Here is a 57,671-nt window from a genome sequence, read left to right on the forward strand (position 1 = left end):
TAGAAATATATTCCAAGCAGAATCTCCTGAAAAGATGACAAAAGCTGTTTCTGCAATAGTACATAAAAACTTTGATGTAGAAGAAGCATTGGAAATTTTAAAGGAGTAAATGAAAATGAAGTTCATATGGTTACTTTTGCCTAAAGGGGACTGGGAATACAAAAAGAAATTTGTAACAACAGCCTTAGAATCAGGAATTGATCATATAGTGGACTTTAGTAACGATATCGACAAAATTAAAAAACTTGGTAATATTAAAGTTATATCAAATAGAGAAAATGCGGACATATTTTTAATTGGTAAAAATGGAGAAGGAAATGGTACATTGTCTGTTCCTAGTGATGCTAAAGAATCTAAAGATATTGCAACTGCTACGAGTTTTAAGAAAAAGGGAAAAGTTACTGCTGCATATGTAGAGGTAACTAGTAAAAAACATGAAAAATTAGCTAGAAACATTGGGAAAGTTGTGGATTATGTAATATTGGTTGGCAAAGATTGGAAGGTAATACCTCTAGAAAATGTAATAGCAGATTTACAGGGTGAAAAAGCAAAAATAATTGCGGCAGTTTCAGACGTTGATGAAGCAAAAGTGGCATTGGAAACATTGGAACATGGAGCTGATGGTATATTAATACAGCCATCAAAACTATCTGAAATAAAAGAATTTGTAAAAGTGGTTGAAGACATTGAAGCAAAGAGATATGATCTCAAAACAGCTAAGATAACTAAGATAAAACCTGTGGGATCTGGTGACAGAGTATGTATAGATACGTGTTCATTGATGAATATTGGTGAAGGAATGCTTGTTGGATCTTATTCTCATGGATTTTTCTTAGTTCATAGTGAAACTCTTGAAAGTGAATATGTTGAGGCAAGACCTTTCAGAGTAAATGCAGGGCCGGTGCATGCATATATAATGATGCCTAACCACAAAACCAAATATCTTTCAGAATTAAAAAGTGGCGATGAGGTATTAATTGTTGACAGTAAAGGCAATGGAAGAAAAGCTATTGTAGGCAGAGTAAAAATCGAGAAAAGACCTTTATTGCTTATAGAAGCTGAGTGTGAAGGTATGAAAATTGCAACTTTACTTCAAAATGCAGAAACAATTAGACTTGTAAATGAAAAAGGTAAGCCAGTGTCAGTTTCAGAGTTAAAAGAAGGTGATAAAGTATTAGTTCATATAGAAGAAAGCGCCAGACATTTTGGAATGGCTATAAAAGAAAGTATAATTGAGAAATAGGTGATAAGTTGAGAACTTTTTTAGCTATTGATCTCGATTCAGAGTTACATCAAAAAGTAATTGAAATTCAGAAAAAATTAAAGGAAACTAAAGCAGACATAAAATTTGTAACACCTGAAAATTTACATTTTACACTTAAATTTTTTGGTAATATTGATGAAAAACAATTAAATGAAATATCAAATATTGTTGAAAAGAGTATAGAAGATTTTCATGAGTTTGAATTGCATCTGAAAGGCATTGGAGTTTTTCCAAATAAAAAATATATTCGTGTCATTTGGATTGGTGTAGACAATCCTGAATATTTCATCAAGTTACAGAAAAAATTAGACATTGAATTTAATAAAATAGGTTTTGATTTGGAAAGAGATTACGTTCCTCATTTAACCATTGGCAGGGTAAAAACTGCAAGAAATAAAGATAGATTAATCAAAAAAATAAATGAATTAGAAAATGTAACTGTAGGTTCGATGAAAGTTAAAGAATTATCTCTCAAAAAAAGTATATTGAGGCCCGAAGGTCCAAAGTACAAAGACTTACAAATATTCACTCTTAGTAAGTGATACTATGAAGTACAGAGAAATATTGGATGAAATAAAACCTAAAAAGTCTGAAAAGGAAAAAATAGAAACGCTTTGCAAAACATTAATTGACAATATTAATGACATTGCCAAGAAAGAAAATATACCTGTTGAGGCAACACTTGTAGGTTCTGTTGCAAAAGGCACATGGCTTTCTGGAAAAGCAGATATAGATATTTTTCTACCATTTCCATTAGCTACACCAGAAGATGAACTCAGAGAAAAAGGCCTATATCTAGGACATGAATGCATAAAAAAAGTTGGGGGAAAAGCTGAAGAAAAATATGCTGCACATCCATATGTTACTGGTCATATACAGGGATATGAAGTTGATTTTGTACCATGTTATAAAATAAAAGATGCTAATCAACTTAGATCAGCCGTAGATCGAACACTATTACATACAAAATATATACAAGAAAATTTAGATGAAGAGAAGAAAGATGAAGTGTTGTTGCTAAAAAAATTTATGGAAGGAATTGAAACCTATGGTTCAGAATTTAAAGTTGGTGGTTTTTCAGGTTATTTATGCGAACTTTTAATCCTTTATTATGATTCATTTGAAAATGTTTTAAAGGCTGCTAGTAATGAATGGAGACCTGGTTATGTTATAGATATAGAAAATTATGGAACTTCAAGGAAATTTAGAGATCCTTTAATAGTTATAGATCCTGTTGATAAAAATAGAAATGTTGCCTCTGCATTAACAATGCAAAAAATGACTGAATTTATAGTTGCAGCTAGAAATTTCCTTGAAAATCCAAAAAAAGATTACTTTTACCCTGTGAAACTTAAAGTTTCAAAAGAAGAATTAAAAAAAGAAATTAAAAAAAGAGGAAGTAGGATAGTTGCAGTTATCTTTAAACATCCAAAATTACCTGCAGACACACTTTATCCACAATTGAAAAAAACAGAAATGTCCATTAAGAAGCATTTAAACAAAGAAGGATTTAAAGTGCTTAGAAGTGGACACTGGAGTAATGAAGAAGATTTAGGATTTTTAATATTTGAATTTGAAGTCTGGAGATTACCTAAATATAAAAAACATTTTGGTCCGAAATTTTGGATAAAAAAACATTATTACAGGTTTTTAAGAAAATATGGTAAAGAAAATGTGTGGGTAGAGAAAGACAGAGTTGTATCAAGAAGGAAAAGGAAAAATTACAAAGTAGAATCTTATATAAAAGAATTATTAAAAAGTGGAAAAATAAGAGTAGGTAAAGACATTAAAAATTATGTTAGTAAATCCAAGGTAATGAATGAAACAGAATTCTTAGATTATGTGCCAAAACAATCTTTAGAATTTCTAAAAAAATTTTTAAATCCAGGCATACATTTATGGAGATAGAGGGGCAATGAAATTCAGAGAAATCAGTGAAGAAGAAAGAAGGAGATATTATAGGCATTGGAGTGTAAAAAAAGTACCTAAATTTATAATAAAATCTCTAAAATTTAGAGAATTTGCTTTTGATCATGATGGAAGTGGTCCTAGCGATAGATACCGTAGCTTTAAAAATAAGAGAAAGTTAGAGAAATTCATCAAAATTAGGGCACCTTATGCTATATATTCTTCAGTAGCATTCTATGAGAAACCTCATAAAAGAGAAGGTTGGAAAGGGGCAGAACTTGTTTTTGATATAGATGCAAAAGATTTGCCTATTAAAAAATGTAAATGTAAAAATGCATGTGAAATTTGTTTAGAACAGGCAAAAGACATTGTTAAAATAATAAACAGTATATTAAGGAATGATTTTGGATTAGAAAAAATTCATATTATTTATTCTGGTCGTGGATACCATATTCGTGTTCTTGATAAAGATGTTTTGGAATTGGATAGTGAAGTGAGGCGTGAGATATTAAAATATGTTGTTGGTTGGGATGATCCAGGCAGCGATGTATTTTTCACAATACCAATAGGTTATCCCAAAGTATTTACAAAGTGGATGAAATATATTTTTTTAAATGTTGATGAGAATTCCAAAGTTGAGGGAATATCACGCTATACCTTAAGAAAAATTAGGAAAAATAGAGAAAAAATTAAAAAAAATGAATTTGGTAAACTTAGAATCGATTTAAAAAGATTGATAGATCCTATAAGGAATATAAATTCAAAACTTGTTGATACAAAAGTCACAATTGATGTTAATAGGATCCTCAGATTACCTGGAAGTGTTCATTCAAAAGTTGGAGCAGTGTGTACAGAAGTCAATAACTTAGATGACTTTAATCCAGAGGAGTGTTTAATATGAAAATATTTTTCATTGATCCATTGAGTAAAGAAGGTAAAGAAATAATTAGGCAAGATGATTCTCTAGATAATTTATTTGATAAACAAAGTATTGGGTACAGTTATGCTGACATTGGATTGGCTAGATTAAAATGGTATTTTAATAAAAATTTCAGAGAATATGAATTTTTGTTTGATGAAAATATTGCAGAGTATGATGTAAAAGCTTTCTATGCATTGGCCCAGGCAATTGCAATAAAATTTGGGTCTAGTTCTCGTGAATCACGAATATTAATAGATTCACAAAAAGAACTAACTAAAGAAAGATTAAAATTATATCCCAGGTTAGAGGAAAAATTCATTGAAAAATTTGGAGACATTGTTAAGTGGACAGAATTAAAAGATGCAATAAAATATGGTAATATACGGTTTAAAGATTTATTGCTAGATGAAGGTAAAGTAATTTTAAGTGAAAAAAAATTTCAGGAAAAATTTGGAAAAAGATTTAAAAATAGAGATATTGGAAGGTTTTATAGGAAAATTGTAGGAAATAAACTAAAAGATATTATTTCAGGAATAGTTGCTGCAAAAGTCAAAAAATATATTAACAAAGTTTATGAGAAGGTTAAATCTCAAGAAATTAAACCACATCCTAATATCAAAAAGATTGCAAAAGAAATATCTAGGATAACCACACATCCCTCAAACATTGTTATAAAGCCAATGAAAAAATCTCCACTGGATCCTAATGCATTTCCACCTTGTATAAAAAAAGCATTACAGGGTGTAAAATCAGGCTTAAGAAATTATGCCATAGTTACACTTTTAACACCTTTTCTTTCACGTGCAAGACTTTGTCCAACGCTTTCTGGAAAGCGTAACTTAAAGATCTCTGATTATGATCCTAAGTTGAATATATTAAAAAATGAGATACTTCCAATGATTTATAAAGCTGCAGAGAGATGTGACCCTCCTCTTTTTGAAGACGATCCACAAGAAAAACGTAATATAATTGCTAAATTAGGTTTTGGACTTCATGAGGAACCTCATCTTGAAAATGAAGGGGAAAGCGAATGGTATTCTCCAATGAATTGTGATAAAATTCAAATATATGCTCCTGAATTATGTGATCCTGATGAAACATGTAAAAAAGTCAACAATCCTCTAGTATATTATTTAAAAAAGAAAGGAGGGGATTAGTTTGAAAATTTTTGTAACTTGTGCACTGCCATATGCAAATGGTCCATTACATCTTGGTCATTTACGATCAACCTATATTCCAGCAGACATATATTCAAGATATCAACGTATGGTTGGAAATGATGTATTATTTGTTTGTGCAACAGATGAACATGGGACTCCAATAGCAGTTAAGGCAGAAAAAGAAGGAAAAGATCCATTAGAAATAACAACAAAATATTATAAGAAAATAAAATCAGATTTAGATAAATGTGATATTTCATTTGATAATTTTTCAAGGACTAGTAGCGATATTCATTATAAAGTTGCACAAAATTTTTTCTTGAAATTGTATAAGAAAGGATACATTTATGAAAAAGAAATAAAACAATTCTATTGTACGAATTGTAAAAGGTTTTTACCTGATAGATATGTGGAAGGTATTTGTCCATACTGTGATTCTGAAGGTGCAAGAGGAGACCATTGTGAAGTATGTGGTAGACATCTAGAAGTTTTAGAACTTATAAAACCACGCTGTATATTATGTTCTGGAGAACCTGAAATAAGGAAATCAAAACATTATTTTTTTAAATTATCAAAATTTCAGAAGAAATTGAAGGAATGGGTTGAAAATAATGAAGAATTACCATCAAATGTCAAAAATTATACATTAGAATGGCTAAAGGAAGGATTAAATGATTGGATAATGACAAGAGATATGAAATGGGGAGTACCAGTTCCTCTTGAAGATGCTGAAGGAAAAGTTATATATGTTTGGGGAGAAGCATTCCTTGGATATATTTCCTCAGCTATTGAGTGGTCAAAGAAAAATAAAAAAGATTGGAAAGAATATTGGGACAGTGGGGCCATACATTTCATTGGAAAAGATATAATATATCACCACACAATCTTTTGGCCTGCTATGTTAATGGCCTATGGTTGTAAACTTCCAAGGACTGTGATAGCTGGTGAATATTTATCATTAGAAGGAAAAAAGATGTCTACAAGTAAAAATTGGGTGGTTTGGGTCTCAGATTTTTTAAAGAGATTTGATTCCGATCTTTTAAGGTATTATTTAACAATTAATGCTCCATTAACAAGAGACACAGATTTCTCTTGGGATGATTTCCAGAGAAGAGTAAATGATGAGCTTGCTGACATCCTTGGAAATTTCATCCATAGAGCTCTAATGTTCACTTATAGATTTTTTGATGCAAAAATACCAGAACCTTCAGAGTTTGGAGAGAAAGATATTGAATTTGAAGAAAGGATAAAAGAATCTCCAAAAATTGTTGGAAATTTCATAGAAAATTTTAAATTTAGAGATGGATTAATAGAGATAATGAAATTAGCAAGAGATGGTAATAAATACTTTAATGATCAAGAGCCGTGGAAAACATTCAAAGAAAATAAATATAAGGCTGCAACTTGCATATATTTATGTGACCAGGCTGTAAAAGCTATTGGAGTCTTAATAAAACCATATTTACCAAAAACTTCTTCAAATATTTTAAGCATGCTGAATCTAGATGATAATGTAAGATGGGAAGATGCAAATGAATTTATAGAGCCAAATCATAAAATAAATAAACCTAAACCATTATTTTCAAAAATAAAATCAGAAGTAATTGAGAAAGAAAAAACCAAATTAAAAGAAAAGGTAAAAAATGAATGAAGAAGGATTAATAAGCAGAACAGAAAGATTACTTTCGGAAATAAAAAAAAGTAGCATTAAGGTAGATGACTTAAGGTCTTATGATAAAGCTTTTAAAATTTATAGAAAATTAAAGAGTACTCTTAATAAGCTTGAAAAAATTAAAAAAACAATGGAACTAAAGGGTTATAGAAGTCCATATAGGTCCATAGCTAAATATTCAACTTACATTGAAGAACCTATTCATGAAGAGCCACATGAAATGGCTAGACATGCTAGATATTTCAGAATAAAAGCTTCTATAAGAAAAAACATATTAGACCGTGTTAATTCAGCTATAGCATCTCATAAAATTGCAATAAGTAACTTAGAGGAATACATAGAGTTAAAGTGTGTTAGATGTGGAAAAAGATTTAAAATATATGAAAAATGTGAATGTAATGGAGAAGATGAATATAAAGTGGTTCCAAATGAAAAAGGTATCCATAGAATAGAAATAATTCCATATCTTCCTTTATCTGGAGATTACATGGTAAAAATATCTAAGTTAAGTAATTGGGCAAGAGAAGCTTTTAAAAAAATTGTACGTACGTTGAGACATGAAAAGAGAGGCACGATAAAATCTACTTCTCTTGTCATAAGGGTGTTTGATGGAAAAAGATGGCTCAGAAAAAAAATCGTAATTAATGGTAGTTTTGAAGAATGTGAGAATAAATTGCGGAAAAAATATGGATCAAATTTACGTATAGAATTTATGCAATTTCATAGAAGAAAGGCAAGGATTATTGATGATAGATACATTCGTAATGCACTTGCCTTAGGTTATACTTGTTTTTGTGAAAACAAGATAGAAAAATTAAAAAATGAGATATTTAACAGTGAAATGAAAAATCCTGAATATTTTGAAGAATATTTAAGGATTATTAAAGATGTTGAGAGATCATTGTTATCACTGGATCCTGAAATTAGAGAGGAAATTAAAGAAGAGGAGATAAAGAAGGTTTTAAAAGAAAAAGGTTTTTTAAATGAAAATGGGGAACTCATAAAAGAAATTAGAGAAGATTTAAAAATTAAAAAAGAAATTGAAGAAGTATTTGTCAATGTCCCTATAACCTTATTATTGTGGGACATAGCTAATTATTATCTTTGCACATCATATGATCGAAGAACTAAACATTCTGGACCTTTTCCTGGCCTACGACCAGTTTTAGATAGACATCAAGCAAAAATATTCAATGAATTTAACAAAAAAGCTGTTAAAATAATTAAGAAATATTTTATGGAGAAAATAGAGTACATTCCTAACTTAAATGAAATAATCCTTGAAAATTTCAAAATAGAAAGGAAAATGAAAGGTCTTAGACTTAAAACAGATCCTTTTGCATTTGGAGCAGCCATTGTTAATTTGAAGTCTGATATTGATATAGAAAAATGTTCTAAATTGTTTTCAACAACGCCTAAGAATATTAAAAGAGAAAAGAGAAACATAAAAATTATTACAAAACCTTCATCAGACAAGGCTAAAAGATTCTTAGAGATTGTTAGAGGTTAGAAAACAGGGAGGTAAAATGGCAAGAAAAATACATGTTACAAAGCCATTAACAATAAAAACAATAACAGAATTATTAGAAAAAAATCCAGACCTTGAAGAAATTACATGTCCTGCAAGTTTATATCGTCGAATATCTCCTAAATATATTAAGGCCTTGAAAGAATTAGGTGTTAAAGTTAGAGCCACAAAAAGAGGAAGAGGAAGGCCCAGAAAATATTCAGAAAAGGACAAAGCGATGGTAAATAGGTTACTTAAAAAAGGCAAAACTCCAAAAGAAGTTTCTAAAATTATGAATATACCTCTAAAGACTGTGTATTACCTCAAAGGAAACTTAAAACTTAAAAGAGGTAAAAAACCAAAATACACGAAAGAAACAAGGTTAAAAGTTAAAAAGATGGCTAAAAAAGGAGTTAGTGCTAGAGAAATATCTAAAAAAATGAACATACCTTTAAGAACTGTCTATTACATATTGAGGAGTGAGTAGTGATCAAATGTTACCCACATTATCTGCATTCATAGTATCGTTCTTAGCTACATACTTAATAATGCCAAAATTGATTAAGAAGTTAAAAAATGCGGAAATTGTAGGTAAAGACATACATAAGCCAACAAAACCACTTATTCCAGAAATGGGTGGTTTAGGTATTTTATTAGGGTTTTTTTTAGGAGTTTCTATTGCTTATTTTTTATTACCTCATTATCATTTTTTATTGGCTTTAGTGGTTGTATTTTTTGTAGGGATTGTAGGTGTAATAGATGACCTTGTGAATTTATCTTGGAAAGAAAAAATATTTTTATTATTTTTTTCCTCTTTACCAGTTATCTTCACTTTCCCAAAAACAATTTTTTATTTAATCTTAATACCTTTAGCATTTATAGTGGTGCCCAATTTAACTAATATGTTAGCAGGGTTAAATGGTCTTGAATCTGGTTTAGGATCAATAGTAATGTTCTTTATAACAATTGTGTGTGTTATTTTAGGAAAATTTCATGTTACTCCAATATCTGCTGCAATGTTTGGGTCTTTATTTGCATTTTTACTCTATAACAAATATCCAGCACGTATTTTTCCAGGAGATGTTGGAACATTGACAATAGGAGCATGTATTTGTGTTGTTGCATTTTTTGGAAATATAGAATTCATCGTTTTAATTATGCTAATGCCTTATATTATAGATGCCTCACTTAAGTTTTTTTCTGCTGGAATAATGGAAAGATCACAGCATAAACCAACAAAAGTTACAAAGGATGGATTACTTGTTCTTCCAAAAGAAAGAAATTTTAACTCACTTATTAGGCTGTTATTACTTAAAAAACCTATGAAAGAGAATGAAATTGTTAAAATAATATGGGTAATAGAAATAATTTTTTGTATTCTTGCTGTTTTATTAGTCTATGCTTATGATTTTGTTTAATACTCTTCTAAATAAATTTTTATCTTTTTCTTTTTTCAGTGCTTTGAAACTTTCGATGATAACTTCTTCACTACTTTTTGATAATTCCCCCCCGGCAACAATACTGCGAAGCATTTTTGCAAAACTATTTATCTTTTTTAAGCCTGCCTCCTTTGAATATTTTATACATTTATCCAAAGATTTTTCTGCATGCTTATACCAACCTCTTCTCAAATTTCTAATTGAATATAAAAAATATAGGTAAGAGCATGCTTTCTCATCACCTATTGATTCAGCAATGTTGATAGCCTCTTCCAATGGTAAAATTGATGAATTCCTGTAAACTTCTAAATATTCTTCTGGGATTTTGAGTTCTGAAACTAAATCATCAGCAATTTCTTTTAATTTATCCAATTTAACTTCAATTTTTTTAGAAGAGTCTTCTGGGAATTTTTTATACAAACCTCTAATTTTTGAAGCTTCCATTGCTTCTTTTACTCTTTCAACCTCACGAATTTTTTCTAAGACCCTATCTCTATCTTCTCCTTTTAGATTTTTAAGTAATTGTTTATACAATTCTAGACTCTCATCTACTTTTTTCTGAGTAAAATATATATCAGCTAATGATTCTTGGATGTAATTTTTATATATGTTGTCATTAATTTCCTCTGCAATGTCACGTGCTTTAAGGAGATTATCTATAGCTTTCTCAAATTTTTCATCATCAAAGTAATGTTTACTTAATTCACATAAAATTTCCATTTCTCTTCTCTTAATTTTAGTTAATTCATCTAAAAGACTTTCAATACTTTTTTTCTTGCCAAATAACTTGCCAATCATTTTATTACCACGCCTTCTTTTGTTACTTTATATTTCCAACGTTTTTTAAATATTTCAGATGCTAAAGCTTCAACTTCTAACTCGTCGCCAGTTATGTGAATGATATTGTCGCACAATGCTTTTATCATGTTTTCACTCTTAGTTGCTGCTGAGCCTTCGTGATAACAAATCATGCTTGTGCCTTTAGCAGCTTTTACTCTCATGTTGTATGTGTACAACATTCTTAAGATACGTTTTTCATCGTTAAAAAGAAGTAAATATGATAAAGAATCCATCACAACTCTGACATTTGATTTTACTTTTTGTAAAATTAATGATAATTTTAAAATTAAACCAGTTATGTCATTTACTGATACAGAGAAATGATTAGGAAATGATAGTTTTTTTGGTTTTGAAGGTAAAATATCTATAACAAATAATTTTCCTTCATTAAAAAAGGTTTCAAAATTGAAACCAAAATCCTTACTACTTTCTGCAATATTTTTCCAGGGAGATTCTGTATTTATCAAAATACCTGATTCTCCTACCTCAAGACCTGAATACAAAAAATGCCATGAAATTAATGTTTTTCCAGTTTTTGGAGGACCATATAATAATGTAGTAGTGCCTCTTGGAATTAACCCCCCTTCATGTAAAGAATTCATTCCCTGAATACCTATAGGAACTTTGTCAACCATGTAAACCACCTTAAGTAATAATATAATGTAAGAATTCATAGTTTGTACACGCATGTATTTATTTGAACAGAGTTTTAAAGATTTGATCTTTGCTTGTGAAATATTGTAGTACACATATAAAAAATTTTTCATGCCGGGGGGAGAAATAAAATGTTATATAGTCTTTACTTTACTTAGGATCAGTGTTAATGTCAAAGAATAATTTTTTAAAACCATTAATTATTTTAATTTTTCAAAACAGGAAAAATTTGATTCAAAAAAATTTGAGAGATGAGTATGAAAAATAAAAAAATGATTACTATTATTTTAAAAAAATTAAAAGAATTATATCCTGAGAAAATTGAACAACGAGATCCTTATAAAGTGTTGATAGAAACTATTTTATCACAACGTACAAAAGACGAAAATACAAAAAAAGCATCAAAAAAATTATTCTCTAAATATGATACCATAGAAAAAATTGCTAATGCACAAGAAAAAGATCTTGAAAAATTAATAAGATGTGTAGGATTCTACAGAGTTAAAGCCAAAAGAATTAAGAAAATATCTAAAATTTTAATAAATAAATATGATGGTAAAGTACCTAAAAATTTAAAAGAACTTCTAAAATTGCCAGGAGTTGGAAGAAAAACTGCTAATTGTGTGTTAGTTTATGGATTTAATGAGGATGCAATACCTGTAGATACACATGTTCATAGAGTTGCAAATAGAATCGGATTAGTTAATACAAAAACTCCTGAAGAAACAGAGAAAACCCTCAGGAAAATAATACCAAGAGATTATTGGAAAGAAGTTAACAAATTGTTTGTAGAATTTGGAAAGAATATATGTAAGCCAACTAATCCTAAACATGAAAAATGTCCAATAAAAAAATTTTGTAAGTATGTGGAAAATCTAGAAGTTTAAGGTTTCAAAGCTGCTATCTTTTTTGCAAAAGATTCTAAAACTTTTTTAGAAAGACCTTCCACATATTTCATAGAACCAACGCCTTCATGTCCGCCACCGTCTATTGATGCTTCAGGTATTTCTTTTTTAAGTTCAGAAATAACTTTATTTAAGTTAAAACCCATTTCTTTGTATACAGTTTCTGTAGACCTAACAACAGCAAAATCAGGTCCATAAGCTAATGTAACAATCGGAGTGTTTTCACCTTTTTTTTGTACAAAATGATCATGCACAAAACCGCATGTTTTACCTGGAGCAGGGAACGTAAATTTATGTGAATATTTTTCAACGTCTAAAACATTTAAAATAATACCATTTGGTAATTTACGTGATTTTACATGTGGTAAAGCAGCTTTTAATTGTTCTTTAACTTTTCGTTTATATTCATTGTACACGATTTCCACTAATTTTCGTTGTTTATCAAGACCTGAAAATCCTAATAAGGTATCAATTATACCCCTACCATCTCTAAATCTCAAATAGAATGCCTCAAAATCTAAACATGCTGCAATTTTTTCAAGATCTTTTTTACTATATCCCTTGGATTCTGCAAGTTTTATGTATCTTTCTGCTTCTAAAGATTGTGATCGGTCACCTACAGCTGCTATTCCTGGTATATGTAAAATCATGTCTTTTATTTTTGGATTAATCATTTTTGAGATTTCAGATGCTAATGCCCCAGCAGGTATTTCTGAATCTCCTCCAACTAAATATGGATTAACATGTACATCCACATAATCATCTACTATAACTTTACCATCAACAACTTCTCCTGGATAATGATGATCCACTACCACTGTTTCTAAGTCATATACCTTTGTTTTCATTAAAGAAACCAGGTCTTCCTCTGTGGATCCATTATCTAGTAGAATTAGCAATGGTAACTTTTGGTCATACCTTTCACAATCTTCCAATGCCATAGATAAATCTTTAACTACGTCTTCCAATTCATAAAATGGTGCCTTACTAGGTGATCTTCTGAAACAATGCCATTCTGCTTCTGGATCTGGATTTATTTTGCGTATTAATGGTAACACTGCTTTTTCAATTGCTACGCCAGCACATATTCCATCTGCATCTGCATGATGTCTAACCAATATGGGTCTACCATCAAATATTGCCCGTCTTATTGTTCTTGCTGCATCAACAAGTTTTGGATGAAGTTTATTAAGAACATCGCTCTTTACATATAACTCTATGTATTGAGGTTCAGCCCATTTTTCAATAGCTTCATTTATTAATTCTCTTACACGTGTAGCATCTTTACCAATTAATCTTTCCATTGATGCTACTTCTATTTGCACTTTACCTCCATGCTGATTAACTGTGCCAATTACTTCAACAATATTACCTGTTTTGATGTGTGGATAGGCTCTTATACCTGGTTCATCAAATGCAGCTGCCCAAACAGTGTCAGTTTCATCTGCTATTGTGAAGAGTGTAGGTCCTGAAGTCTGCTGTACTTGTATAACTTCCCCTACAACCCTCACAGTTTTACCTATTAATTTTTCATTGATATCTTTTGCTTTTGTCCTTTCAATTTCTTTTTTGACTTTAACTATCTCATAAGGTTTAGTAAGGGTTACTGGTTGAAGGTCAATCTCTCCTTTATGTGGCCTTACATCCAAAACTTTCACAAATACTTTTTGCCCTATTTCATAATTTTGAGGTATTACATCTTTCATTAATCCCCAAACACGATCATTAAGTTTTACAAACACTCCATATCTTTCTATTCTTCCAACTTCTCCTCTATATATTTTTTTAGCTTCAACATCCTCTATATCACATGCAGGATGTAAAACATATACTGAAGTCTTTTTTTTACAGTCTGAACAATATTCTAAGCCAGGTTTAATAATTTTTCCACATTTTGGACATACGTTTATTTCACCTTTGCCTTTACATTTTTTACAAGTTTCTCGCACTTCTATTTCACCTTTACCATCGCATACATCACAGGGAATCCCATGTTCTTCGTCTAAATCAAATTTTTCTAAAGTATTTTTTGGGATTCCTTTAACATGTTCTTTCACGTTTTCAAAGTCTTTATAACCAGTTCCACCACATGCTTCACAAATCTTATAGTTTACTACAATATAACCTTTCCCTTTACATTCTGGACATTTTCTTATCAAAACTTTCACCTCCAGAAATACAAATTTTTATAAAAGTGAATTTGGTATATACTGTTGAGAGAGGTGTAGACATGAATGACGCCAAGAAATTCATAATCCTCATGGGGATCGTAAGTTTATTTGCAGATATGACCTATGAAGGTGCAAAAGGAATTGCAGGACAATATCTAGCACTTTTAGGTGCAAGTGCTATAATTGTAGGATTTACTGCTGGATTTGGTGAATTGGCAGGATATGCTGTCAGATTTTTATCAGGATATTTAAGTGATAAAACATTAAAACATTGGAGTATAACTTTTGTAGGATATTTCATAAATTTGTTTGCAGTGCCTCTTTTAGCATTTGTTAATAGATGGGAACTTGCAACAATGCTTCTCATAGCAGAAAGAATAGGAAAAGGCATTAGAACTCCACCTAGAGATGCAATGTTATCTTATGCTACTGCACATACAGGAAGGGGATGGGGCTTTGGTATACATGAAGCTTTGGATCAAATAGGCGCTGTTCTTGGACCTCTTATCATGTTTACAGTTTTATATTTAAAAGGAAGTTACAAAACATGTTTTATTATTTTAGCATTGCCAGCTATATTATGTATCTCAATTTTAATAATTTCTTATTTTTTATACCCAAAACCTGAAAAACTTGAGATTGAAACAAAAATTGGTATAAAATCAATGAGTAAAGCATATTGGATATATGTAGCTGCAGCTTCACTAATAGCTCTTGGATTTGCGGATTTTCCACTAATAGCATATCACATAAAACAAAATTTTATATTTTCAGATGAAATTATTCCGCTTTTGTTTAGTTTAGCAATGGCTATCGATGGTATATCAGCTTTAATATTTGGAAGAATGTTTGATAAATTTGGAATAGTAATTTTAGCTGTATCCATACTTCTATCATCGTTTTTTGCACCTTTAACATTTCTTGGAGGGAGTATTTTAGTAATTATTGGAATATGTCTTTGGGGAATGGGCATGGGTGTTAATGAATCAATAATGAGATCTATGGTTACAATATTAAGTCCAAAAGAAAAAAGAGGATCAGCATTTGGAACATTTCACATGATTTTTGGTATTTCATGGTTTATAGGAAGTTTCATCATGGGGTTTTTATATGAGATTTCACTGGTTATTTTAGCCCTCTTTTCTGTAGTCACTCAGTTATCTTCTCTTATATTCATATATATCTTATATAAGATGAGTTACTCCACAGAGCTTCCTTCATAGAGAAAACTAGCCTAAAGACAGTATTCCTAGAGATTTTCTTGTCGATAAAGTTAAAAATTTTAACAAGAAATAATCTACCAAATGTCTACATAATTTCCACGGCTTGTATATCTAACGACTTTAACAAATGTTCCTGGAGCGATATATTTATTTATTTCAACTATTTGTGGATTGCAATTACCTATACTATATTTCAACTGTAAATTGATAGGCACGTAACTTTTTTTAACATTCGTTAGAATGAGAGTCGTACTCACTGCATAACTACTTGGATAATCACCTAAAATTATAACTTTCTTTTCTCCTGGGTTTAAGGTTAGTGAATATTCATTATAAAAGATTTTTGAACCATTTATTGTGTCTGTATAAACACTTACATAATATTTAATGGTTGTTGGCGTTGAACCTTTGTTGGTTATGGTTATTGAAAACTTAGATATATTTTCATTACATTTAGATACCCACTTTATTAAATTTAGGATAATGTTAGGTATCTGAGGATTTAATTCAGGATGTGGACCTAATAATGCAACTCTTCCATTACCATAATTATCAACTATAATTGCGTTCCCTGAATATCTATCTAAATAAGTTGCAAGTGCTGTTGATCCAGTCATTACTGGACCATTCCAGAACCATAAAGTTAAACAACCATTTAAATCTAAAATTTCTTTACCAATTTCAGTAATTTTCACAGTAATGTTACCAATATAAGATGTTGCCTGTGATGTTACTCTAGCTAATCCCCAACCATTGTAATAATCATCTTCTGTTACTACTAATGATGAGGCTGCAAATGCTCCAGCACAAATACCAATATAACCTTTCCCACTATAAACAAAATTTTTAATTGCAGCTTCTGAGATGTTTTCATTTTTAATGTAAGATCTTCCTGAGATTCCACCAGGCATTATCAAAACATCAAAATCTCTAAGAGTGTCATAGGTTATTTTATCTATCTTAGAGAATGTAACTATAAATTTTTCAGTGTTTGTTGTTGAAAGACATTGGACTATCCCATTGACACTTTCATCTAAAGCATCAGTACCATTATAAATAGCCACATTGATAATGGGAGTTAATGTGACATAATCTGGCAACTTTTTCTCTTTATCATATAGTATGCATATATTAGCAAAGAGGTAAAGTAATGTGTGGTATGATATCTTCCCCAACTTACTGTTAGCATAATTTGGAGCTCTGGAATTATTTTCAACAAATGATTGAATTCTTTTGGCAATATTTATATATTCCATTTTTGATAATGTGCCTTGTATGCATGCCCCCTGTGGATTTATAGGACTAGAAACATTGAAACTTTTTATTTTAGTTTCTTCATTTTTGCCATTGTATAAACTTACTACACATTTTGTGCTCAAATATAAATATTGTTCAGATGTAACATTTACTTCTGAAATGTTAATTGTCTTAGGCACCTTATGCATGTTTTCTATACTATATTTCACACTATATGATGCATTTATTACATCTTTAATCATGAATTCATCATTGTTTGCAGCTGTAACTGAACTAACAGAACATACAATCAGCAAAATACAAAACACTATTACTGCTTTTAAATTCATGTTTTTCCCACCTCGGTGAAAAAATAAAGTTTTTTCTACTAATATAAAAACTTTTTCCTTATATTAGATAGAAAAATTTATAATGTAAAAATTGTGGATATTTTTATTCAAAGATTATGCTTGTTCAAAAATGGAGGCATAAATATGGATAAGAAAATATTAGTGGTAATTGCAATAATAGCAGTGATAATAGCTGTCTATGGAATTTACAACTACACAGCACAGCCAAAAGGAGAAGTGGTCATTGGACATTTAAAAAGTGATCATCATGCAGCATTGTATGTTGCATTGGCAAAAGGGATGTTCGAGAAGGAAGGGATAAAGGTTAAAACAATAGAATTCAAAGCCGGACCAGAACTTATGAGGGCTATTGCATCAAAACAGATAGATATTGGGTATGTAGGAACACCACCTGCTGTAACATCAATATCTAAAGGTGTACCTGTAAAAATAATTGCAGCTGTTAATGAAGAAGGTTCAGGAATTGTAGTTAAAAAAGGAAGTGGAATTCATAGCATCAGTGATCTTAAAGGAAAAACCGTTGCAATACCAATGAAAGGTAGTATTCAAGATGTTTTATTAAAAATGGTACTAAAACAACATAACATAGATCCAAAGGATGTAAACATTGTTGAAATGGATGTACCTATGATGCCAAAAGCTTTACAGGCAGGTAGAATAGATGCATTTATTGCATGGGAACCTTATGTTACAATGGCAAAAATGAAAGGTTATGGAGATGTACTAATGTATTCAAGTGAAATATGGAAGGACCATCCATGTTGTGTTGTAATAGCTAGAGACGATTTCATAAATAACAATCCAGAAATTGTCAAAAAATTCTTGAAAGTTCATGTAGAAGCAACAAATTACATAATAGCACATAAAGATGAAGTTGCATCAATAATTTCCAAAAAATTAGGAACACCAGTAGATGTTGAGAAAGAAGCCATGACCCATATCAAATATACATCAGTGCCATCTCAGGACAATATAATGAAATTTGTTAAGATATTGAAACAAATAGGTTACATCAAAAAAGATCTTACAAAAGAAGATATTTTTGACTTAAGATATCTTCCTTCTTCCTAATTTTTTATTTTTAAGCATTTTTTTGGAGGTTTGTTAGTGAAAAAATATTTAGAGATGACTTTGAGCCCATTGTTGGTAATAATTTTATGGTCATTGTTAACTTTCACAAATATAATACCCAATTATATCTTACCAAACCCAGGTGAAGTTCTTATTTCATTTTATACTCTAATAAAAAATGGTGAATTATTTGTCCATGCATATAATACGTTAATGAGAGTCGTTCTAGGATTTTTAATAGCTTCAGCAATTGCAATACCATTAGGCATTGGAATAGGATGGTCAGAAACAATTGAAAATATTTTTAATCCCCTCATACAAATATTAAGACCCATACCTCCCTTAGCTTGGGTACCTTTCGCATTAATATGGTTTGGTATTGGTCTTAAATCAGAAGTGTTTATAATATTTATCGGTTCTTTTTTCCCAATATTGCTTAATACAGTTGACGCTGTTAAGGGCGTTGAGAAAGTTTTCATCGAAAGTGCATATGTCTTAGGAGCCAATGAACAACAAATATTAACTAAAGTAGTATTACCAGGTTCCCTACCAGGAATTGTATTAGGTATGAGAGTAGGATTTGGTATAGGGTTTATGTGTACTGTTGCAGCAGAGATGATAGCCGCAAAATCAGGATTGGGTTATTTGATCATGGATTCTATGCGGCTCATGGACACTGGAACTATGCTTGTAGGTATCATAACAATAGGAATACTAGGTTTTTTAATCGACACTATATTTGCAAAAATTGAAAAAAGAGAATTTAAATGGAGAGGAAAAACAACATGATCATTGTTAAGAACCTTTCAAAGAAATTTGGAAACGTTAAAGTTCTAGATAATATAAATTTAAAAATAAAAGATGGTGAATTTTTCTGCATTGTAGGACCTTCAGGATGTGGAAAAACAACATTGTTAAGAATTATCGCTGGATTAGAAAAACCTACGTCTGGAGAAGTTTATATCAACAGTGAAAAGGTAGGAAATCATAAATCTAGCTGTAGTATGGTATTTCAGCAATATGCATTATTTCCATGGAGAACTGTGCTAGAAAATGTAATGTTTCCATTAGAAATTCAGGGAATATCTGAAAGTAAGAGACGTAAAATAGCCGAAGAATATCTTAAGCTTGTGGATCTACAAGATTTCAAGGATGCATACCCTTATGAATTGTCAGGCGGTATGAAACAAAGAGTTGCAATCGTTAGAGCCTTAGTCAATGATCCTAAAGTATTATTGATGGATGAACCATTTGCAGCTTTAGACATGCAGACAAGAAATTTCTTACAAAAAGAATTATCATATATCTGGGAAAAGACTTGTAAAACAATTGTTTTTGTTACACATAATATTGATGAAGCTGTTTTTCTTGGGGACAGGGTAGCTGTTATGAGTGCAAGACCTGGAAGAATATTAAAAATATTTGAAGTAAATCTAAAAAGACCAAGGGACAGATTAGATGAAAAATTTTTGGAAATTAGAGGTAAAATACTTGATATTCTTGAAAAAGAAGTTAAGCGATCGATTGAAATAAAAATATAGTTAAATTTGTTATTTTTGTTATTTACAGCTTTTTATTCTTGATTAAACAATATATAGAATAATCACCAAAAAATATTTTATTTGAGAATACAAATATTTGGAGAGATTTTCTTGAAAAGATTAACGGTTGCTGTGCCAAAAAAATGGCGTAACAGACTTATAAAAGTCATCAATTTAGAACATGAACTTTGTACTAAGAAAAAAAAATTAGAAATTCTAAAAAAAGGTGAAGATGCTTTAAAAATACCTTGTGGTTGGTTATCTATTTCGCAACTTGTAGATTATATAGTACAGCAGTATGTTACAAGGAAAGATATTGATCTGGATTTTTTCAAAACAAAAAATAAAGATACATTATCACTGAATGGAAAGTTAAGTATAACATTTAATGATGATACATATAAGAAAGTTCAAAATTTTAGGAAAAGACTTGCTCGTAAAGGCAGATGTATCTCATTTGCAGAGGTAGTCAGATCTGCAATAAAATCTTGGTTTGAATCGGAACGTCCAATTTATCATTTAAAAAAAGAGATTGAAAATGTGGAAAAATTAATAAAAAAATATGAAAGTAAAAAAGAAAAGAGAATGGAAATGTGGCACAGACCTTAATCACCAAAAATTAACTATGATGGTCACATATGTGTGGGATTGCAGGTTTTTCTGGAAAAAATGCAAAAAAAATTGTTGAAAAAATGCTTAAAATTTTAAAGCATCGAGGACCTGATGCAACAGGAATTTATTATGATAGCAAAGTAAAAATTATTTATGATAAAAAAGTGGAGGAGAAAGAAGCTCCGCCTTCCAGCAATTTAGCCCTTGGTCATAATCTTCTTTCAATAATTGGAGGTCCCCAGCCAATCACAGGAAAAGGTGTCTTAGTGTTCAATGGTGAAATTTATAATTACAAAGAACTTTATGCTAAGGCAAATTCAGATGCAGAAACAGTACTTTACCTTATTGAGAAACATGGTGGAGATATTGAAGATGCTCTCAAATGGACTGTTAACAAAATAGATGGAGATTATGCATTTGCTTATTTTGATGGTGAAAATATCGCATTAGTACGTGATCCAGTAGGTGTTAAACCACTTTATTACTCTGATTCAGCATTTGCTTCAGAAAGAAAAGCTTTATGGAAAATAGGCTTGAAAGATATAAAAAGTCTTAAACCAGGACATGCTCTCATAAATAATAAGCTTGTAAAACTTAAAGATCTTCCAAAACCAAAACCTCTTAATAATATTAAACTAGAAAAATTGAAAAATATGCTTAAGTCATCCATTATTTCTGCAGTTGAAAAAAGAACTAGAGACATCGATAAGGCAGCATTAGTATTTTCTGGTGGTGTTGACAGTACATTACTAGCAATTCTTCTTGATAAATATATTGATGTTAAACTTTATACTGTAGGAGTTCCAGGTTCCCAAGATCTTAAATTCGCATTAAAAGCTGCAAAAGATTTAGATATGGAACTTAAAGTTTTAAAAATTGAAAAAGATGTTGTAAAGGAAATGCTCCCAAAAGTACTTACAGCTATCGAGGAATATAATATAATGAAAATCGGAGTGGCAATGCCTCTCTACATTGCATCTGCAGCTGCATCATCTGATGGATATAAAGTTATATTTTCTGGCCAAGGAGCTGATGAATTATTTGCAGGATATTATCGTTACAAACGGCTTTTAAGAGAAGGAAAACTTGAGGAAGCACTTCTCCATGACTTGAAAAACATGTATCATGTAAACCTTGAGAGAGATGATGCTGCTACAATGGCAAACTCAATTGAACTTCGTGTACCTTTCCTTGATTATGATGTGATAAAAGTTGCAGTTCAAATACCTATAAAATATAAAATAAAGGATCCAAGCGATATCCTTAGGAAAAGAATATTACGGGAAATTGCTATTGAACTTGGAGTGCCCGAATACATAGCAATGAGACCAAAGAAGGCAGTCCAATATGGTTCAGGTGTAGATAAAATATTAAGGAAAAAAGTACTCCCAAATTTTGACCATGAATCTTTCATGAAAAAATTAATGAGTGCTTCAGGATAATTTTTGAGGTGTATTCATGAAAAAATATGATACAGGAACAGCTATCTTTACAGCATTAATAATTGGAATTGTTTTTTCATTTTTATTTGACAAAATATTTGTATTGATAATTGTGGGATTTTTAAGTACTTATCTCTCTAAAGAGAAAAATAGTGGAATAGGAGCAACTGCTTCATTGTGTTTAGGAATGATATATTTCTTTTTTCATCTCATACAAATTCCTGAAGTACCAGACTGGATTTCAAGATCTCTTGGTCCAGATTTCTTAACTTTTAGTTTAAGTTTTATGCTGATATGTTTATTAAGCATGTTTTTAGGTGGAATTGGAGGATTCATAGGCAGTAGTGTGAGAAAAAATGAAAAATAAAAAAGTGGCAGTGATAGGTGGTAGCAGAGGTTTAGGTAAATGGATAGCAAAATTTCTAAAAAAGGAAGGTTTTAAAGTCACCATAACAAGTAGAGATCATGAATATGGAAGAAAAGTAGCTAAAAAAATGGGAGTAAAATATTGTGAGAATAATATAGATGCTGCAAAGAGTTCAGATATAGTCATTGTTTCTGTACCTATAGCAAGTACGGTTAAAGTTATTAAAGAAATTGCACCTCATTTAAGAAAAGGTTCTTTACTTCTTGATGTCACATCTATTAAAGAAAAACCTGCTAAAGCTATGGAGAAATACGTTCCTAATTATGTTGAGGTTTTACCGACACATCCTATGTTTGGACCACGTATTACGTCTTTAGATGGACAAGTTGTCATATTAACACCAATAAGGAAATCTAAATGTTTAAATAAAGTTATTAATTTTTTAAAAGAAAAAAAGGCTAGAGTAATAGTAACTACGCCAAAAAAACATGATAAAATGATGAGTGTAATACAAGTTCTGACACATTTTGCCTATATTTGTATAGCCTCAACTATAGAGAAACTTAAAATAAATATAAAAGAATCAAGGAAATTTGCTAGCCCTATATATAATCTTATGGTAGATACTATTGCCAGAATAGTTGCACAGAATCCTCATTTAACATTTTCAATTCAGCATGAAAATAAGGAAGGTGAAAAAGTTAGAAAGCTTTTCATAGATATAGCAAAAAAAATGAACAACATCATTGAAAACAATGAAAAAGAAAAATTTATAGAGGAAGTTAGAAAAGCAGCAAAAAATTTAGATGATATTGAATCTGCTTTAGGAAGATCTGATAAAGCAATAGCAGCATTAAATGAAGAAATTAAGAAACTTAAAAAATCTGTTGGTAAAGAAGTTGGTTTAAAACACATATATTCTGGTAAAGTACATGTTGGGATTTTAAAGGAAGTATCTCCTGATTTTGTAGTTTTAAAATCTAGAAAAATGACTCTAAAATTAAAAACTTCAAACATAAGAATACTCAATAAAAAAGAATTGCAGAAATGGAAAATTAAAAAATTTGGAACAAAAAAATTCGATATATCTGCAATTTTCCCTGAAAAATGTGATCCAAACGTAATTGCAAAAGTTGTTGAAAATGAAGAGGGAGTTATATCAGCCAAAATTATAGATGTATATAAAGGAGAGCAAATACCACAAGGAATGGTAAGTATAACAATACGTTTTGAAGTATTGGATAAAAAATATTATCAAAATGTTAAAAAATTGTTAGAAGGCTTAGGAGCAAAAATAAGATGAATTAGTTACTAATTGCCAAACTACCGTAGAATTGTTCCTATATATTGGTTTAAAGTATTTCGTCGGCTGCTTTAAAATAACTAATTTTACAAACATAGAATTCTCAAAGTTTTTATCAATTATCAATATTTTATCTGGTGAAATGAAAATTATAGAAAAATTACTGTCTTTATTTATTATTACCTTTTTTATGTTTCTATCCACAATGATAAAAGAGTGAGGAGCTTTTTTATTCCACAATGCTCTTTTATGATTTAAATCTAAAACAACGTGGTTTTTGTAAGCATTTTCTTTTTTTAGATAAATATATAATATTTCCTTGCTTTTACCAGCTTTAAAATTCCAATTACTATAATAGAAATACCAATAACCTACTTCTACATCTCTATCACTTGTAAAGATAAGTATATTTGGTTGTTCAGAACATTTATTTTTTAAAAAACTTACAGCATCCTTTTTACTCATATAATTTTCTAAAATTTTTGTTGTATTGTTTTTATCCATTTTTAGTATTTCGTCCAGAATTTCTACATGCCTACCACCAGTCTTGTTCTGCAATGAATAAATCAGAGAATCACCACTTGAAGATAAGAGTTGTAAAATATTGGAAGAATAATATTCGTTGTCTGTTGCATATGCTTTGCATATCCAATATATACGTGGTGTATTTTGTGATCCACCATCAACTAATACTGGTCTTTGTGCAAAAGTTTCTAAAAAATAACCATAGGACCAATCTGATATTATTACAGAGTTTTGGGGTGTGTTGTTTTTAATCCATTCTGCTGCAGCAACTTGATCTTTATTTATGATGGCCTTTTCTTTATTTAAGGATGCTCCACATTGTAAAATAAGAAGAAATAAAACAAACAACAAAATTACATGTTTTCCAGTTTTTTTCTTTTTAATAAATAATTTTCCGATATAATTAATAATAATGGCTACAATAAGTGATAATGATATTGCAAGCCAAATAATAAATCTAATTGCCTGAACATATAATAAAATTCCCGTAATTACCCAAAGAATCAATGTTAAAAATAATAAGCTGTCTATTTTTATTTTTCTTTTGTAAAATAAAAATGCAAATAATATTATTAAGTAGATTGATGCGAAAGTGATACAAATGAATTTTAGCCCATAGGGCTTCTGCAATTCTACCACTGATTCATAAATATTTGGATAATAAGATTTTGGCATGAAAAATCCAAATGGAGGAATCAAAGAATTGACACCATGAATCAAGATAAGTAGGATTGTAGTGATAACCACAAACAATATAACAAATTTTCTTTTTTCTTTAACAAAATTTAAAAAACATGAAATTGTAAACAAATAATAGATGTATGTCCAACCTTCCCAAGTCAGTGAAAACAAAACTACTGAAAAAGAAGCTAGAATTACATACATAAATTTTTTAGAGTTTTTAGCTTTTAATAAGAAATATAAAGTAAGGAGTGGGAAAATAGCATAAAACATGTCAGTGTCAAAAATTCCAGCACTTGTTCTAACCGTGTATATGGGATTTGTTACCAATAATAATCCTGCTAAGATTCCAGTTACTTTATCATCGTCCTGAAATAAATAAAAGGATATTATACCTGCTAGAGGTGCAATAAAGGCTGGAAAATAAAAACATAGCTGAAGTAGTTGTAATGATGGAAAAATAAAATTGAGGATTCTATATGATACAGCTGTTACCCAAGGAAGTAATGGAGGATAATCAACAATTCTACCAGTAGGATAGTAAGAATAAATATCCCACGAATCTCCATTTTTTAATATATTTCCCATATGTCCATTTTTTAATATGTTATCAGTCAAACGATAGTTATAGTATGAGTCAGGTTCACACATGATTCTATAGTTTGTGTCAAATGGATATAAACGTAAAAAACACCCAAGCAAAAAAATTATTAAAATGATTACTTTAAATCTCATAATTTTTAGTTTTCATCATAAAATATTTAAATTTTTATTGGATTTAAAAAGTTAAAAATTGGAGAGATGTAAAATGAAATTTAGATGTGCAGACGCAATCATAAAAATTCTTGAAAAAGAAAATATTAAATATGTTTTTGGCCATCCAGGAGAACATGTTTTACCCCTCCTAGATGCAATTAGAAAATCTAAAATTAAACATGTATTGTTTCGACACGAACAAGGAGCAATTCATGCAGCCGATGGATATGCCCGTGCTAATAGAAAATTTGCTGTATGTCTTTCAACTGGAGGTCCTGGGGCTCTTAATTTTGTAATGGGTGTTGCTACAGCATATAAGGATTCTGTTCCTTTACTCATACTTACGGGAGATATTCCAACAAATGATGTTGGTAAAAATGTTTTTCAGGAAGTAGATATTTGTGGCATATTAAAACCTATAACTTTGGAAAGCTTTGATCCTTTAACACCAGAAGATTTGATTCTATCACTTAAAAAATCTTTAAAAATGTTAAAATATGGGCCAACTGGTCCTATACACATAAATTTACATAAAGATATTCTTGAGGAAAGAGTTTCGAGTAGTTTAGTTGATAAAAAAGTTAAAATAAAAATCAGGGAGGACAAAAGTAGGTTAAGTGACGCCATAGATATTTTAAAATCTGCAAAAAGATTGCTGATATTAGCAGGTGGAGGTGTTTTATGGGCAGGTGCCTCCAAAATTTTAAAAAAAATAGTAAAAACTAAAAAAATTCCGCTAGTTACTACATATCCAGCTCGTGGAGTCATTAATGAGTATGAAGAATTTTGTTTGGGAATGATTGGCTTAAGAGGTACAAAAGCTGCAAATTTTGCTGGAAAAACATGTGATGTTTTATTGGCTTTAGGAGCTAAACTTACAGAACGTACATTAGAAGGAATTGGTAATCCAGAAATAATACAAGTAAATCTTGATAAAAGATTTTTAAAAGGAGATGTTAATTTACAGATGGATGTAAAAGAATTTTTAGAGATTATTGAGAAAATAGATATATCAGTTGATGGAAAGTGGTTAAAAAAATTAAAAAATCTTAAAAAAGAACACATGGAAATTATTAAAAATTCTAAAATATCAAAAACTCAACAAATTATTAAAAAAATATTAGAATTTGATGAAAAGGCAATAATTGTTAATGATGCTGGAAGTCATACAACCTGGGTAACCTTATGTAAAAAAGTTGTAAAACCAAGGTCTCTTATTTTTTCAGGATCTTTTGGTCCTATGGGATATGGATTACCAGCAGCTATTGGTGTGAAATTTGCAAAACCAAATGAAAACGTAATAGTTATAGTGGGAGATGGTGGATTTCAAATGACGTTGCAAGAACTGGCTACAATCAAACAGTATAATTTACCTATACTTATCTGTGTTTTAAATAATCAATCTTTAAACATTATAAGACAATGGCAAGAAATGATGTATAATGCTAGTTATTCTGTAGAGTTGAAAAATCCTGATTTTGTGAAACTTGCCAAATCATATGGAATAAAAGCTATGAAGGTTAAAAACTTGAAGGAAATAAATAAAATTTTAAGAAAGGCACTGGAATTTAATTCACCATTTCTTATTGAGATCAGAGTGCCTAAAGAAAATATTCCTTTGCCAAAGACTATTAAAGAAAAATTTTCTATAGGATGGGAGTAGTAAATTTATTTAAAATTTTCTTACAATGCCAATGCTTATATGTTAGAATTTTTAAATTTTTTTACAAACTATCATGATTTATCATGTAATAATATAAAGTTGTGTAAACGTGTTAATGCATCAGAACCATACTTAAATAAATATACCTTCTCAACAAGAGGAAAAACTTATATATTGAGCTCACAAATGAGAAAATAGAGGTTAAAAATATGAGCACTGTCGATTACATATTTGGAGGGCTAACTGTCGTTGTAATCATCACATGTAGCTACTGGTTAAGCGGAATGTTGTCAAGTAAAAGTAAACATCAGAAAATTTTCAAAAGACCATTTACAAGTGGAGCTGTCAATCTACCAAAACATTATAAGTACATAACAAAGATAGTAGTATTTTTATCATTCTTCTTCACGTTGGAATCACTTCTAATCGCATCAATATTCACAGGTTTATCATTTTCCACTTTGATATATTTCACACTTACTCTTATTGCTGTCGTGCTTTTCACAATGTTATTCTCTAGAGGTGAGTAAAATGCAAAATAAAATCACAAATTTTTTCACAAAAAATATCTTGAGGAAAAGCATGTGGTTATTTCATTTTAATAGTGGAGGGTGTAATGGATGTGATATAGAATTTGTTGCAGCTTTGACACCGTTGTATGATGTAGAAAGGATGGGAATTCAGCTTGTATCTTCACCACGTCATGCTGACATACTTGTTGTAACTGGCCCTGTAACACTTCAGTCTTTAAGCTCATTAAAACTCATATATGAGCAAATGCCTTCACCAAAATATGTAATTGCTGTGGGTAATTGTGCATGTGATGGATGTGTATTCAAAGATTCTTATAATGTTCTTGAAGGCGTAGATAAAGTATTACCAGTAGATGTTTACATTCCTGGATGTCCACCAAGTCCTCGAGCAATATTTAGAGTGTTACAGAGTATATATCATGGTAAACTAGTAGTAACAGGTGAGAAGGTTGGGGAAGAGGAAGTTGGATAATACTGTAGAAGTTCACCCATCAGAAATAAAAAATATGGCAGAAAAAACATTGAGGAAATATCCTCATTTAATAACTATAACACCCATACATTTAGATGAGGAGCTAAAAATTATTTATACATTTGATGATTTAAAAGGAAATTTAAAACATGTAATTACATATATACCTGTCAATTCTCCAAAAATAGATAGTATTACAGATGTAACTCCTGCAGCATTAGTATATGAGATGGAAACAAAGGATTTATTTGGAATAAAGTTCCAAAACTCTTATACATCTTCCAAACTAATTTTACCAGATTGTTATTCTGATAATTTACCTGCACCTTTACTCAAAACTACAAAATTAAAATCTTTAAGAGAAAAATTATCAAATCACTGTATTCAAAATGGAATAATTGATGTATCTACTGATGCAATAAAATATGAAGGTGAATCTATAGTAACAGTCCCATTTGGACCATATCATCCTGCATTGAAGGAACCAGAGCATTTTGCAATTGTTTTAAAAGGAGAAAAAGTTGTTGATGTATTTCCAAGGATTGGATATGCACATAGAGGAGTAGAAAAACTTTGTGAGACACGTCCCTTCCACGATGTTTTGTATTTGGTTGAAAGAGTATGTGGAATATGTAGTTTTGCTCATTCATGGGCATATACTCTCGCTGTAGAAGAACTTACTGGCATTAAAGCACCAAGAAGAGCAGAATATCTAAGGACAATAGTCGCTGAATTAGAAAGAATTCACAGCCATGTAATGTGGATTGGATTGCTAGGATATTGGGCAGGATTCGAAACAATGTTCATGTGGATATGGGGAATAAGAGAAAAAATAATGCATCTTTTAGAATTGATAACAGGGAATAGAGTCAATGCCTCTTTTATAACTATAGGAGGAACAGTAACAGATGTTTCAGAAGAAAAATTAAATGAAGTAAAAAAAGTTGTAAAGACATTTGAAGATTTTGCTGAGGAACTAATGGATGCTTTATTTTCATATGACCCTCTTGTTGAAAGAATGAAAAAAATTGGAGTTTATGATTCTAAAAAAGCTATTAAATATGGAGCAACAGGTCCAGTAATCAGGGCCACTGGTGTCCCTAATGACATACGAAAAATCGAACCATATGGTGCCTATGAAGAACTACCATGGGATGTAGTTACGAAGGATGGTGGAGATGTATTTAATGTAACAACTCTTAGAATGTACGAAGTTCTTGAATCCAGTAGAATAATTATAGAGGCTATAGAAAACATTCCTTCTGGAAATCCTACTCCAAAAAGATTTTTTTCTAGAAGAATAAAAGATGGAGAAGCAATAGGCCGTGTTGAAGCACCTAGGGGCGAATTATTTGATTATGTAATGGCAAAGAATTCTAAAAATCCATATAGAGTAAGAATAAGAACACCAACTTTTGCAAACTTGATTTTCACATCCAATCTGCTTAAAGGATCAACATTATCAGATGTACCTTTAATATTAACAACTATGGACCCTTGTTTCGCTTGTTTAGACAGATCCCTTGAACTTAAAAAATTATTTGAAAAAAGTGAAGTTGCCACCTATATAAAGCAGGCATGGAGGAACATGCATGGATTATAGTGTTTTTACATACACAATTTCCATTGTTATATTTTCATTCATTATGGCACCTATTATAGAATGGATAGAAAGAAAATTGGTGGCAAAAATCCAAAGAAGAGTAGGTCCATATTTCACAGGGCCTAAAGGATTCCTACAACCCTTCTATGATTTCTTTAAACTTCTTGGAAAGGAAGAAAATTTACCTGAAAATATGGATAAACTTGTTGCACATCTTGCAGTGTTACTAGCAGTTATATTACCAATATTTGGGATACTTTTTATCCCTATATTTTCTCCAGTCTCTCCTTATAATTTCCAAGGTGATTTTCTATTTATTTTGGTTATACTTTCATTTTTGGCATTCTCTATAGTTATGGCGGGTTTGGCCTCATTAACACCATTTACTGTTGTAGGGACTGGGAGACTAATAGTCCAATATTCAATGTATGAAGTGATATTAATAATTTCTCTATTTTTAGCTTTTGCGCAGGTGGGTGACTACTCAATCTCAGCAATTTTAAAATATCAAATTGCAAATTATCCATTGATATTAACACAACCCCTAACATTTTTTGTAATGATTTTTTCATTGTTGGCAGTATTAGAAGAACCACCATTTGATCTACCACATGCTAAGCAAGAAATTGTAGCTGGATGGAAGACTGAATATTCAGGCAGATTACTTGCTTTCATACTATTTTCAAGAAATTTAAAATTCCTCTATATTGCCTTAATAATTGTTACAGTGTTTTTAGCAGGAGGATATGGGCCAGGAATCAATAAATATGGATTTTTGTGGATCATTTATTTACTTATTAAATTATTGTTTGTAGTATTCCTAGTTACTTTTGTTAAAGCTATAGCAGTAAGAGTTAGAAGTCTGTATTTACCTAAAAATTTGTGGCTCAAGTTCATTCCCATTTTGATATTACAGCTCATAATAATAGGTGGACTTAAAACTCTGGGGGCAATATAATGAATAATATTTTGAGAATTGTAAAAGAAGCTGCCAAAAACTTGGGATCAAAGGTTTTTACACTTATACCTAAAGATATGGACGAAATAACAAAGAGATATTGGCTAGGTAGGCCAACTTTAATACCTGAGAAATGTAATGGCTGTTCTATTTGTGCCATTATGTGCCCTGTGAAAGCAATAAACATGGTTGTTGTAGGCGAAAGAGTAGTAGGTAAAAGAAAAGTACCTCTAAAAAATCCCAAATTTGATTACAACAGATGTATATACTGTGGCTTATGTTCGGAAGTATGTAAGTTTGGAGCTATAAAAATCAAAAAAGAGTCATCATATAGGATAATCATTGGTGATAGGTCATGTTATGTGAAATAATGTCAATTATTGGTTCAATTTTAATAATTTATGCATTGCTTGAACAAAAATTACCTAGGTTAATAGTTTCATTATTTGTTGGTTGTGTATTAATAGGAATTAGCATTGCATTATATACGTCAATACCAATTGGATTAATAGTCATTTTTTTATTTGGTGGTACTTTAGTTGCTTTATTATATTTAGCCGGATTAACTGTACCTACAATTAAGATAAAAAACTTGAAAGTTGCTGTAACTGCTATAGTTCTCACAATTGTTGTATTTACAAGTGTATCACTATTAATTTTAGCTAAGCATAAAATATTGGTCCTAACTACTCCTAGAGTTGAATGGCCTAAAATCACCGTTAATAATTTACTTGCATTAATGATAACATTGACAGCATCTTTTTATGCAATAGTAAGTATAATGGGTGGTAAATCATGAAACTCTTAGCATTTATACCTCCATTATTATTACTATATGGAGGAATGGCAACAATTCTATTTGGAAAAAATATTTTCAGATTGATTTTAGGGATATCAACTATAGAAATTTCAGTTATTTTGTTTGCATCTATTTTAATTAGTATGTTTGGGTTTTTACAGTGGATAATAATAATATCCGCGTCAGTGCTTGTTGCAAGCGAAGCAGTGCTTGTTGCATTTATTGTTTCATTATCTAAGAGAATCAAAATTAGAGAAATAGATGAACTGAAATCTCTGAGGTGGTAACTTTGATGAAAATTATATTATTATTGCTTATTATCATAAATTTACTAGCTTCTGGAGCTGTACTCTTATTAAATAGATTTAACAGAAGATATGTTGAGATCACTGCTATAATTTCAACCTCATTGTCATTACTGCTTTCAACAACTCTTCTATTTATTTTCACATGTCCAACAAAAATTCAAATTTTACCATATGTTAGTATTTTTGTTGATAAAACCTCAGCATTGTTAACATTAATTGTAAATTTAATAGGGACATTTGTGATTCTATATAGCATAGATTATATGAGAAAAGAAGTTGACTATGCCAGATTTTATTCATTGATGCTTCTCTTCATAGCTTCGATGACACATTTAATTTTAGCAGGAAATATACTCTACTTGTTGTTACATTGGGAATTAGTTGGGATTTGTAGTGCTTTACTCATAAGTTATTGGTGGGAAAGACCAGCTGCAAGAAGAGCAGGGATAAAAGCATTGATCATGACAAGAATTAGTGATATTGGATTAATGATTCTTGCAGTCATGGCAATTTTAGTAAATGCAACAGATATTTCTCAGTTTCAAAATATAGTTTTGTTAAATCCTACTTTATTATCTATATCCTCAATTATGATATTAATAGCTGCATTTGGTAAGTCTGCACAATTTCCTTTCCATACATGGCTACCAGACGCTATGGAAGGTCCTACACCAGTTAGTGCACTACTACATTCAGCTACAATGGTTAAAGCCGGTATATACTTAATCATGAGATTTCTACCATTAATATCTGCATTTCACTTCGCAAAGTTTTTATTAATAATTATATCTTTAATAACATTATATTTAGCATGCTTTGCAGGTTTAGTAAGTTATGGAATAAAAAGAGTTTTGGCTTATAGTACAATTAGTTCATTATCTTTAATGTTTTTAGCTTTGGCTTTAGGGGAATATATACTAGCAGCCATGTATTTCTTAACACACAGTATTTTCAAAACGTTATTATTTATGGTGGCTGGAATTATAGAGCATGACGTGGGAAAAGGAGATATGCGGGTCGCAAGAGGTTTATGGAGAAAAAACTTTAAATTGGAAGGAATAGTTTTTTTAGTAGGAGCTTTATGTGCAGCAGGGTTACCACCATTAGCCTCTGGTTTCATAAAGGAATGTATATTTGAAGGTTTGAATCTTGTTTTTGTAAGCTACATATATTATTTAATAGTCATTTCACTCTCAATATTGATGTCACTCTTCATGATGAGAGCTTTCGTCATAGTTTTCTTTGCATCGGGGAAAGAAACTAAAGTTAAACACATTTATGAACCATTTATGTATTTGCCAACAATACTTCTTTTTGTGTTTGTCTTCATCGTCTTTTTACCTTTAATTAAAATACCAAAATGGCTTGGAATTGAAGTAGAGTGGTTACATATAGATATAGGGATGCTAGTAGGAACTATAGTTGGTATATTACTTTCACTAACTTATTTAACTTCTAAAAAAGAAATTAGTGAAAAAATTAGGGAATTATTCAAGACGTCATTTTATCTAGATAAAGCATATGAAAATTTAGGTAATTTATTTAGCCAGGTAATAGTTAAATTAGCAGCAAAAATCCATACAGGTAGAGCTTCACAAGGCTTAATGGCTTTTTATCTGTTTCTGCTTGTATTGTTAATATTTATATTCATTAGAGGTGGTGCACTATGAATTTAGAAGGAATGGCAATTATGATAGCTATAATTGCAGTCATTGTTATCATGACAAGTAGAATTATTTGGAAAGAAAGGAAATTACTTCCACTATATATAGCAATTTTTATTTCAATAGTACAATTAGTATTATCTTTATATGCAAAAGGTGTTGCAGGACTATCTGGATCTACTGCAGCGTTTATTAGTATATTAAGCTTGTTAGTATCAATTACTACTGCCGAAAATATTGAAAGAAAAACTATGTTAGCTATTGGACTTATACTTTTTAATGCAGTCTCATTTCTTATCCCATATACCAATGACATTATAAGGTTGTTTATTTACTGGAAAACTCTCAGTTTTGTAATTTTAGGATCATTGAATATGAGGCATACTGAAGATGAATATGAAGCCAGTATAAAATATATTGTCATATGTGTAATAGCAGTGCTAGTTGCATTAGTAGGAATATTTATGGCAATACATGATGCACAAAGCACTAAAATTACTGATATTATCCATAAATCTTCATTTATTGCAAAAGTGCTTATAGTTGCGGGGTTAGCAGCTGAGGCAGCAATGTTTCCAATGTACTTCTGGTTACCTGATGTACATATGACAATGCTTCCACTTTTAGCTGTCTTACTAATGGGTGCTGCAACTCCTTCAACAACATATGTAGTTGGACATATTGCATCTACTAATATATTTACAAAAGAAATTGTAGGTATATTGGCAGTTATTACATCAATTATTGCTGCATTGGCAGCAACATTTCAAAAAAATATTAAGAGATTATTGGCTTACAGTACTTTATCACATTTTGGATACATGTTATTTGCATTTACAACTGGTGTGCCATTGGGAGTCCAATATGGAGCTTTACATATTTTAGCCCATGCTACAGTAAAAATACCAGCATTTTTAGTTGCATATCTAATGATAGAATATGTAGGCATGTACAGTGTTTCAGGCCTTAGGGAATTGGATGTTGATATCATAAGGTTTATAGTAATTACTTCAGCTATAGGACTCTTAGGCTTACCACCACTTCTAACGTTTTGGAGTGAAGTATTTATTTTCATTGCCTCTTATTCATTGGGAGGCATCTGGAAGCTACTTGCGTTAGCTTTCTTTATGGCAATATTGTTCTCTACAGGATATGCCTTTAAACTTATATATTCTTTCTCTAAAAGAAATGACAAAAAGGATGTAAAATTAAATAGAAAGATCGTTATTGCTTCTCTACCTTTAGCAATTGCTGTAGTCCTTTCAATAATATTTGGTATATTTCAAAGCAACATTATTATCTATTTCTTCCATTAATTTTTTATTAAATAAATGTTATAATAACTTTTTTAGCTAATTTATAGAATTATTCTTACTTTACAAAAAAACAGTTAAAAAGAGAGAGGTAGAACATGAAGCAGATACTTATAACAAATGACGATGGTGTAAACTCTTCAGGAATATTGGCAACAAAGGAGGCAGTAAAAGATTTAGGACGTTGTATAATAGTGGCTCCAACAACCCAACAAAGTGGAATTGGACATGCTTTATCATTATTTGAACCGATAAGAGTCAATACTACAATACTCAGAGATGGAAGTTGCGCATATGCAGTTTCAGGTACACCTACAGATGCTGTGATACTTGGAATATATGAAATAGCCAAAGGTAAAGTTGATTTAGTGATATCTGGGATTAATATTGGTGAAAATTTGGGTAAATCAGAGCTAACAACGTCTGGTACAATTGGAGCTGCAATGGAAGCTGCTGTACATGGAGTGCCAGCAATGGCTGTTTCATTACAAGTGGAAAAAAGTGATATAAAATTTCATGATGGCCATGTAGATGTTGACTTCACATATGCAAAAAAAATAACAAGAAAAATAGCTAAATTAATTTTAAAAAAAGGATTGCCAGATGGTGTAGATTTTATAAACATCAACATACCAGCAAAACCAAAAGATGAAGAAATTAAAATTACAAAATTAGGAAAAAGAATGTATAAAGTAAATGTTGAGAAAAGGCATGACCCAAGAGGAAGACCATACTATTGGATAAATGGAAAATCTGTACATAAGGATTTACCAGGAACCGATGTTTATGTTTTAAAAAATGAAAGAAAGATTACCTTAACACCCCTAAAACTTGATTTTACGGCAGATATTGATGCCACGAAAGAATGGTTGAAAGAGGTATGATTATGAACTTTGGAAAAGGAAAGATATGGTTCAATGGAGAATTTGTGGATTGGAAAGATGCAAAAATTCATGTTCTTTCACATGTTGTACATTATGGATCAAGTGTATTTGAAGGAATAAGATGTTACAAAAACAAAAAAGGGTCTGCAATTTTTCGTTTAGAAGATCATGTAAAACGATTATTTGAATCTGCAAAAATATACCGAATGGAAATCCCGTATTCTGAAGATGAAATTTGTGATGCAATAATAGAAACAGTGAAAATAAATAATCTAGAAGAGTGTTATATAAGGCCAATAGCATTCCGTGGATATGGTGAGTTGGGTGTAAATCCACAGAATTGTCCAGTAGAAGTAGCTATTGCAGCATGGGAGTGGGGAACTTATTTAGGGGAAGAAGCAATTAAAAATGGTGTAGATGTTTGTGTATCAAGTTGGAGGAGGATGGCTCCAAATACGCTTCCAAATATTGCCAAAGCTGGAGGAAATTATCTGAATTCACAACTTGTTAAGATGGAAGCAATAGCAAATAATTATGACGAAGGAATAATTCTTGATTACCAAGGATTTGTAAGTGAAGGCAGCGGTGAAAATATTTTCATTGTAAAGGATGGGATTCTTTATACACCTCCTGTCCATTCATCAATATTGATAGGTATAACAAGAGACACTGTCATGAAGTTGGCAGAGGATATAGGTATAGAGGTTAGAGAAGAAAATATACCTAGAGAAATGTTATATATTGCTGATGAGATATTTCTTACAGGTACTGCAGCAGAAATAACCCCAATACGCTCTGTAGATGGAATAACTATCGGGAATGGCAAAAGAGGTCCTATAACTAAAAAATTACAGAAAGAATTTTTCAAAGTAATAAATGCAGAGGTTGAGGATAAATATGGTTGGTTAAGGTATATATGATAATTGGTGTAGACCTTGCTGGAAAAGACAAAAATGCGAGTGGAATTGCAATTTTAAACAAAAATAACATATATACAACTGAAAAATATTATGATAATGAAATCATTGAAATATGTAAAAAAGCTCGAATAGTAGTTTTTGATGCACCGCTTTCACTTCCAAAAGGCAGATGTTGTCTTGAAATAAATTGTGAATGTAGTAAATTTGGACATTTCAGGAAATCAGACATTGAAATTAGAAAGTATGGTAAAGTTCTTCCTCTTACTTTTAGAGGCATGAAAAAACTTGTGTTTAGAGCTATAAAACTAAAAAACATTATAGAGTCCTTAAATAAAAATACTTGTGTTATAGAGACTCATCCAAATACTGCAAAGAAAATGATAGATGTTTCTATTTTAAAGAGATTTAAAACAAATAAAAAAATTAGTAAAATGACTATTCATGAGTTTGATGCAATGATAGCTGCTATAGTCGGGTATTTTTATAAAAAGAAAAAGTATATTGCTTTAGGAGATAAAAATGAAGGAACAATCATACTTCCAAAACTTACATCTCCATAATTATTTTTCAGTTAATAGCAAGTTTTATATAGTAGTTAATGAGTATTAATAATTGGTATTTTTATCTTCCTATGCTTTAAAAAAATTTTCAAAAGGAGGTGGAGTCATGAGTAAAATAACAATTGACTATGATAAATGTGATGGGCCAGATTGTGCAGAGTGTGTAGATGTTTGTCCAATGGAAATTCTAGTTATAGAAGGAGACAAAGTTGTTGCTAAAAATACTGAAGAATGCAATGAATGTATGGTTTGTATGGATGTATGTCCAAATGAGGCCATCACAGTAGAACCAGAAGAATAAATAAGGAAAGCCCCTTTAAAGTTTTTTAAATGATTACCTCTCTAATTCTCCCTTTATAAATTTATCAACCATTTCTGCAGCCTTTTCATCATCTATTTGTTTTGGAGGATGTTTCATAGTATAAGCAGAAATTGATATGAGTGGTCCTCCTATTTTCCTATCTAATGCCAATTTACAACATCTTATTGCATCAATAGCACTCCCTGCTGAATTTGGAGAATCTTCAACACTTAAACGTAATTCTAGATCTATAGGAACATCTCCAAATATTTTACCTTCCATCCTTAAAAAGCAAATTTTATTGTCTTTTAACCAGGGAACATAATCACTAGGACCAATATGAATGTTTTCAGGCTCCAATCTGTTTTTACCAAGTATTGATTGTACTGCCTCTGTTTTTGATTTTTTCTTAGAATCCAATCTTTTATGGTTTAACATGTTTAGAAAATCTGTATTTCCTCCTATGTTCAACTGATAAGTTCTTTCTAATTTCACACCTCTTTTTTTAAATAAATTTGCAAGTGCTCTATGTGTTATAGTAGCACCTATTTGAGACTTTATATCATCGCCAACAACAGGTAGGTTATTTTTTTCAAATTTTGCAGCCCATTTTGGATCACTGGCTATAAACACAGGTATATTATTTATAAAACCTACTCCTGCCTCTATTGCACATTGTGCATAATATCTACTAGCCTCTTCAGAACCTACTGGTAAATAATTTAACAATATTTCAGCTCCAGAATCTTCCAAAACTTCAGTCACATTCACAGGTTTTTCATCTGCCACAACAAAAGTAAATTTTTCATCATAATTGTACATATGTTTTGCAACACCATCCATCACAGGCCCCATGCAAACTTCAACACCTAATTTTGGAATATCATCATAAAATATTTTTGTACAATTTGGTGGTGAAAAAATAGCTTCGCTAACATCTTTTCCTACTTTTCTTTTATCTATATCAAATGCTGCCACAATCTCTATATCTCCTGGTTTGTATCCACCTATATCCCAATGCATCAATCCTACACAATCTTCTTCTCCTTTATTTCTATAATAATAAATGCCTTGGATTAAAGCACTCGCACAATTGCCTAAGCCAGCTATGGCAACCTTTATTTTACTCACATGAAACACCTGCTATATGTTTATTGTTAAACCTGTTTGTAGTTTCATTACATTATCTATTTTTGATTTTAAAACATTATATGCATTTTCACCAGTGCAATGCCCTGTGTAGATCATCTGTATTGGGTATTCTGAAAGTTTATCAGCAATAAACTTTATTTTTTCTGTACTTAAATTTATCATGTGAAAGCCTCCTATGAGAAGTTTTATAGTTTTATTCCCAAAATGTCTATAGGCAGTATCTACAATATTTAAGATCCCGTTGTGTGAACATCCAGTTATAATTGATATCCAATTTTTTTCTTCTATGACTAAAAATAATTCATGGGAAAAATCGTCAAGTATCAAGTTTTTATTTGATTTTTTATATAAAGGTTCTTTATACTGGGGAAACTTTTTATTTATTTCAGTTATTACATGAATATTTCCAAAACTTTTGTTTTTACTGAGGAATTTTATTCTTTTTTCTTTTTCAATGTTTAGACCAATTTCTCGCCAGCTCCCATCATCTTTTGCATAATATTTATTTACAGCCTCTTTTTTTAAATAAACATTGGCTTTTTGATTTTCCTTTAGAAAATATGGAAGTCCCCCACCATGATCATAATGTCCATGGGAAATAAATGCAATATCTACATCCCTAATATCTATACCCAATTTTCTAGCATTTACAAGAAACAAGTCTGTTGCACCCATGTCAAAAAGTATATTTTTGTTTGAATAAATGTGTAAAGATAAACCATGTTCGGCTTTAAAATTAACATCTATACTACTATCTTCCACCAGACATGTTATTTGCATATTTTTCACCTTTAAGGAGGGGTTAATTTATGAATGTGTACATTGAAATATTAAGACCTATTAACGCTCTTATGGCCACAATAGCAGTAATTATAGTCGCCATAATATCAAAAAATTTTGGATTTAATGTAATTTTAGGATCTTTAATAGTTTTTTTAGTTACGGGTGCTGGAAACGTTATTAACGATTATTTTGATCGTGAAATAGACATGATAAATAAACCAAATAGACCAATTCCTTCTGGAAGAATAAAAGCTAAAATAGCTTTAATATATTCTCTTGCATTATTTTTAATTGCTGTATTTCTTTCATTCTTATTAAGACCTATAATCACCTTCATTGTTATTGTAGCAGAAGCTTTATTAATACTTTATGCTTATAAATTAAAAAGAAAATGCTTAATAGGTAATGTTGTTGTTTCATTTTTAACATCTTTAACATTTATTTTTGCTGGCATAATTGTTAATTTATTTTTAACCTCATTTTATATAGCAATTTTTGCATTTTTAATGACAATGGCTAGAGAAATTGTAAAAGATATAGAAGATATAGAGGGTGATAAAGTAATGGGAGCCAAAACTATGCCAATAGTTTATGGAACTGAAATTTCAGGAAAGACTGCAGCAATATTGATTATTTTGACGGCTTTACTTAGCCCTGTTCTTTATTTATTAAAAATATTTGGTAATCTATATATCCTATTTTTATCTTTTGCAATAATTTTATTCCTAAAATCCGCATTTGATATTTTTAAAAAACAAGATAAAAAAACTGCTAGGCAAACATCTAAATATCTTAAAATTGGAATGATAATAACATTTCTTGCATTTATAGCCGGTAGTATTGCATAATTAAGCAGTTATATGAATATCTTTTACATAAAACTTAGGTATTATAAATGGTCCAATTTGTCTAATTTTGGATTTTATGGCATTTAATTTTTTTAACATTGAAAAAACATTTCCAAATATCATTATATCTTTTATTGGATATTTTATTTCACCATTTTCAATTAAAAACGCATTATTAGCTTTGACAGAAAAATCTCCTGATATTGGATTTGCAGTATGAGCTCCTAATACATCATATACCAATATTGCTCTTTTGATCTCTGACATTTTTATTTTTTCTTCAAAATCAAAAATTAAATTTGTAGGTGAAACTTTAGGTGTTTCTGAAAATGAAGATCTTAATCCGTTCCCAGTACTTTTTTTGTTTTCTTTTTTTGCAGTGTAAAGATCATACATAAATCCTTTTAAAATTCCTTTTTTAATCAATGTTGTATTTTGGGATGGGACACCCTCATCATCAAAAGATGACGAATTAATACCTTTATCAACGATGCCATTATCATATACAGTAAGATTTGACGTTGTAACTTTTTGATTAATTTTATTTGCAAATATAGATCTTCCTCTTTGCACATTATCTGAATTTAAAGCATTTACTAATGGATCTAAAAGAGAAGATGCAGCATGATAATCGAAAACAACGTCTATATTACAAGTTTCAAAACTTTTAGGTTTTAAAGACTCAATTGCAATGTTACAAGCTCTTTCAGCAATTTTTGGATCTAAATCCATCATCCTTGATGAATCAGACTCATGTGCACTACTTTTATTTTCATTTCCAGTATTAACAGATAGATATGCTGAAAAGGTCGTGGATTTTTCATAACATTCAACATCATTTGAATTCACGATCGTCACTTCATTAAGAGATGCTGAAAATCCTCCTGTCACCAAATTACAATTTTTTTCTTTACATATTTCTATCATTTCTTTTACAAACTCATATTTAATTTCATCTTCAAAAAATTTTGGATCATATATGTTTTCAGGCTTTTTATATTTAGATGGTTTTGCAAAATTAAAATTTTTATCTTTTACATTGGAGTTAGCATTTTTCACACAATTTTCTATCATTTTATCTATCTTTTTAATATCTGAGGTATATGAAAATCCTAATTTGTTATTTTTGATTATTCTTAATCCAATGCCAAAGCTAGAACCTTCCCAAGATAAATCAATCTTGTTGTCTCTAATTTGTATTTCCTGGCTTTTTCCTTTTTCTAAAAAAACTTCTGCATCATCTGCATAAATCATGGCCTTTTTTAAAATTTCATCTGCTAATTCTATCATCATGACACCCTATAATTTTTAATAACAATAAAACTATAATAAAATATAAAATCTTCTAAATTTTTGGAGGAATGTTATGAAATATTGCGCTGAACAAAGACTTGCTAAAAAAAGCCTAAATATTAATCCAATACAAAGAGGAGGAATATTAACACCAGAAGCTAAAGTTGCATTACATGAGTTTGAGGATGGGTATAGTGTATGTGACTATTGTGAAGGAAGATTAGATAAGATAAATAAACCACCTATCCATGAGTTTCTAGAAGAATTTTCAAAGTTTATTAATGTTGACATTGTTAGGCCTACTCATGGCGCTAGAGAAGGTAAATTCATAGTTATACATTCTCTTTGTGAAGAAGGGGATAAAATAGTTGTAGATGGAAATGCTCACTATACAACATATGTGGCTGCCGAAAGAAATAAAACAGATACTATTGTTGTTCCACATAGTGGATATCCTAATTATGAAATAAAGGTTGAGAAATGGAAAGAAACATTAGACAACGTACTAGACAAATATGACAATGTTAAACTTGCAATTTTAACACATGTGGATGGAAATTATGGAAACCTTACAGATGCTAAAAAAATTGGAAAGATTTGTAGGAGGAAAGGAATACCTCTTTTACTTAATTGCGCATATACGATGGGAAGAATGCCAATAAATGCAAAAAAATTAAAAGCAGATTTTGTTGTGGGAAGTGGTCATAAAAGTATGGCAGCCTCAGGACCCATTGGAATACTTGGATTGAGTGAAGAATGGGAAGATGAAATACTTCGCAAATCAAAAAAATATCCAAATAAAGAAATTGAACTTCTTGGTTGTACAAGCCGCGGTGCGCCTATAGTAACTTTAATGGCATCATTTCCACATGTAAAAGAAAGAGTGAAAAACTGGGACCAAGAAGTTAAAAAAACACGTTATTTTGTTAAAGAAATGGAAAAAATAGAAGGAATAAAACAACTTGGTATAAAACCAAAGATGCATGATTTAGTAAATTTTGAGACACCTATATTTGAAAAAATAAGTAAAAAACATCCAAAAAAAGGTTATTTCCTCTATCACGAATTAAAAAAGAGAAATATTACTGGTGTAAAGCCAGGATATACAAAAACACTTAAATGTAGTGTATATAGGATGGATAAAGAACAAATAGATTATATAATTAATTCATTTAGAGAAATAGTTGACGCCGGGATTGGGATTTGAACCCAAGATGAGCATTGCTCAACAGGATTTCGAATCCTGCGCCTTACCTGGCTAGGCTATCCCGACACGCCGGGGCTGGGATTTGAACCCAGGAGGGGCGTATGCCCCACGGGATCTCAAGTCCCGCGCCTTACCTGGCTAGGCTACCCCGGCATCTATTAATTATCTACTAAATTTCTAATATTTAAGTATTAACCTTCTTAACCTTTTAATTCTATCTCTATATTTACGTTATCAGGCACGCTGACTTTCATTATTTGACGCATAGTTCTTTCATCTGCTTCAACAGTTATAAGTCTTTTATGTATTCTCATTTCCCACTTTTCCCAAGTAGCACTGCCTTCACCATCTGGTGATTTTCTTGTAGGCACTACTAATCTTTTTGTAGGTAATGGTATCGGCCCTGACATTTCAGCTCCAGTTCTCTCTGCTATTTTTTTGACTTGTTCACATACATATTCTAATTTTTTTGGGTCTGTCCCTGTTAATTTAATTCTTGCCTCTTGCATAAAAAAATCCTCCAAAAAAATTAATTAAGGGAAAGGGGATTATCTTGGAACTACGTCTATACACATTCCTGCTGCAACAGTTTGACCCATGTCTCTAATTGCAAACCTACCTAACTGAGGAATATCTTTAATCTTCTCAATTACCAGTGGTTTGGTTGGTTTAACTTTTACTACTGCAGCATCGCCAGTCTTTAAAAAGTCAGGATTTTCCTCTTGTACTTCACCTGTTGCTGGATTTATCTTTTGTTTTAATTCTGTTAAGGTACAGGCTACTTGTGCTGTGTGACAATGGAAAACTGGTGTGTATCCTACAGTTATTGCACCCGGATGCTGTAAGACAACTATTTGGGCTGTAAATTCTTTTGCAACAGTTGGTGGTGAATCTGTGTGCCCTGCTACATCTCCTCTTCTTATATCATCTTTTCCAACGCCTCTGACATTGAAACCTATGTTGTCTCCGGGTTCTGCTTTTTCCATTGCTTCATGATGCATTTCAATAGATTTTACTTCTCCACTAACACCTGGTGGTTCAAAAACAACTGTGTCACCAACTTTTAAAACACCCGTTTCTACTCTTCCAACAGGGACTGTTCCAACACCAGTAATTGAATAAACGTCTTGTACAGGTATTCGTAATGGTAAATCAATTGGCTTCTCTGGTGGCTTTAATGTATCTAATGATTCTAGAAATGTTGGTCCATCGTACCATCCCATATTTTCGCTTTTTTCAGTTATATTGTCTCCTTTAAATGCTGAAAGAGGTACAAATGGTATTTCATCTGGTTTGTAACCTACAATTTTAAGTAGGTCACTTACTTCTTTCTTCAATTCTTTAAATCTACCCTCATCGTAATCCACTAAATCCATTTTATTAATTGCAACTATTAATTGGTTTATACCTAAAGTCCTAGCTAAAAATACATGTTCTTTTGTTTGTGGCATCACTCCATCATCTGCAGCTACTACTAACACTGCTGCATCTGCTTGGGATGCACCTGTAATCATGTTTTTTACAAAGTCCCTGTGTCCAGGACAGTCAACTATTGTAAATTCATATTTATCTGTTTCAAATTTTGCGTGTGCTAAATCAATTGTTACTCCTCTTTCTCTTTCTTCTCTTAATTTGTCCATTACATATCTAAATTTATCTTCTCCTTCACCTAACTTTTGTTCTGAAATCACTCCAGTTTTAAGTAAAAGGTGGCCAACCAATGTAGATTTTCCATGATCTACATGTCCAATGAAAGCCAAATTAATGTGTTCCTTTTCTTTAGCCACAGTCTAACCTCCCTTAAACTTTGTTTTGTTTTTCTTGTTAATTCATGAAGTTTATATATCTTTTGGTTTATAAAAAATTATTGTAGGTAATGATCAGCATCAAATGGTTCTGGAGATAAACCTTTCCTAGTCCTTATTTCTTTAATGACTTTTTCTTGCAGTTCATCTGGTAATTTTTTAAATCCAGCATTTTCTGTTGACCATAGACATCGACCCTCTGTAGCTGACCTTATAGCTCCCGCAAATCCAAACATTTCGGCTACCGGCACTATAGCTTCTATTAACATTATGTCTCCTTCTTGGTTCATGTTAACTATTTGACCTCTCCTATTTTGAAGTTCGCGTGTTGCATTTCCCATATAATCATGAGGGACATTTATAAATACTTTTTGTATTGGTTCTAAAAGTATAGGATCTGCCATCATCATTGCAGCATAAATTGCTCTCCTCACAGCAGGCATTACTTGTGCAGGACCTCTATGTACAGGATCTTCATGGATCTTAGCATCTACAAGTTTAACTTTGATTCCCATTATCTTTTCATTAGCTAACGGTCCTTTATCCATTGCTTCTCTAAACCCTTTTATCAGTAATTCTCTAACTTCATCTAGATACTGAATACCTCTAGTCATATTTATAAACAAATTTTTCTCATAAACATCCCAAACTCTTTTTGCTTCATCTTTATCTAGACCTGCCTCAATGAATTTTTTAGTCATTTCTTTTCCTCTTACTTGACCTTCTTTTATTTTACCTTCTGCAATTGCATTAAACACAGATTCTTCAAGTGGTTCTACTGTTATGTAAAATCTGTTATGTTTATTTGGGGATTTACCTTCGACAGGCCCTGCTTCACCAGTTACTGTTTCTCTATATACAACAATTGGCTCTGAAGTTTCAATGTCCACACCTTTTTCTTTTATACGATGTGCAATAACTTCAAGGTGTAATTCACCCATACCTGAAACAAGGTGTTCACCAGTCTCTTCATTAATTTCTACACTGATTGTAGGATCCTCTTTAGCCATTTGTCTCAAAACTTCAATTAATTTTGGTAAATCTTTTGTATTTTTAGCTTCCACTGCCACAGTAACCACAGGTTCTGAAATATGTTCAAGTGATTCAAATGCTTTTATCTTCCTCTCGCTATCACAAATAGTTTCACCTGCAAGTGCATTTTTTACGCCAGTTATCGCAACAATGTTGCCTGCTGGTACTTCCTCAGTATTTAACCTTTCTGGTCCCATGTATACTCCAACTTGCTGTACTCTTGACTTACTTTGTGATGAAACAAGATATACTTCTTTTCCTTTCTTTATAGTACCACTATATATCCTACCTGTTGCTATCTCACCAGCATGTTTGTCTATTCGTACATCAGTGACCATAATTGCTAATGGACCTTCTGGATCTGTGTTAAGCATTGCTTGTCCTTCTTCACTTTCAATATCACCAGACCATATTTTTGGTACTCTGTATTTTTGAGCCTCTTTAGGACTTGGAAGATGTTTGACAACCATCTCTAAAACTACTTTATGTAAAGGAACTTTTTTAGCTAATTCATCTTGTTTTCCTTCTTTACAATATCTTATGATGTCATTGAAGTTTATCCCTGTCTTTTTCATCATTGGTACATTTATTGCCCATTTGTAGTATGCAGAACCAAATGCGACGCTACCATCTTCTACACGAACTTGCCATTTATTTTTAAATTCTTTAGGAGCCATATTACGAATTAATTTATTTACATCAGTTATAATCTTAACAAATCTTTGTTGTAATTCCTCAGGGCTTAATTTAAGTTCATTGATTAATCTATCAACTTTATTTATGAATAAAATTGGTTTAACATTCTCACGAAGTGCTTGTCGTAATACTGTCTCTGTTTGAGGCATTACACCTTCCACTGCGCAAACTACGACTATAGCACCATCTACAGCTCTCATAGCCCTTGTTACATCTCCTCCAAAATCTACATGTCCAGGAGTATCTATTAAATTGATTAAGTATTCTTCATTGTTGTACTTATGGACCATAGAGATGTTTGCAGCATCGATAGTTATTCCTCTTGCTTGTTCTTGTTCATCAAAATCTAAGAATAATTGTTCTCCTGCTAATTCAGCAGAAATCATTCCAGCGCCTGCTAGTAAGTTGTCTGATAATGTCGTATTATGTACAATTACACCATTTGCTACAAAATTATGATATTTCTCTACTGTTAAATCATAGACATATTTTTCGTCGTTGATTCTGTTTATTTTCTTAACTTTCACATAAGAAACATCGTCACAAACTAATGGTTCTAAATCTTTCACATTTTTACTTTCTAAATTGTTGAAGATGTTTCGTAATTCATGTTTTGATATGCTTGTTTTATCTTCATTAATTATTTCTGAGATTTCTCTTGAGACTGGAATGTGGTCAATTTTTGAATCTATATTTTTCTTTAATAATTTGTTAAATTCTTTCTTCTTGTTAATGTCTGAAAATCCTATCTTCTTAAATCTGGTTAAAGAACTTTTACCTGTTATACACAACGTTCCATTATTTTCATTTATGGATGCTATATCAAACTTATAGAGTAGTAATTGCAGTCTCTTTATAAATTCATTGTCAGATGAAATATAGATTCCATTATTTTTCACTATACCTCTAGTATCTACATACCCTCTTATAAATGAAGAGATATATTTCTTAGGAGAAGTTTCTATGAATTTCCATGTAAATAAAGTATCTACAACTTTCTTAAATATTGATATATTTTTTAATTTTGTATTACCGCCAGCTTTAACAATACCTGCTAAATAATAAAATTTTGTGAATTCTTCAGTTGAATCTGGCAATCTTAATTTTTCACCATCACTAAATAATTCTTCATGTGAAATCCATTCTATATTATCATATCTTTTATCTTTTAAAAAACTTAATTTACAGGTGTCCCCATTGACACAAGCAATGAATCCTTCATCTTTAGATAAAATCTCAATAATCTTCTTTTTCAATTCTTCATTAGTTAAATCTTCATGATAAAGTTTCCTTGCAACGACTATATAATCGCCTTTCTTGATTTTGTCTGCTCTTTTCTCTATTATACCTTCTTCATTGTCAAACACAAGGAATTTATGTTCGGGCGTTGTTTTTATTTTATTTCCATTTTCTAAGTGAAGTTCAACTAATGGATCTGTCTTCTTTAATTTCCATAGATGCGTTACTTTCCCTTTTACAATTTTATTTTCTTTTTTATCTAAGCTACTTACATGTATTCCAAATCCATCAACGTCTATTACTTTTTCATTTTTTTCTTCTTTGATGATCCTTCCCTTATTTTCAAATTTTTTAAATAATTCTGATGCCTTAACATTTTCTCCTGTTGCAAGAGATATTAAACTGTCTCCTGCTACACATTTACCATGATCGATGTGAGCAACTATTCCAATGTTTCTAATATTATCTGGTTTATGCATTAATTCTTTGATTTTATTAATCATTCTAGCACGTCTACTCAAAATAATCACCTTATCTAGCAGATCTTGCTATTCTTTCTTTTTCTTCTTTTTTCTGTACAGCAAAACTTCTTGTGTCATTATTGGCAGCTAAAATTATTTCATCTGCTAAACATTCTTCAATGGATTTTTTACTTTTAAATGATGATTGTAATGCACCTTTAGCAATGAACATTAAAGCTAAATCTAATCTTCTTTGAGGAGCGACATCTACAGCTACTTGATAAGCTATACCTCCATACTTAACTCTTGTTGTTTCTTCTCGAGGAGCAGAATTTTCAATTGCATCTACGAGTACCTGTATTGGATTCTTTTTTGTTCTCTTTTCTATTATTTCAAAAGCTTTCTTAACGATATTGTATGCTTTATTTTTTTTACCTGTGTTTCTAGCGGTTCTCATCATTTTATTTATTAATCTTTCAACTATTGGAACTTCAGCTTTTCCAAATCGTTTCTTAGCATGTCTTCCCATTGTATGTGGGACCAAAACTTTTTTTAATGATATATATCTAGCTAATCCCATATCTCTCACTTTAACTTCCTTAGGATCCCATCTTTCATATAGAAACATCTTAATTACCTCACTGGTTTTTCTTTTCTACCTCTAACTAATTCTTGCAATGAAACTCCATTGACTTTAACGACTTTCCATCTTACTCCAGGTATATCACCCATCGCTCTTCCTTCTGGTCCTCCTATTCCTTCCACTATCACCTCATCATGTTCATCTATGTAATTGATAGCACCGTCACCTGGAGCAAAAGCTGTTATTTGTTTTCCATTTTTGATTAGCTGCACTCTTACACATTTCCTAATAGCTGAGTTTGGCTGTTTTGCTTCAATTCCTACTTTTTCGATGACAATGCCTCTTGCTTGAGGTGCCCCCTCTAAAGGATCTGCTTTAACATCTAAACGTAACATCCTTCTCTTATAATGTTTATCTTTCCATCTAAATTTTTTTCTGTTTGCTTTGAGTTTTCTGGCTGCAAATAGCCCTGGCATTTTTACTCCTCCTATTTCACTATTATGTTACTTATGTTGTGATGTCTCTTTGCCAGTATTTTAGCTCTTTTAATATTTTGGCCACCTTTACCTATTATAATTCTTTTGTTTCTTGCATCGGCCTTAACTGTAGCTATTTTTTCACCATTTTCTTTTTGTAAAATTCTTATACTTTTTAATTTAGCGGGAGATAAGATGTTTGAAATAAATTCCACTGGATCGTCAGAATGTTCTAAAACTTCGACACCTTTATCTAAGGTTTTCCTAACTTTAGCTATAGTACTACCTCTTCTACCTATTGCTAATCCCATATCTCCTTTTTTTACTAAAAACGTTACTTTTCCACGTTTTTCATCTATAATACAATCTTTTACTGCAGCACCAGTTAGGCTTTCAAACAAGGCTATATATCTTATTTCATCTGTTGTGAATTTTATTGTCACGTGTTTACCCCACCATTTCTAGTATTGGTGAATCACCAGGATCTTTAATAAGTAAAGCTGCAACAGTAAATGGTTTACCACATACAGCACCTAACTTTACACTACTTCCATTATATATGTATACAGGTATATTTGAAAGTTTTGCATAATATTTTACATCTTCCATGATTTCATCTGGTGCATTTTTAGCAACTATAACTAATTTACCTTTACCTAATTTTAAGTTTCTTATTGTTTCCTTAGATCCTAATATCACTTTTCCTGTATCTACCGCCATTCTTATGGATTTTTCGACGTCCATTTATTTCCTCCTTCCATAATTCTTTTTCATTACTACTTTAATAGATCCTGTACCTAATGGTATAGGTTGCCCAACAATTACATTTTCAGTTATACCTGCAAGACGGTCCTTTTCTCCCCGCATACTTGCTTGAAGTAGATGTTTACTAGTTTCCTCAAATGCAGCTCTTGCAAGTACACTTGCTTTTTCACCACTCACACCATGTCTACCAATTGGTTTAACAGTGCCGTCTGATGTCATTAAATCTGCCACTAACATTATATGTCTAATATCCACAGTTAAACCTTGTTCTTCTAGTGTGTTCTTTGCTTCCCTTATTATTGCATTTCTTGCAGCTTCAATTCCCAATACTTTCTCAATTTCATGTATGTCATTTGTGGTTGTTCTAGTTTTGTCCACGCCATCCATTTTCAAAATTTTAGAAAGATTAGATCCCTCAGTAACTACTACAAATTCATCTTCTTCTTTTCTTATAACTGCCTTAGTAATATCTTTTATACCGCTTACATGTAATTTTCTAACTTTATCTGCAAGTAATCTTAAACTTCTTATTGTAGCTTGTCTGGGCTTAAATTTCAATTTATTTCCATTTATCTCTACATCTTTAAATGTCTTTTTTATTTTTTCCATTATTTTTTTATAATCTAATCCTCTATCTTTTATTTTTTCTTCATCTATTTCTGCATTTACACACATTTCAATATAATCAACACTAAAGTTCTTTAATACATCCTCAAGGTTTGTTCTGATAATATTGTTACTGAAATTCTTTACAAATTCTTCATCATTTTTCTTATCATCTTCAAAATAAATTGTCATTATAGGTGTTGATATTTTTTTTCTGGCATCAACAATTTCTATCAATCTAGGGAGACCAAGGGTCACATTAACTTCAGCTACTCCTGCATAATGAAACGTACGCATTGTCATTTGTGTTCCAGGTTCTCCAATAGATTGTGCAGCAACCGTACCTACTGCTTCACCTTCCTCAACTTGTGCATTTTTGTATCGTTCTTTGGTTTTTTCTATAAATTCATCGATTTCTTCTCCTTCCAGTTCATATTTCTTTATTGTTTCTATCATATCATTTATGAGCTTTTCTGGAAGTTCATCGCTGCACTTTTCCTTAACAATTTCCTCGATGTCCAAAATAATCACCTATTTCCCTGCTTTTAATCTAATTTCTTCTGCTAATCTGTCTAGGTCAACGGCCTTTTCATAATCACTTTTGGCAGGGTCAACACCATCCTCACCATATTTTCTTTGTATCAATGTTCCACTGCTATCAACGACTTTTCCATTCCTTTCAACGTGTAAATCCTGTAAGGCATTTATGAGTCTTCTTTGCATGTATCCGCTCTGTGCAGTACGAATTGCAGTGTCTACTAATCCTTCCCTACCTCCCATTGCATGGAAGAAGAATTCAAGTGGATCAAGACCTTTCCTATAACTGTTATAAACAAAACCTCTTGCCCTGGCACCCATGTCCCCTTTCTTAAAGTGAGGCAATGTTCTTCCATAATATCCTCTTTGTACTCGTTCTCCACGGATTGATTGTTGTCCAACACATGCACTCATTTGAGTTAAATTAAGCATTGACCCTCTTGCACCTGTTAATGCCATTATCATTGCATGATTTTCATCCATGTCAAGATAACTTTCAGCTATTTCACCTGTTTTATCTCTTGCTTCTCCGAGCACTTGCATTATCCTTGTTTCAAGTGTTTCTCTCAATGTTCTACCTGGTAATGCTTCTAGTTCTCCATTTTCGTAAGCTTTAATGAGCTGATTAACTTTTTCTTCACTTTTCTTAAGATGTTCCTTAATTTTTTCTTTGGCTTCTTTAGGTATATCTTCATCTCTTAAACTTGTTGTAAATCCTTTTTTCATTATAACTGCTATGGCTAACTTTGTCACTGCATTTAAAAACTCACAAGCTTTGTCAGGTCCATATTCTTTCACAATTCTATCTAATATTTTACCTGAAAATGCTCCTATTCCTTTCTCGTCTATAACTCCTGATTTTAATTCACCATTCTCAATAAGTACATAGGCATCATTTTCACAATTTTTCATTTTACAATCAGGACAATTTTTACATATCTCTGCCCTATATACTAAGTTTAAGTCATCAGGTAATAAAACACTAAATATTTCTTTTCCTGTCCAATCCCTACCTTTTTTCTTAGGTAATGGAATACCTGCCCTCATTAACATTTGGAATACTTCATCTTCACTAAATTTCGTTCCTTTCTTTGTTAAAAGATAGGCACCAGAAATATGATCGTGAATTGCTCCAATAATTGGTCCGCCAAATCTTGGAGATAGTATATGTTCTTGAACCTTCATGAGTGTTTTGGCTTCTGCTTGAGCTTCTTCTGTTTGTAAAACATGTAAATTCATCTCATCTCCATCAAAATCAGCATTATATGGTGGACATACACATAAATTCAACCTGAAAGTTTTATATGGCAGCACCTTAACTTCGTGGGCCATCATTGACATTCTGTGAAGTGATGGTTGCCGGTTAAATAAAACTATATCTCCATCTTTTAGATGTCTCTCTACAATATACCCTGGCTTTAGTTGTTCAAGTATTGCTTCTTTATTTTCTTCGTATATTTTTATTTTTCGGCCATCTGGTCTTATGACATAATTAGCTCCAGGATGTTTATCAGGACCATTTTTTATGTATTTTTTGACTTCCTCTATATTCCATTCATTTACCCGGACAGGAACCGTTAATTCTTTTGCAATTATTTCTGGAACTCCAACTTCATTTATACTTAGGTTTGGATCTGGAGATATAACAGTTCTAGCTGAAAAATTAACTCTTTTTCCTGATAAATTACCTCTAAATCTTCCCTCTTTACCTTTTAGTCTTTGCATCAACGTACGCAATGGCCTACCTGATCTATGTCTAGCAGGTGGTACGCCTGAAGCTTCATTATTGAAATATGTTACAACATGATATTGAAGTAATTCCCACAAATCTTCAATAATAAGTTCTGGAGCTCCAGCTTCCATATTTTCCCTTAATCTTTCATTAATTCTCAATATATCAACTAACTTATGTGTGAGGTCATCTTCAGATCTTTCACCAGTTTCTAATGTTATAGATGGTCTCATCGTAACAGGAGGGACTGGTATAACTGTTAAAACCATATATTCTGGTCGTGCTGCACTTGGGTTTATACCTAATAAATAACAATCCTCGTCTGGAATTTTTTCAAGTCTTTCTCTTACTTCAGTAGGAGTAAGTTTATATCCATCTTCTGTTATTGTCACTGGTTTATCTAATTTTATTTCTTTCTGTTTTTCATTACAATGAGGACATTCTTCACGTCTAGCAGTTTCATATATTTCCTTAAGTATAGGGTCTATATTCATATCTTTTTTTTCTGCTTGTTTGAGTAAATCATGGTAATGTTCTATCTCACTTTTTGTGAGTAATATCCTACCACATTTACGACAAGTTGATCTTAATATTTTATGAATTACATCTGCAAATCCCACATGTATAACAGGTCTAGCTAATTCAATTCTACCAAAATGGCCAGGACATTGGCCTCCTCGTAATCCACATGTTTTACATCGTAAACTAGGATCTATAACACCTAGACGTGGATCCATAAGTCCTCCTTCAATCGGATAACCATCTTCATCGTAAGTATCAGGAGTATCTATTTTAACTACTGATAAATTTCTTATTTCTTCTGGAGACATTAATGTAAATTCTATTTCTTTAATTTTTTTCAATGTTCCAATCACGTATTTCTCTCCCCTATTAACTTTTGTCTTCTAATCTAAGTCTGGGGAAAATGCATAAACTTCTTAATTCATCTAAAAGTAATTTAAATGCATATGACATTTCAACAGGGTAAATATCAGATTTATCACCACAAAGTGGACAATAAGTTTTATCATGTATTTTATCGTAAACTGCAAGCATTCCACATTTGTCACATACCAATGCCTCATATTTATCAGATTCGTCAAGCAATCTCTCTTTCAATGTCAATGCTGCGCCATGAGCTATTAAGCAGTCTCTTTCCATTTCACCAAATCTTAAACCACCTTCTCTTGCTCTACCTTCGGTAGGTTGTCTAGTGAGTATTTGAACAGGTCCTCTTGATCTAGCATAAACCTTATCTGCGGTCATGTGATGTAACTTCTGATAATATACTACTCCCACAAAAATCTCTGCTTCTATTTTTTCACCAGTCATTCCATTGTACATGGCTTCTAAACCTTCGCTTTCAAAACCATATTTCTTTAATACGTGTTTAATTTCTTCTTCTTTTTCACCAGTGAATGGCGTGCCATCAATTCTTCTTCCTTCAAAACATGCTCCTTTACCTAGCAACATCTCCAACATTTGTCCTACTGACATTCGTGAAGGAATAGCATGTGGATTAATTATTAAATCAGGGACAAGCCCATCTTCAGTGAATGGCATGTCTTCCTCTGGAACTATTAATCCTATTACTCCCTTCTGCCCATGTCTTGAAGCAAATTTGTCTCCTAACTCTGGAACCCTCCCATCCCTGACTTTAACTTTCACTAATTTATTTCCTTCACTGCTTTCAGTTAATATTACTGTATCTACTACTCCCTTTTCTCCTGGACGGACAGTGACTGAGCTTTCTCTTCTTCTATCACTAACAGTGCCAAATTCATCTATTTCTCCCAAAAAGCGTGGTGGGGATGTTTTACCTATTAAGACATCACCTTGTGAAACTTCGGTACCAGGATTTATAATACCATCTTCGTCTAAATGTCTATAACTATCCTCTGATCTATAACCTCTTATGCCTTTTTTTGGAATTTCAAACTTGTCTTCTTGTCCACCAGGATATCTTCTCTCTGATGACTCATAAGTTCTAAAGAAGAATGAACGTGCCAATCCTCTTTCAACAGCAGATTTATTTATGATTAATGCATCTTCCATATTATAACCTTCATAGGATAAGACTGCGACAACAAAATTTTGGCCGGCTGGCATTTTGTCATATTCATTTATATCCATAATTCTAGTTCTTACCAATGGTATTTGTGGATAAAACAATAGATGAGATCTTGTATCAGTTCTATATTTATAGTTAGATGCATAAATACCTAAAGCTTGTTTAGCCATGGCTGCTTCCATAGTATTCCTTGGTGAAGAATTGTGATTTGCATATGGAATTAATCCCGCTGATACTCCAAACATTACTGCTGGATCTATTTCTAAATGTGTATGTTCCTCTGTAAGCTCATCTTCAGATATAGCTATGTAAGCATTTTCTTCTTCCTCAGCATCCAGATATTCTATAACCCCTTCTTTTATTAAATCATTCCACGTAATTTCTCCATTTCTTAATTTTTCAATATGTTTTTTTGTTAATTTAGGTTTTCCATTCTCGACAACAATAAGTGGCCTTCTAACTCTACCAGGATCTGTAAAAATCAAAACTTCATTATTTTCTGGATGATATGCAATATTTACTTCATGGGAGATCTTTCCTTCTCTTCTTTTCTTTCTTATCTCTTCTACAAACTTTTCAGGGTCTTTACAGGTACCTACAAGTTCTCCATTTAAATATATTTTTGTCTTTTTCATGTGATAGCCCTACCTATATTTCTTCAACTAATTTTGAACTTTTTATGATTTTTTCGACTTCCTTTGCATCAGTTCCTTCTGAAATTCTGGCCATTAATGCTAAATTTTTAACTAACCCACAATTTGGGCCTTCTGGTGTTTCAATTGGACAAATTCTTCCAAATTGTGTGGCATGTAAATCTCTGGCTTCAAAGTGTGGTTGACTTCTACTTAATGGTGACACTACTCTTCTAAGATGAGATAAACTTGCTATATGATTTGTCCTGTCCAAAAGTTGGCTTACACCTACTCTGCCACCTACCCAATTTCCTGTTGCGATTGCATGTTTTATGTTTTCTGTTAATACATCAGGTCTAACTGCTTGTCTTATAGAAGGTTTCTTACGCCTTGTTAAATTTCGTTCTATTTGATATGCCATGTCTCTGATTAGACCTGTAAATGCAACCCTGAACAAGTCCTCCATTAAATCTCCAGATGTTTTTAAGCGTTTGTTAGCATAATGGTCCTTATCGTGAGGTTCTCTTTCACCAAAAACAACCTGTAATGTCATTTCAGCCATTTCACATAAATATATGGCTTTTTTGATTCTATCTTCAGGTTTAACTCCAATATGAGGTAATAAATAATTATCTATTACATCTTCAGCTCTGCTTATTCTATATTCTTCAGCCATTCCTCCGGCAACGCGATTTCCAATATATCTTAATGCACTTTCTATTAGATATTTTCTGTTTTCTTCTTCTGACGCTTTGTTTAATTTTTCTTTGTCTAATCTCAAGGAATCTTCCACAATTTGTAAATCATCTGCAACTATTATTTGATAATTGAAATCTTCTGAAATATTTGTGATTATTTCTTCATCAGTTGCTAATCCTAATGCTCTCAACAACACTACAAGTGGTATTTCACCAGGAACATATGGGAAAGATACTCTAAGATAAACACCGGTTTTTCTAGGTTTTTTGTATTCTAAGGTTAATCTTGACCTAAAACCTTTTCTAACAGAAGTCACAACTGATTTTACTCTTTCTTTTTCTTCATCTTTTTCAATTATAACTTTATTTGGAGCTATCTCCTCTATACTTACCAAAACTCTTTCAGATCCGTTTATGATGAAATATCCACCAGGATCGTTTGGATCTTCACCGACTTCTATTAATTCCTTCTTACTTAAACCATTTAAATGGCAAATATCAGATTTTAACATTGCAGGTAATTCACCGATATATACTTCTTCAAACGAAGGTCTTTTCCCAGATTTACTAAGTCCCATCTCTAAAAATAGATGTGCTGCATATGTGAGATTTCTCAAACGTGCTTCCATTGGATATATTTTACTTTTAGATCCATCAGCTTCAGTTATATATGGCTTCTCAATTTTTAATTCTCCAATCTCTATTTCGTACTCGCCCTCACCAAGTTCTGGTATTTCTACTTCATCAATTATTTTCTGTAGTCTTCGATTAACAAAATCATTGTAAGAGTCTATATGATGGTCAACCAATGAATGTTCGTCAAAAAACGCTTCTACTAACTCCCATTTATCATTTTTCATAAATTTCCCCCTAGAAGAAACTATCCTTCAACCACAAGCCTATATGTTACAAATTTTCCAGCAGTTGGACTTTTCCGAATTATTTTTATTATATCTCCTGCTTTTGCACCTATAACTTTTACAACAGGATCACTAGTTCTTATTTTAGGCAGTTTTTCAGCGTCAATGTTTAAGTCTTTGAGCACTTTCTTTGCTTCAGACTTCGACAAAACAACGTGTTTGGGCACAAGTTCATGTTTTAATATATCTTTATTTACCACATCATATCCTCCAAAAATTTCAAATAAAAAGAGAGAGCGGGCCCGACGGGATTTGAACCCGCGACTACTTGGTTAAAAGCCAAGCGCTCTACCAGACTGAGCTACGGGCCCAAGTGACGCCCTGGCCGGGAATTGAACCCGAGTCGCGGGCTCGACAGGCCCGCATGATAGCCACTACACCACCAGGGCAGGTGAGTAGATAAAAACTCATGTTAGTGTCCAAATAGTTTGGTATGGTAGCCATCAATATATAAATATTTCGGTTTTATGAATGTGTTAAAGAGATTTTTTATGGGGCCACCCGGATTTGAACCGGGGTCTCAGGCTCCCAAAGCCCAAAGGATAGACCAGGCTACCCTATGGCCCCTTTAACTCAATTATGAAATT

The 57,671-nt window shown here is 31.4% G+C and carries 55 protein-coding genes, 5 tRNA genes and 1 pseudogene (1 of these 61 running past the window's edge); 35 read left to right on the forward strand and 26 right to left on the reverse strand.

Going from position 1 to position 57,671, the window contains the following annotated elements:
• The 10 genes in view from ACZ5LY_RS01555 to ACZ5LY_RS01600 are tightly spaced (at most 16 nt apart) and all read left to right on the forward strand, a layout consistent with a single transcriptional unit that may run on beyond the window.
• Positions 1-109 carry the final stretch of a 2-amino-3,7-dideoxy-D-threo-hept-6-ulosonate synthase gene (locus ACZ5LY_RS01555; RefSeq protein ID WP_013413677.1) on the forward strand. The gene continues 686 nt to the left of window position 1, outside the view, so the window shows 109 of its 795 coding nt (coding positions 687-795); its start codon lies beyond the left edge, outside the window; the stop codon is at positions 107-109.
• Between the two features lie 6 nt (positions 110-115).
• Positions 116-1,243: a 3-dehydroquinate synthase II gene (locus ACZ5LY_RS01560; protein WP_013413678.1), complete on the forward strand. Its 1,128-nt coding sequence runs from the start codon at positions 116-118 to the stop codon at positions 1,241-1,243.
• A gap of 8 nt (positions 1,244-1,251) precedes the next feature.
• Positions 1,252-1,806 carry an RNA 2',3'-cyclic phosphodiesterase gene (gene thpR, locus ACZ5LY_RS01565; protein WP_464577737.1) on the forward strand — a complete coding sequence of 185 codons (555 nt, stop codon included), beginning with the start codon at positions 1,252-1,254 and terminating at the stop codon, positions 1,804-1,806.
• A gap of 4 nt (positions 1,807-1,810) precedes the next feature.
• Positions 1,811-3,172: a CCA tRNA nucleotidyltransferase gene (gene cca, locus ACZ5LY_RS01570; RefSeq protein WP_464577738.1), complete on the forward strand. Its 1,362-nt coding sequence runs from the start codon at positions 1,811-1,813 to the stop codon at positions 3,170-3,172.
• Positions 3,173-3,179: 7 nt separating this feature from the next.
• Positions 3,180-4,073, forward strand: coding sequence for a DNA primase catalytic subunit PriS (priS, locus tag ACZ5LY_RS01575; RefSeq protein ID WP_464577739.1), 894 nt, complete (start codon positions 3,180-3,182; stop codon positions 4,071-4,073).
• On the forward strand, positions 4,070-5,251 hold the full coding sequence (locus tag ACZ5LY_RS01580) for a DNA primase (RefSeq protein WP_464577740.1): 1,182 nt from the start codon (positions 4,070-4,072) through the stop codon (positions 5,249-5,251). The genes priS and ACZ5LY_RS01580 overlap by 4 nt, the downstream gene beginning before the upstream one ends.
• A 1-nt stretch (position 5,252) precedes the next feature.
• Positions 5,253-6,905, forward strand: coding sequence for a methionine--tRNA ligase (gene metG, locus ACZ5LY_RS01585; protein WP_013413683.1), 1,653 nt, complete (start codon positions 5,253-5,255; stop codon positions 6,903-6,905).
• Entirely contained in the window at positions 6,898-8,436 is a 1,539-nt protein-coding gene (locus ACZ5LY_RS01590) for a DUF530 domain-containing protein (RefSeq protein ID WP_464577741.1), read from the forward strand. The genes metG and ACZ5LY_RS01590 overlap by 8 nt, the downstream gene beginning before the upstream one ends.
• 16 nt (positions 8,437-8,452) lie before the next feature.
• Positions 8,453-8,920 (forward strand): helix-turn-helix domain-containing protein, encoded by a 468-nt coding sequence (locus tag ACZ5LY_RS01595; protein WP_013413685.1) that lies wholly within the window; start codon positions 8,453-8,455, stop codon positions 8,918-8,920.
• A 7-nt stretch (positions 8,921-8,927) separates the two neighbouring features.
• Complete coding sequence (locus tag ACZ5LY_RS01600) at positions 8,928-9,851, forward strand: MraY family glycosyltransferase (RefSeq protein WP_464577742.1); 924 nt, start codon at positions 8,928-8,930, stop codon at positions 9,849-9,851.
• On the opposite strand, the gene ACZ5LY_RS01605 is transcribed toward ACZ5LY_RS01600, so the two are convergent.
• Positions 9,825-10,670 (reverse strand): tetratricopeptide repeat protein, encoded by an 846-nt coding sequence (locus ACZ5LY_RS01605; RefSeq protein ID WP_464577743.1) that lies wholly within the window; start codon positions 10,668-10,670, stop codon positions 9,825-9,827. The two genes, ACZ5LY_RS01600 and ACZ5LY_RS01605, sit on opposite strands and share 27 nt — an antisense overlap.
• The gene (locus ACZ5LY_RS01610; protein WP_464577744.1) at positions 10,667-11,347 is read right to left on the reverse strand and encodes an RAD55 family ATPase; all 681 of its coding nucleotides are present in this window, start codon (positions 11,345-11,347) and stop codon (positions 10,667-10,669) included. Before ACZ5LY_RS01610 ends, ACZ5LY_RS01605 begins: the two co-directional genes overlap by 4 nt.
• Positions 11,348-11,623: 276 nt before the next feature.
• Here ACZ5LY_RS01610 and nth point away from each other — a divergent pair, with 276 nt between their 5' ends.
• Positions 11,624-12,253 (forward strand): endonuclease III, encoded by a 630-nt coding sequence (gene nth / locus ACZ5LY_RS01615; RefSeq protein WP_464577745.1) that lies wholly within the window; start codon positions 11,624-11,626, stop codon positions 12,251-12,253.
• On the opposite strand, the gene ACZ5LY_RS01620 is transcribed toward nth, so the two are convergent.
• Positions 12,250-14,430 carry a DHH family phosphoesterase gene (locus ACZ5LY_RS01620; protein WP_013413690.1) on the reverse strand — a complete coding sequence of 727 codons (2,181 nt, stop codon included), beginning with the start codon at positions 14,428-14,430 and terminating at the stop codon, positions 12,250-12,252. The genes nth and ACZ5LY_RS01620 overlap by 4 nt on opposite strands.
• 71 nt (positions 14,431-14,501) lie before the next feature.
• On the opposite strand from ACZ5LY_RS01620, the gene ACZ5LY_RS01625 reads away from it, so the two are divergent.
• A complete protein-coding gene (locus ACZ5LY_RS01625; protein ID WP_464577746.1) occupies positions 14,502-15,665 on the forward strand; it encodes an MFS transporter in 1,164 nt (387 codons plus the stop codon).
• A 74-nt stretch (positions 15,666-15,739) separates the two neighbouring features.
• Here ACZ5LY_RS01625 and ACZ5LY_RS01630 read toward each other — a convergent pair whose 3' ends face one another.
• Positions 15,740-17,251 (reverse strand): BPL-N domain-containing protein, encoded by a 1,512-nt coding sequence (locus tag ACZ5LY_RS01630; RefSeq protein WP_464577747.1) that lies wholly within the window; start codon positions 17,249-17,251, stop codon positions 15,740-15,742.
• Between the two features lie 144 nt (positions 17,252-17,395).
• Here ACZ5LY_RS01630 and ACZ5LY_RS01635 point away from each other — a divergent pair, with 144 nt between their 5' ends.
• The 7 genes from ACZ5LY_RS01635 (at position 17,396) to ACZ5LY_RS01665 (ending at position 23,608) form a co-directional block, all read left to right on the forward strand.
• Positions 17,396-18,343, forward strand: a complete 948-nt coding sequence (locus ACZ5LY_RS01635) for an ABC transporter substrate-binding protein (RefSeq protein WP_464577748.1) — start codon at positions 17,396-17,398, stop codon at positions 18,341-18,343.
• A gap of 36 nt (positions 18,344-18,379) precedes the next feature.
• On the forward strand, positions 18,380-19,132 hold the full coding sequence (locus ACZ5LY_RS01640; RefSeq protein WP_013413694.1) for an ABC transporter permease: 753 nt from the start codon (positions 18,380-18,382) through the stop codon (positions 19,130-19,132).
• Positions 19,129-19,884: an ABC transporter ATP-binding protein gene (locus tag ACZ5LY_RS01645; RefSeq protein ID WP_013413695.1), complete on the forward strand. Its 756-nt coding sequence runs from the start codon at positions 19,129-19,131 to the stop codon at positions 19,882-19,884. Before ACZ5LY_RS01640 ends, ACZ5LY_RS01645 begins: the two co-directional genes overlap by 4 nt.
• A gap of 111 nt (positions 19,885-19,995) precedes the next feature.
• Positions 19,996-20,493 carry a hypothetical protein gene (locus ACZ5LY_RS01650; protein WP_013413696.1) on the forward strand — a complete coding sequence of 166 codons (498 nt, stop codon included), beginning with the start codon at positions 19,996-19,998 and terminating at the stop codon, positions 20,491-20,493.
• A 29-nt stretch (positions 20,494-20,522) separates the two neighbouring features.
• Positions 20,523-21,938 carry a DUF7411 family protein gene (locus ACZ5LY_RS01655; RefSeq protein WP_464577749.1) on the forward strand — a complete coding sequence of 472 codons (1,416 nt, stop codon included), beginning with the start codon at positions 20,523-20,525 and terminating at the stop codon, positions 21,936-21,938.
• Between the two features lie 16 nt (positions 21,939-21,954).
• Entirely contained in the window at positions 21,955-22,305 is a 351-nt protein-coding gene (locus tag ACZ5LY_RS01660) for a hypothetical protein (protein WP_013413698.1), read from the forward strand.
• Positions 22,295-23,608: a prephenate dehydrogenase gene (locus tag ACZ5LY_RS01665; protein ID WP_464577750.1), complete on the forward strand. Its 1,314-nt coding sequence runs from the start codon at positions 22,295-22,297 to the stop codon at positions 23,606-23,608. The genes ACZ5LY_RS01660 and ACZ5LY_RS01665 overlap by 11 nt, the downstream gene beginning before the upstream one ends.
• Here ACZ5LY_RS01665 and ACZ5LY_RS01670 read toward each other — a convergent pair.
• Positions 23,588-25,549 (reverse strand): STT3 domain-containing protein, encoded by a 1,962-nt coding sequence (locus tag ACZ5LY_RS01670; protein ID WP_464577751.1) that lies wholly within the window; start codon positions 25,547-25,549, stop codon positions 23,588-23,590. The genes ACZ5LY_RS01665 and ACZ5LY_RS01670 overlap by 21 nt on opposite strands.
• A 73-nt stretch (positions 25,550-25,622) precedes the next feature.
• Between ACZ5LY_RS01670 and ACZ5LY_RS01675 the strand changes: the two genes are divergently transcribed.
• The 14 genes from ACZ5LY_RS01675 (at position 25,623) to ACZ5LY_RS01740 (ending at position 37,548) form a co-directional block, all read left to right on the forward strand.
• Positions 25,623-27,233 carry a thiamine pyrophosphate-binding protein gene (locus ACZ5LY_RS01675; RefSeq protein WP_013413701.1) on the forward strand — a complete coding sequence of 537 codons (1,611 nt, stop codon included), beginning with the start codon at positions 25,623-25,625 and terminating at the stop codon, positions 27,231-27,233.
• 209 nt (positions 27,234-27,442) lie between these two features.
• Positions 27,443-27,763 carry a hypothetical protein gene (locus ACZ5LY_RS01680; RefSeq protein ID WP_013413702.1) on the forward strand — a complete coding sequence of 107 codons (321 nt, stop codon included), beginning with the start codon at positions 27,443-27,445 and terminating at the stop codon, positions 27,761-27,763.
• 52 nt (positions 27,764-27,815) lie between these two features.
• The gene (locus tag ACZ5LY_RS01685; RefSeq protein WP_464577752.1) at positions 27,816-28,238 is read left to right on the forward strand and encodes an NADH-quinone oxidoreductase subunit B family protein; all 423 of its coding nucleotides are present in this window, start codon (positions 27,816-27,818) and stop codon (positions 28,236-28,238) included.
• A complete protein-coding gene (locus ACZ5LY_RS01690; RefSeq protein WP_013413704.1) occupies positions 28,231-29,841 on the forward strand; it encodes an NADH-quinone oxidoreductase subunit D-related protein in 1,611 nt (536 codons plus the stop codon). Before ACZ5LY_RS01685 ends, ACZ5LY_RS01690 begins: the two co-directional genes overlap by 8 nt.
• The gene (locus ACZ5LY_RS01695) at positions 29,831-30,799 is read left to right on the forward strand and encodes a complex I subunit 1/NuoH family protein (protein WP_013413705.1); all 969 of its coding nucleotides are present in this window, start codon (positions 29,831-29,833) and stop codon (positions 30,797-30,799) included. Before ACZ5LY_RS01690 ends, ACZ5LY_RS01695 begins: the two co-directional genes overlap by 11 nt.
• Positions 30,799-31,170, forward strand: a complete 372-nt coding sequence (locus ACZ5LY_RS01700; RefSeq protein ID WP_013413706.1) for a 4Fe-4S binding protein — start codon at positions 30,799-30,801, stop codon at positions 31,168-31,170. The genes ACZ5LY_RS01695 and ACZ5LY_RS01700 overlap by 1 nt, the downstream gene beginning before the upstream one ends.
• Positions 31,155-31,598, forward strand: a complete 444-nt coding sequence (locus ACZ5LY_RS01705) for a hypothetical protein (protein ID WP_013413707.1) — start codon at positions 31,155-31,157, stop codon at positions 31,596-31,598. The genes ACZ5LY_RS01700 and ACZ5LY_RS01705 overlap by 16 nt, the downstream gene beginning before the upstream one ends.
• Positions 31,595-31,885: a hypothetical protein gene (locus ACZ5LY_RS01710; protein WP_013413708.1), complete on the forward strand. Its 291-nt coding sequence runs from the start codon at positions 31,595-31,597 to the stop codon at positions 31,883-31,885. The genes ACZ5LY_RS01705 and ACZ5LY_RS01710 overlap by 4 nt, the downstream gene beginning before the upstream one ends.
• Positions 31,886-31,890: 5 nt before the next feature.
• Positions 31,891-33,576, forward strand: coding sequence for an NADH-quinone oxidoreductase subunit 5 family protein (locus ACZ5LY_RS01715; protein ID WP_464577753.1), 1,686 nt, complete (start codon positions 31,891-31,893; stop codon positions 33,574-33,576).
• Positions 33,573-34,886 carry a proton-conducting transporter transmembrane domain-containing protein gene (locus ACZ5LY_RS01720; RefSeq protein WP_464577754.1) on the forward strand — a complete coding sequence of 438 codons (1,314 nt, stop codon included), beginning with the start codon at positions 33,573-33,575 and terminating at the stop codon, positions 34,884-34,886. Before ACZ5LY_RS01715 ends, ACZ5LY_RS01720 begins: the two co-directional genes overlap by 4 nt.
• A gap of 95 nt (positions 34,887-34,981) precedes the next feature.
• Positions 34,982-35,767, forward strand: a complete 786-nt coding sequence (surE, locus tag ACZ5LY_RS01725; protein ID WP_013413711.1) for a 5'/3'-nucleotidase SurE — start codon at positions 34,982-34,984, stop codon at positions 35,765-35,767.
• Between the two features lie 2 nt (positions 35,768-35,769).
• Positions 35,770-36,687, forward strand: coding sequence for a branched-chain-amino-acid transaminase (ilvE, locus tag ACZ5LY_RS01730; RefSeq protein WP_013413712.1), 918 nt, complete (start codon positions 35,770-35,772; stop codon positions 36,685-36,687).
• Positions 36,684-37,247, forward strand: a complete 564-nt coding sequence (locus tag ACZ5LY_RS01735; protein WP_464577755.1) for a DUF429 domain-containing protein — start codon at positions 36,684-36,686, stop codon at positions 37,245-37,247. Before ilvE ends, ACZ5LY_RS01735 begins: the two co-directional genes overlap by 4 nt.
• Positions 37,248-37,353: 106 nt before the next feature.
• Positions 37,354-37,548: an ATP-binding protein gene (locus ACZ5LY_RS01740; RefSeq protein ID WP_013413714.1), complete on the forward strand. Its 195-nt coding sequence runs from the start codon at positions 37,354-37,356 to the stop codon at positions 37,546-37,548.
• A 33-nt stretch (positions 37,549-37,581) separates the two neighbouring features.
• Here the strand turns inward: ACZ5LY_RS01740 and ACZ5LY_RS01745 are convergent, their stop codons facing one another.
• A complete protein-coding gene (locus ACZ5LY_RS01745) occupies positions 37,582-38,679 on the reverse strand; it encodes an inositol-3-phosphate synthase (protein ID WP_013413715.1) in 1,098 nt (365 codons plus the stop codon).
• A 12-nt stretch (positions 38,680-38,691) separates the two neighbouring features.
• A complete protein-coding gene (locus ACZ5LY_RS01750) occupies positions 38,692-39,480 on the reverse strand; it encodes an MBL fold metallo-hydrolase (protein ID WP_464577756.1) in 789 nt (262 codons plus the stop codon).
• Positions 39,481-39,509: 29 nt separating this feature from the next.
• On the opposite strand from ACZ5LY_RS01750, the gene ACZ5LY_RS01755 reads away from it, so the two are divergent.
• Positions 39,510-40,331, forward strand: coding sequence for a UbiA family prenyltransferase (locus tag ACZ5LY_RS01755; protein ID WP_013413717.1), 822 nt, complete (start codon positions 39,510-39,512; stop codon positions 40,329-40,331).
• Here the strand turns inward: ACZ5LY_RS01755 and ACZ5LY_RS01760 are convergent, their stop codons facing one another.
• On the reverse strand, positions 40,332-41,621 hold the full coding sequence (locus tag ACZ5LY_RS01760; protein ID WP_464577757.1) for a TldD/PmbA family protein: 1,290 nt from the start codon (positions 41,619-41,621) through the stop codon (positions 40,332-40,334). It abuts the gene before it with no gap.
• A gap of 76 nt (positions 41,622-41,697) precedes the next feature.
• Here ACZ5LY_RS01760 and pscS point away from each other — a divergent pair, with 76 nt between their 5' ends.
• Positions 41,698-42,831 (forward strand): O-phospho-L-seryl-tRNA:Cys-tRNA synthase, encoded by a 1,134-nt coding sequence (pscS, locus tag ACZ5LY_RS01765; RefSeq protein WP_013413719.1) that lies wholly within the window; start codon positions 41,698-41,700, stop codon positions 42,829-42,831.
• Here pscS and ACZ5LY_RS01770 read toward each other — a convergent pair.
• The 18 genes and pseudogenes from ACZ5LY_RS01770 to ACZ5LY_RS01855 all read right to left on the reverse strand — a co-directional run bounded on the left by ACZ5LY_RS01770 (position 42,813) and on the right by ACZ5LY_RS01855 (position 57,651).
• Positions 42,813-42,897 (reverse strand) — tRNA-Ser (locus ACZ5LY_RS01770). The two genes, pscS and ACZ5LY_RS01770, sit on opposite strands and share 19 nt — an antisense overlap.
• Position 42,898: 1 nt before the next feature.
• Positions 42,899-42,984 (reverse strand) — tRNA-Ser (locus tag ACZ5LY_RS01775).
• A gap of 47 nt (positions 42,985-43,031) precedes the next feature.
• On the reverse strand, positions 43,032-43,340 hold the full coding sequence (gene rpsJ, locus ACZ5LY_RS01780) for a 30S ribosomal protein S10 (RefSeq protein WP_013413720.1): 309 nt from the start codon (positions 43,338-43,340) through the stop codon (positions 43,032-43,034).
• Between the two features lie 39 nt (positions 43,341-43,379).
• Entirely contained in the window at positions 43,380-44,618 is a 1,239-nt protein-coding gene (tuf, locus tag ACZ5LY_RS01785; protein ID WP_013413721.1) for a translation elongation factor EF-1 subunit alpha, read from the reverse strand.
• Between the two features lie 77 nt (positions 44,619-44,695).
• Complete coding sequence (locus ACZ5LY_RS01790) at positions 44,696-46,867, reverse strand: elongation factor EF-2 (RefSeq protein ID WP_048060667.1); 2,172 nt, start codon at positions 46,865-46,867, stop codon at positions 44,696-44,698.
• Positions 46,847-48,037 (reverse strand): annotated as a pseudogene (locus ACZ5LY_RS01795) (LAGLIDADG family homing endonuclease); the annotation flags it as partial. The pseudogene ACZ5LY_RS01795 and the gene ACZ5LY_RS01790, both read right to left, overlap by 21 nt.
• A gap of 97 nt (positions 48,038-48,134) precedes the next feature.
• Positions 48,135-48,692 carry a 30S ribosomal protein S7 gene (locus ACZ5LY_RS01800; protein ID WP_013413723.1) on the reverse strand — a complete coding sequence of 186 codons (558 nt, stop codon included), beginning with the start codon at positions 48,690-48,692 and terminating at the stop codon, positions 48,135-48,137.
• Between the two features lie 5 nt (positions 48,693-48,697).
• Positions 48,698-49,123 (reverse strand): 30S ribosomal protein S12, encoded by a 426-nt coding sequence (locus tag ACZ5LY_RS01805; RefSeq protein ID WP_013413724.1) that lies wholly within the window; start codon positions 49,121-49,123, stop codon positions 48,698-48,700.
• An 11-nt stretch (positions 49,124-49,134) separates the two neighbouring features.
• Positions 49,135-49,566 carry a NusA-like transcription termination signal-binding factor gene (locus tag ACZ5LY_RS01810; protein ID WP_013413725.1) on the reverse strand — a complete coding sequence of 144 codons (432 nt, stop codon included), beginning with the start codon at positions 49,564-49,566 and terminating at the stop codon, positions 49,135-49,137.
• Between the two features lie 4 nt (positions 49,567-49,570).
• Positions 49,571-49,867, reverse strand: coding sequence for a 50S ribosomal protein L30e (locus tag ACZ5LY_RS01815; protein ID WP_013413726.1), 297 nt, complete (start codon positions 49,865-49,867; stop codon positions 49,571-49,573).
• Complete coding sequence (gene rpoA2, locus ACZ5LY_RS01820) at positions 49,868-50,950, reverse strand: DNA-directed RNA polymerase subunit A'' (protein ID WP_464578022.1); 1,083 nt, start codon at positions 50,948-50,950, stop codon at positions 49,868-49,870.
• Between the two features lie 75 nt (positions 50,951-51,025).
• Entirely contained in the window at positions 51,026-53,638 is a 2,613-nt protein-coding gene (locus tag ACZ5LY_RS01825) for a DNA-directed RNA polymerase subunit A' (RefSeq protein ID WP_464577758.1), read from the reverse strand.
• Between the two features lie 16 nt (positions 53,639-53,654).
• Positions 53,655-55,469, reverse strand: coding sequence for a DNA-directed RNA polymerase subunit B (rpoB, locus tag ACZ5LY_RS01830; RefSeq protein WP_464577759.1), 1,815 nt, complete (start codon positions 55,467-55,469; stop codon positions 53,655-53,657).
• 13 nt (positions 55,470-55,482) lie between these two features.
• The gene (locus ACZ5LY_RS01835) at positions 55,483-57,024 is read right to left on the reverse strand and encodes a DNA-directed RNA polymerase subunit B'' (protein ID WP_464577760.1); all 1,542 of its coding nucleotides are present in this window, start codon (positions 57,022-57,024) and stop codon (positions 55,483-55,485) included.
• Positions 57,025-57,044: 20 nt separating this feature from the next.
• A complete protein-coding gene (locus ACZ5LY_RS01840) occupies positions 57,045-57,284 on the reverse strand; it encodes a DNA-directed RNA polymerase subunit H (protein WP_013413731.1) in 240 nt (79 codons plus the stop codon).
• 37 nt (positions 57,285-57,321) lie between these two features.
• Positions 57,322-57,395: transfer RNA gene (locus tag ACZ5LY_RS01845), tRNA-Lys, on the reverse strand.
• Positions 57,396-57,401: 6 nt separating this feature from the next.
• Positions 57,402-57,473: transfer RNA gene (locus ACZ5LY_RS01850), tRNA-Asp, on the reverse strand.
• Between the two features lie 103 nt (positions 57,474-57,576).
• Positions 57,577-57,651 (reverse strand) — tRNA-Pro (locus ACZ5LY_RS01855).
• Between the last annotated feature and the right edge of the window lie 20 nt (positions 57,652-57,671).

The sequence above is a fragment of the Methanothermus sociabilis genome, assembly GCF_055392295.1.

Coding starts and splice junctions, on each gene's coding strand:
- ACZ5LY_RS01560 (WP_013413678.1), top strand. CDS start 116: ATGAAGTTCATATGGTTACTTTTGCCTAAAGGGGACTGGGAATACAAA.
- cca (WP_464577738.1), top strand. CDS start 1,811: ATGAAGTACAGAGAAATATTGGATGAAATAAAACCTAAAAAGTCTGAA.
- priS (WP_464577739.1), top strand. CDS start 3,180: ATGAAATTCAGAGAAATCAGTGAAGAAGAAAGAAGGAGATATTATAGG.
- ACZ5LY_RS01580 (WP_464577740.1), top strand. CDS start 4,070: ATGAAAATATTTTTCATTGATCCATTGAGTAAAGAAGGTAAAGAAATA.
- ACZ5LY_RS01590 (WP_464577741.1), top strand. CDS start 6,898: ATGAATGAAGAAGGATTAATAAGCAGAACAGAAAGATTACTTTCGGAA.
- ACZ5LY_RS01595 (WP_013413685.1), top strand. CDS start 8,453: ATGGCAAGAAAAATACATGTTACAAAGCCATTAACAATAAAAACAATA.
- ACZ5LY_RS01600 (WP_464577742.1), top strand. CDS start 8,928: ATGTTACCCACATTATCTGCATTCATAGTATCGTTCTTAGCTACATAC.
- ACZ5LY_RS01605 (WP_464577743.1), bottom strand. CDS start 10,670: ATGATTGGCAAGTTATTTGGCAAGAAAAAAAGTATTGAAAGTCTTTTA.
- ACZ5LY_RS01610 (WP_464577744.1), bottom strand. CDS start 11,347: ATGGTTGACAAAGTTCCTATAGGTATTCAGGGAATGAATTCTTTACAT.
- nth (WP_464577745.1), top strand. CDS start 11,624: ATGAAAAATAAAAAAATGATTACTATTATTTTAAAAAAATTAAAAGAA.
- ACZ5LY_RS01625 (WP_464577746.1), top strand. CDS start 14,502: ATGAATGACGCCAAGAAATTCATAATCCTCATGGGGATCGTAAGTTTA.
- ACZ5LY_RS01630 (WP_464577747.1), bottom strand. CDS start 17,251: ATGAATTTAAAAGCAGTAATAGTGTTTTGTATTTTGCTGATTGTATGT.
- ACZ5LY_RS01635 (WP_464577748.1), top strand. CDS start 17,396: ATGGATAAGAAAATATTAGTGGTAATTGCAATAATAGCAGTGATAATA.
- ACZ5LY_RS01645 (WP_013413695.1), top strand. CDS start 19,129: ATGATCATTGTTAAGAACCTTTCAAAGAAATTTGGAAACGTTAAAGTT.
- ACZ5LY_RS01655 (WP_464577749.1), top strand. CDS start 20,523: ATGTGTGGGATTGCAGGTTTTTCTGGAAAAAATGCAAAAAAAATTGTT.
- ACZ5LY_RS01660 (WP_013413698.1), top strand. CDS start 21,955: ATGAAAAAATATGATACAGGAACAGCTATCTTTACAGCATTAATAATT.
- ACZ5LY_RS01665 (WP_464577750.1), top strand. CDS start 22,295: ATGAAAAATAAAAAAGTGGCAGTGATAGGTGGTAGCAGAGGTTTAGGT.
- ACZ5LY_RS01670 (WP_464577751.1), bottom strand. CDS start 25,549: ATGAGATTTAAAGTAATCATTTTAATAATTTTTTTGCTTGGGTGTTTT.
- ACZ5LY_RS01675 (WP_013413701.1), top strand. CDS start 25,623: ATGAAATTTAGATGTGCAGACGCAATCATAAAAATTCTTGAAAAAGAA.
- ACZ5LY_RS01680 (WP_013413702.1), top strand. CDS start 27,443: ATGAGCACTGTCGATTACATATTTGGAGGGCTAACTGTCGTTGTAATC.
- ACZ5LY_RS01685 (WP_464577752.1), top strand. CDS start 27,816: ATGTGGTTATTTCATTTTAATAGTGGAGGGTGTAATGGATGTGATATA.
- ACZ5LY_RS01695 (WP_013413705.1), top strand. CDS start 29,831: ATGGATTATAGTGTTTTTACATACACAATTTCCATTGTTATATTTTCA.
- ACZ5LY_RS01700 (WP_013413706.1), top strand. CDS start 30,799: ATGAATAATATTTTGAGAATTGTAAAAGAAGCTGCCAAAAACTTGGGA.
- ACZ5LY_RS01705 (WP_013413707.1), top strand. CDS start 31,155: ATGTTATGTGAAATAATGTCAATTATTGGTTCAATTTTAATAATTTAT.
- ACZ5LY_RS01710 (WP_013413708.1), top strand. CDS start 31,595: ATGAAACTCTTAGCATTTATACCTCCATTATTATTACTATATGGAGGA.
- ACZ5LY_RS01715 (WP_464577753.1), top strand. CDS start 31,891: ATGAAAATTATATTATTATTGCTTATTATCATAAATTTACTAGCTTCT.
- ACZ5LY_RS01720 (WP_464577754.1), top strand. CDS start 33,573: ATGAATTTAGAAGGAATGGCAATTATGATAGCTATAATTGCAGTCATT.
- surE (WP_013413711.1), top strand. CDS start 34,982: ATGAAGCAGATACTTATAACAAATGACGATGGTGTAAACTCTTCAGGA.
- ilvE (WP_013413712.1), top strand. CDS start 35,770: ATGAACTTTGGAAAAGGAAAGATATGGTTCAATGGAGAATTTGTGGAT.
- ACZ5LY_RS01735 (WP_464577755.1), top strand. CDS start 36,684: ATGATAATTGGTGTAGACCTTGCTGGAAAAGACAAAAATGCGAGTGGA.
- ACZ5LY_RS01740 (WP_013413714.1), top strand. CDS start 37,354: ATGAGTAAAATAACAATTGACTATGATAAATGTGATGGGCCAGATTGT.
- ACZ5LY_RS01750 (WP_464577756.1), bottom strand. CDS start 39,480: ATGCAAATAACATGTCTGGTGGAAGATAGTAGTATAGATGTTAATTTT.
- ACZ5LY_RS01755 (WP_013413717.1), top strand. CDS start 39,510: ATGAATGTGTACATTGAAATATTAAGACCTATTAACGCTCTTATGGCC.
- ACZ5LY_RS01760 (WP_464577757.1), bottom strand. CDS start 41,621: ATGATAGAATTAGCAGATGAAATTTTAAAAAAGGCCATGATTTATGCA.
- pscS (WP_013413719.1), top strand. CDS start 41,698: ATGAAATATTGCGCTGAACAAAGACTTGCTAAAAAAAGCCTAAATATT.
- rpsJ (WP_013413720.1), bottom strand. CDS start 43,340: ATGCAAGAGGCAAGAATTAAATTAACAGGGACAGACCCAAAAAAATTA.
- ACZ5LY_RS01800 (WP_013413723.1), bottom strand. CDS start 48,692: ATGTTTCTATATGAAAGATGGGATCCTAAGGAAGTTAAAGTGAGAGAT.
- ACZ5LY_RS01805 (WP_013413724.1), bottom strand. CDS start 49,123: ATGCCAGGGCTATTTGCAGCCAGAAAACTCAAAGCAAACAGAAAAAAA.
- ACZ5LY_RS01815 (WP_013413726.1), bottom strand. CDS start 49,867: ATGGACGTCGAAAAATCCATAAGAATGGCGGTAGATACAGGAAAAGTG.
- rpoA2 (WP_464578022.1), bottom strand. CDS start 50,950: ATGATAGAAACAATAAAGAAATATGAACTGGAAGGAGAAGAAATCGAT.
- rpoB (WP_464577759.1), bottom strand. CDS start 55,469: ATGAAAAAGACAAAAATATATTTAAATGGAGAACTTGTAGGTACCTGT.
- ACZ5LY_RS01835 (WP_464577760.1), bottom strand. CDS start 57,024: ATGAAAAATGATAAATGGGAGTTAGTAGAAGCGTTTTTTGACGAACAT.